Here is a 57,671-nt window from a genome sequence, read left to right as displayed (position 1 = left end):
AGCGAATCGAAGATCGACTGGATGAAGTTCTCGGCGTAGTTCGGCTGCTGGAATACGGGAACTTTCTTGCGGAGACCGGAGGTGCCGGGCTTCTGATCCTGATAGGGCGTGGTGGGTACGGACTTGTTCATTTTCTGTCACTTGCCTTTCGGGGCGAGGCTTGAATAGAGGGCAGCATAGCGCTCGGCGCTCTTCTCCCACGAAACATCCGATTTCATGCCCTGCTTTTGCAATTGGGTCCAGACTTTTTGATCAGCGTAGAGATGTAGCGCACGGCGGATTGCCTGCAACAGACCGGACGCGGTCACCGGCGAGAATTGTATGCCCGTTGCCACTTTGGCCGCAAGTGCCGCGTGATTGGCATCGATCACGGTGTCGGCGAGACCGCCGGTGTGGGCGACGATCGGCACGCATCCGTAGCGCAGCCCGTAGAGTTGGGTGAGGCCGCAGGGCTCGAATCGCGACGGAATGATGATCGCGTCGCAGCCGGCCTGCATGAGATGCGACATCGGTTCGTTGTAGCCGATGGAAATGCCGATGCGGCCGGGATGACGGGCTGCCGCCGCCAGCAGCGACCCTTCCAGCGCCGGATCGCCGGAGCCGAGGATAGCAAGCTTGCCGCCCATCGCGACGATCTCGTCGGCGGTTGCGGCGATGAGGTCCATGCCTTTTTGCCAGGTCAGGCGGCTGATGATGCAGAAGATCGGCGCATTGTCGTCGTGCAGGCCGAAGAACTCGCAGATCGCGGTGCGGTTTGCCGACCGGCTCTTCAGCGACGTTCCGGTATAGTGGGTGTGGACGACGGGATCGGTCGCGGGGTTCCACACATCGTGGTCGATGCCGTTGACGATGCCGTGCAGATGTTCGATACGGCTGGCAATCACGCCTTCCAGCCCCATGCCGAACTCCGCGGTCAGGATCTCGCCTGCATAGGACGGGCTGACGGTGGTGACTGCATGGGCGGTCTTCAATCCGCCCTTCAGGAAGCCGATATGCCCATAATACTCGATGGCCTCGACGGAGAAGGCTTGCGGCGGAAGGCGCAGGCCGGGGAAGATCTCCGGGCCGAACTGGCCCTGAAACGCGATATTGTGGATGGTCAGAACGCTCGGCACTTCCGGCGTCGGGTAGTAGCGCATGTAGACCGGTGTCATCGCGGCCTGCCAGTCGTGCGCATGCACGATAGCGGGCCGCCAGTCGGGTATCAGGCCGGCGGCGATCTCCGCGCCGGCCAGCGAGAGGGCCGCGAAACGGCGCCAGTTGTCGGGGTAGTCCTTGCCGGTTGAATCGAGATAGGGGCCACCCGCCCTGTCGTAGTAGGCGGGGGCGTCGAGGACCAGGATATCCAGGCCCTCGTGTCTGGCTTCCAGAACCGTCGCGGGCTCTCCCAGGAGATCGTCGAACTGCAGCCTGACGACGGGATCGCGAATGACCTTCATGACCGCGGGATAACCGGGCATGAGTGTCTTCATCTCAATCCCGAACGGCTTCAGCGCGATCGGCAGGGCGCCCGCCACATCGGCAAGACCCCCTGTTTTGACCAGGGGGAAGACTTCGGACGAAACCGAAAGAACTTTCATCTGTTACAAATCCAGCTTGTCGATCATGGGCTGCGTGATGAGGCAAATGCCGCCTTCGCTTCGCCGGAACCGCTTGGCGTCGATTTCCGGATCCTCGCCGACGACGAGCCCCTCCGGAATGATGACGCCATGATCGATCACCACGTTCCGTAGCTGGGCGTGCCGACCGACCTTCACGCTCGGCAAAACGACGGCACCCTCCAGCTTGGAATAGGAATTGGCGCGCACGCCGGTAAACAGGAGGCTGTTGTTGAGCGTCGCACCGGAGATGATGCAGTCGCCGGCAACAACCGACGAGGTGGCTGAACCCCGGCGATCTTCGTCGTCGTGGACGAATTTTGCGGGTGGCGAGATCTCTGCATAGGTCCAGATCGGCCAGGACTTGTCGTAGATGTCGAGTTCCGGAACGATCGCCGTCAGGTCGATATTGGCCTGCCAGTAGGCATCGATCGTTCCGACGTCGCGCCAGTAGGGCTCGCGCTCGAAATCGGAGCGGACGCAGGAGTTGGCGAAGCGGTGGGCGATCGCCTTACCGTTCTTGACGATATAGGGGATGATGTCCTTGCCGAAATCCTTGCTGGAGTTCGGATCGGCAGCATCGCGGCGTAGCGCGTCGATCAGGAATTTTGTGTGGAAGACATAGATCCCCATCGACGCCAGCGCGAATTCCGGCTTGTCGGGAATACCCGGCGGATTGGCGGGCTTTTCAATGAAGTCGATGATCCGGTCGCTCTTGTCGACATGCATGACGCCGAAGCCGACAGCTTCCATGCGCGGCACTTCCAGGCAGCCAATGGTGACGTCTGCGCCGGAATCGACATGCTGTTGCAGCATGTATTCGTAGTCCATCTTGTAGATGTGGTCGCCGGCAAGGATGACCATGTACTCGACACCGTAATCCTCGATGATGTCGATGTTCTGGTAAACGGCGTCGGCGGTGCCTTCGTACCACTGGGTCTCCGAGACGCGCTGTGAGGCGGGCAGAATATCGAAGCTCTCGTTGCGCTCGGGACGGAAAAAATTCCAGCCCCGCTGCATGTGGCGGATCAGCGAATGCGCCTTGTATTGCGTGGCGACGCCGATGCGGCGGATACCGGAGTTCAGCGCATTGGAGAGGGCGAAATCGATGATACGCGATTTGCCGCCGAAATAGACCGCCGGTTTGGCGCGGCGGTCCGTGAGTTCCTTGAGGCGGCTCCCCCGGCCGCCAGCAAGAACATAGGCCATTGCATCGCGGGCAAGTGGCTGAATGCGTTTTTCTACCATGACTTTCCTCCCACCAGTCTTCAAGTCTCGGGTTCAAGCATAATCGTCGCCAATGGCGGCAAGGTCAGAGAAGCGGCGATGGTGCCGCCGGCATTGACGGCCTGCACGCGGCCGCCATTGCCCTTGCCGCTGCCGCCATAGATGTCGGCATCCGTGTTCAGGATTTCCCGCCAGCGGCCCTCCAGCGGCAGGCGAACCGCGTAGTTCTCGCGATAGACCGGCGTCAGGTTGCTGATGACGGCGATCGGCTTCTCGCCCGGAGCCTTGCGCAGCCAGGCGAGGACGGAGTTTTCATGGTCGTCGGCAATCAGCCACTCGAAGCCTTCGCCTTCGCAGTCGCGGGCATGCAGTGCCGCCTTGCTGCGATAGGTAAAGTTGAGATCGCGCACGAGGCGGCGCATGCCTTCGTGCATGCGGTACTGCAGCAGGTTCCAGTCAAGCGAGCCAGCCTCGTTCCATTCGCTCCACTGGGCGAATTCCTGGCCCATGAAGAGAAGCTTCTTGCCCGGATAGCCCCACATGAAGGCGTAGTAGGCCCGGAGATTGGCGAACTTCTGCCAATCATCGCCGGGCATCTTGGCAATCAGCGAGCCCTTGCCGTGCACGACCTCGTCGTGCGACAGCGGCAGCACGAAATTCTCCGAATAGGCGTAAAGCAGGCCGAAGGTCAGTTCGTTGTGGTGATGCTTGCGGTGAATGGGCTCACGGCTCATGTAGCTCAGCGTGTCATGCATGAAGCCCATGTTCCATTTGAAGCCGAAGCCGAGACCGCCCTCGTGGACGGGCTGCGAGACCTTCGGCCAGGAGGTGGATTCCTCGGCAATGGTCATGACGCCCGGATGCTCGGCGTAGATGCGGGTATTCATGCTCTGCAGAAAGCGAACGGCTTCCAGATTCTCGTTGCCGCCGTATTCGTTCGGGATCCATTCGTTGTGCTTGCGGGAATAGTCGAGGTAGAGCATCGAGGCGACGGCATCAACGCGCAGACCGTCAAGATGGAACTTCTCGGACCAGTAGAGCGCGTTGTTGACGAGGTAGGAAACGACCTCGGTACGCCCAAAATTGTAGATCGCGGTGTTCCAGTCGGGATGGAAGCCCTTGCGCGGATCCTCGTGCTCGTAGAGCGCCGTGCCGTCGAACCAGCCGAGACCGTGCTCGTCGGTCGGAAAGTGGGCCGGCACCCAGTCGAGGATGACGCCGATGCCGACCTTGTGGGCACCGTTGACGAAACGGGCAAAGCCTTCAGGCTCGCCGAAACGGGCGGTGGGCGCGTAGAGACCAGTCGTCTGGTAGCCCCATGACGGGTCGTAGGGGTGTTCGGTGATCGGCAGGAACTCGATATGGGTAAATCCCATGTCGACGCAGTAGGGGATGAGCCGTGAGGCCATTTCGTCCCAGGAGAGGAACGTGCCGTCGTTGCGGCGCTGCCAGGAGCCTGCGTGAACCTCGTAGATCGAGATCGGCTGACGCCGCTTGTCCGTTTCGCTCCAGTGCTTCAGGTGGGCTTCATCCTCCCATTCCTGCAACAATTCGGGCGCGGTGACCGAGGCCGTCTTTGGACGCAGTTCGCTGCGCCTTGCAAAGGGGTCGGCCTTCAGCGGCAGCAGGACGCCGTTCTGCCCTCGGATCTCGAATTTGTAGCCGACGCCCGTCGGAACATCGGGTGCGAAGATCTCCCAGATACCGGCTCCGGCGCGCAGGCGCATCACATGGCGGCGACCGTCCCAGTTGTTGAAATCGCCGACGACGGAGACGCGTTGTGCGTTCGGCGCCCAGACGGCGAAATGAATGCCTTGTGCGCCTTCATGCCTGATCCAGTGTGCGCCCATCTTGTCGAATAGGCGCAGATCCGAGCCCTCGCGCGCATAATAGTCGTCCATCGGCCCGAGAACCGGCCCGAAGCTGTAGGGGTCAGTTACCGCCCATTCGGCATCGCCGCGGCGGGCGCGGTAACGCACCGGCTGCTGCTTGGAAACGGTCACGGTTCCGGCAAAGAAACCATCCGGATGCTGCAGCTTCAACTCGCCGACGACGCTGCCGTCGAGCGACATCGCGGTCACCTCTTCGGCGCCGGGAATAAAACATCGTGCAACGTAGGCGTTACCCGATTTGTGAATGCCCAGAACGGCAAAAGGATTGGAATGCGAACCGGCGAGGATTGCCGCGATCTCGTCTGTCGAAATTTCCCAGGGAACCTTGACGTCAGGGGCAGCCTTCGGCGTTTTCATCCGGCTCTCCAAATTTCCTTGGCATACTGCCTGATCGTGCGGTCGGACGAGAACCAGCCCATACGAGCCGTATTGCAGATCGTCTTCTCGTACCACGACGGCGTGTCCGTCCATAGCTGGTCGACTTCGCGTTGGGCTTGGGCGTAAGCATCGAAATCGGCCGCGACCATGAACCAGTCGTGCGCGTAGATACCGTCGATCAGCTCCGAGTACCGGTTTCGATCGTCGGGGGAGAAGACGCCGGAGCTGATGGCAGACAGCGCCTGCGACAGTTCACGGGAACTCTCGATGACAGCGCGCGGATTGTGGCCTTCGGCGCGCAGGTTCGTCACTTCGTCAGCGCGCAGGCCGAAGATCTTGATATTGTCGTCGCCGACATTGTCGCGCATCTCGACATTGGCGCCGTCGAGCGTGCCGATCGTGAGCGCACCGTTCAGCCCGAATTTCATGTTGCCGGTGCCGGATGCTTCCATGCCGGCCGTCGAGATCTGCTCGGAAAGATCTGCAGCAGGAACCATGATTTCGGCCAGCGAGACGTTGTAGTTCGGCACGAAGACGATCTTCAGCAAACCGCGCACGGACGGGTCGTTGTTGATGGTGCGGGCAACGTCGTTGATCAGTTTGATGATCAGCTTGGCGTTGTGATAGCTCGGCGCGGCCTTGCCTGCGAAGAGCTTGACGCGCGGCACCCAGTCGAGTTCCGGGTGCGAGCGGATTTGGTCGTACAGGGCGACCGCCTCGATGACGTTCAGAAGCTGACGCTTGTACTCGTGGATGCGTTTGATCTGGATGTCGAACATCGCCGACGGGTCGATCTTCACGCCCATGCGGCTGGCGACAAGATTGGCGAGCGCCACCTTGTTGGCCCTCTTAACCGCCGCAAACTTCTCCTGGAAGCTGGTGTCAGTGGCGAACTTGTCGAGCGGCTTGAGCTTTTCAGCGTCATCCAGGAAGTCGTCGCCGATCGTCTCGCGGATAAGACCTGTAAGTCCAGGATTACATTGCTGCAGCCAGCGGCGCGGCGTGATGCCGTTGGTCTTGTTGTTGATACGGTCTGGATAGAGTTTGTGCAGGTCGGCAAAGACAGTGACCTTCATAAGCTCGGTGTGCAGCGCCGACACGCCGTTGATGGAGTGCGAACCGACGAAGGCGAGGTTGCCCATGCGCACCCGGCGCTCGCCGCTTTCCTCGATCAGCGACAGGGAGCGGATCTCCGTGTCGGAGAAGTTCTTGCTCTTGCGGGCTTCGAGCAGAATCTTGGCGTTGATCGCATAGATGATCTGCATGTGGCGCGGCAGAAGACGCTCGAAGAGCGGCACCGGCCAGCTTTCCAGCGCTTCGGGCAGAAGCGTGTGGTTGGTGTAGGCGATCGTGCCGCGGGTGATGTCCCACGCCTGGTCGAATTCCAGCCCATGCACGTCGCAGAGCAGGCGGATGAGTTCGGCGACGGACACGGCCGGATGGGTGTCGTTGAGCTGGATCGCGACCTTGTCGGGCAGCGAGGTGAAGTCGTCGTACTGCTGCAGGTGGCGGCGCAGGATGTCCTGCAGGGACGCCGACGAGAAGAAGAATTCCTGGCGCAGGCGCAGCTCCTGGCCGGCGGGCGTCGCGTCTGCCGGATAGAGGACGCGGGTCAGGCTTTCTGCCTTGTTGCTTTCGCGCAGCGCGCCGATGTGGTCGCCGGCATTGAAGGCGTCGAGCAGGATCGGGTCGATGGGCTGCGCCGACCATAGGCGCAGCGTGTTGACGCGGTTGCCGCGCCAGCCGACCACCGGTGTGTCGAAGGCGGCGGCAATGACGCGCTCGGCTGGCTTCCAGACGTAGCGCGGCTCGCCTTCGGCGCTGTTGGCGACGTCAACGGTGCCGCCGAAGCCGATTTCATAGGCGCTCTCGCGACGCTCGAACTCCCAGGGATTGCCGTGGGCGAGCCAGCTTTCAGGCAGCTCGACCTGCCAGCCGTCGGCGAGCTGCTGGCGGAAGAGGCCGTGCACGTAGCGGATGCCATAGCCATAGGCCGGGACGTCCACCGTCGCCATGCTTTCCATGAAGCAGGCAGCGAGACGTCCGAGGCCGCCGTTGCCGAGCGCTGCATCAGGCTCGAGGCCGGCGATGACGGCCACATCGACACCGAGCGAGGCGAGCGCATCGCGAACCTGTTCCATGAGGCCGAGGTTCGAAACGGCATCACGCATCAGGCGACCGATGAGGAACTCGAGAGAGAGGTAGTAAACGCGTTTGTCACCGGTCGCATAGACCTTGCGGGTCGATTCCATCCACTTGTCGATGATGCGGTCGCGCACCACGAGAATGGTTGCCGTCAGCCAATCGTGCGGCTTGGCGACCTTGGCATCCTTGCCGATGCGATAGGTAAGGCGTTCGATTATTTCTTCTGCGAGGATGTCGGGCTTTGAACTGCGCGGCGCGGGGGAGGGGATAGTCGGCTTCGCAACGGTGTTCATCGTCAATCCTCGCCAAATCTGATTGGGTTTCAGTATGTTATGCTTGCTACAATCGATAGGTCTCACGCACTAAACCACAGTTTATGCACCCTTATTACGCAGTTGCAACAAGTGAATTGTGCAAACGTCAAATTTGACGAAGCCTCGCATCCGGCCGCTGAAAGAACTTGATTTCAATCGGTTTTCCGACTTTGATCGACGGGATTTTCGAACAACGAAAAGCCGCCCCGGTTTGTTCCGGAGCGGCTTTTTTTGTTGGAATGGACCTCGGTAGTCTTATTGGGTCAGCAAGGTCTTGCTGGCGGCCGCGTCCTGGCCGATCTTTTGGAAGGCCGAAAGGAGATCGCTCATGCTTTCGGCCTTGAAATAGAAACCTGCACCACTCGAGCAATCCTCGAGAAGCTGTTGTCCGCGGGACGGTGCCATGAAGGCAATCGAGTAGATTTTAATATTGTCCTTGGTCTTTGCGTTCGAGCATTCGGCGCGTGTGTTCGTGTCAGAGCTGGTGGCGTTGTTGTCGCCGTCCGTCATGAAAACGATGTACTTCGTGAGCTTAGTGTTTCCGGCGCTCGTTTGGGTCGTCGTTTCCGCATTCGCCGCAGTGTCCTTCAAGCCGTTGTGTGCTTGGCGCATCGGCGCATAGGATTCGGTGCCGTTGCCGGCTGACAGAACGTTAATCACCTGGCTGCGAGTATTTGACGTGCCCCAGGCGAAGCTGCTTGAAAGGCGAACGGCATCGTTCCATGCGATTGCGTTCGTCCGGCTGTATTTTGCGGGCTTGGATGGGTCGGCCTTGTCGATCTCGTCAAGTAGAAGATTTGCTGCGGCTTTCAGCGCATCGATTTTCTTGATGTAGCATGGGCTGAACTTGGTGACAGGCGTCTTGCCGGTTTTGTCGATAATCTGATTGCCGCTGGTATCATACTTGACGCAGCTTGTCTGGGTTGGATCGAGCGTGCCGGTGTCCGCCTTCATTGAACCTGACTCATCGAGCACCAGCGTCATGGAAATGGCGCTGCGCTCTTCGCTGATGCCGCTGGTCGTAGTACTTGCAGCGGCAACCTGGAGCTTGTCATATCCGAATATGCGCGCAAGCGGTGTTGTGCCGATTTGAGACGCGCCCCCCAGCGTGATCTTGTAGCTCTTGCCGCCGGATGTTGTTTTGGTCTGGATGTCAACCGAGACCGAATTCTTGATGGCGTCAGCCGTCGCCTGATCCACGTAGTTCGACATCTGTCCGGCGACGAACGACTTTGCCAGTTCCTTTGCTGCGGCGTCGGTCGCTACTTTGCCCGATGCGAGCGCCGATGCGGCTGCGAGTGCCGCCGAATCGGTGGCCTCCTGAAGCTGTTGCCTCTGAACGACCATGTTCGAGAAGTCGACCGCCAAACTGGCCGAGCCGATAAGCACTGGCAGTGCGATCGCCGTCAGCATCGCGAAATTTCCGCCGCGATCGTTCAATAGCTTAAGCATGCTGGTCTTCAGCGAATGCGAGGTGTGCATCATGTCACCTGAGTTGGTTGCCCCATTAATGCAATCACTCTTGCGCCGCATTTGTTGAGACCAAATTTAAGCATTCGCTACAATTCTAACGAATTGTCGCTTTCCTGTGCGGGTTTGTACCGGAATCATTGCCTAAGAGGGCAAAATGACGTGATTATCGCATAGGATGCAGACGTCTTCGTCTTCCGGCGGCCGAAGCGCTTCGCTTACTTCAGCGGGATAACGTCCACGGCCTGAACGGAGCGCTGGCTGCCATAGCTTTTCAGGACGCCGATCACGGGCGCGACGTCGGAGTAGTCGCGGCCGTAGGCGACGACTATATGGTCGGAGCCGGCAGGAATGTTGTTCGTCGGGTCGAGTTCGACCCAGCCGAGCGTCGTGCCGCACCATACCCGTACCCAGGCGTGCATGGCGTCCGCACCTTCCAGCCGCTCCTTGCCCGGAGGCGGGATGGTGCGCAAGAAGCCCGAGACATAGCCCGCGGGAATACCGAGGCTTCGCAGCGCCAGGATCATCACGTGCGAGAAATCCTGACAGACGCCACGCTTCAGCTGGAAGGCTTCAAGCGGCGTCGTATCGACGGAGGTGGCGTCGGAATCGTAGGTGAAGTCCTTGTGGATGCGGGCACAGAGCGCATTGGCAATCTGCAGGACGGTGCGGGACGGTTCCAGTGCGTGTTTTGCGTAGTCGGAGATCGCCCGCGTCTCGGTCAGTCGGGGGCTATTGCCGAGGAAGTGATGCGGGGCATCGGGCTTCAGCGACCGCACGCCTGCGACCTCGTCCGGCAGACGCGTCAGCAGGGGCGAGAAGTCTGCAGCAATCGAATGGCTTTCCACCTGCACGCGGGCCTGCATTCGGATGTCGAGCTTTTCGTGCGGTGCGCGCACCATGAAGGCGGTTGCCGGATGCTGGAAGAAATCGACGAAGTTCGCCTGCTCGTCCGGTGTCGGAGAGACCTTGATCGAGCCGGCGACCAGGCGCTGGCGATCGGGCAGCGACAGCGGCATCAGCCGCATGATGTGGCGCGCGCCCGAGGCCGGCGTGTCATAGATGTAGCCCATATGGAGTGAGAGATCGTAGAGCACCGGCGTTACCCCAGATAGGTCTGCGCCAGGAGATCGGACAGATGCTCCAGCTCGCGTTCGAGACGGTGATAGACGTCGTCGCTCATGGCCTCCGGCGTCATCACGGCGAGGCCCGAATGAAGGCGCATGGCCTCTCGGTAGAAGGGGGACATCTGGCCGTTGACCAGCGCGTTCGGCAGCTGCTCGACCTCGCGATGGATTTCGTTCATCTGGAACAGGATCGAGCGCGGGTTGAGCGGGTCGAGCGCCAGCAAATCGGTGACCGTCAGGCGTGCCGTGTTGACGTTGTAGCGCCGGCGGTGGGTCATGACGCTGTCGCCGATCTCCAGCAGCATGTCGAGCGCTCCATCGGGGGCGTCGGTGCCAGACATGTGGCCGAGCAGGCGCGTCATGTGCAGGGCGCGCTCGATGTGGCGGCCGAGCGACAGGAAGCGCCAGCCGGTGAAGCGGTACATGTTTTCATGCACGAGACCGGCAAAGCCGGCGAGCTTGCGCAGCAGGATCGTCATCGCGTGGCTGGCGTCGTCCCCCGGCGAAACCGTCGCGTGGAAGCGCCGCGCGGTCTTGGCGAGATCGTTCAGCGCCAGCCAGCCGTCCGGCGAGAAGCGGTCGCGGATATTGCTTGCCGAATAGACGGCGCTGTCGATATTGCGCAGCAGGGTTTCCGGCACCGCGTCCTCTGCGTCGATGTCGACTGCGGCGAGATACTTCGAAACGTCGGCCAGCAGCGGCTGGCTCGGGTCGGCGGCTTCGGCGAAACGCGCGTGCCAGGCCCGCAGGATGCGCAGCGCGCCTTCGGCTCGCTCGATGTAGCGGCCCAGCCAGAAGAGGTTGTCGGCGGCGCGACTGGGCAGGCTGCCGGGCATGTTGCGGGTGAAGCTGCCTTCGGCCGGGAGCAGGGTGTGGCGCTCGACCGGCTTGTCGCTGACGATCCAGACGTCGGCTGCCCCCCCGCCCGATTGCATGGCGATCGCGGCGACATCGTCGCCCGCGCCTATGCGGGCGAAACCGCCCGGCATGATCTGCCAGCCGTTGGCGGTGCGGGCGGCAAAGACACGCAGGCTCATCGGCCGCGGCGTCAGCTTGCCGCCGACCCAGGCCGGCGTTGTCGAGAGCGTCACCGTTTCCTGGCCGACGAGCTTCGGTCCGTCGGAATTCAGCCATTCGCCGATCGAGTCCCGGGCAGTGGCGCGCAGGGCGGAGCCGAGCACGGATTCGCCGTTGTCGTCGAAGAACGGCGCGCGGGAATAGGCCGGGCCGATCACCATTTTCTCGATATTTGCGGCGACATGCTCGCGTTCGCTCTTCTGTCCACACCACCATGTCGCGATCGAAGGCAGCTTCAGCTCCTCGCCAAAGAGCTCGCGACAGATCGTCGGCATGAAGGCGAGGAGGGCGCGCGTCTCGAGAAGGCCGGTGCCCAGCGCATTCACAATGGTGACGTTCTCGGCGCGCAGCGCCTCGACAAGACCGGGCGTGCCGATGTGCGAATTCTGGTTCAGCTCCAGCGGGTCGGCATAGCCCGAATCGAGGCGGCGCCAGAGCACGCTGATCGGCTTCAGGCCGGCAACGGTACGGACCATGACCTTGCCGTTGAGCACCGCAAGATCCTCGCCCTCGAGCAGCATGAAGCCGAGATAGCGCGCGATGTAGGCGTGTTCGTAGTAGGTCTCGTTGGCGGGCCCCGGCGTCATGACAGCGATGCGGTCGTCGCCGCTGTGCTTCATGCCCTGTAGCGCATCGCGGAAGGCGCCGAAGAAGGATGCCAGCCGGTGGACCGGGGTTTCGGCGAAGATGTCCGAGAAGGCGCGCGTCGTCGCCACGCGGTTTTCGAGCGCGAAGCCAGCGCCGGAGGGCGCCTGCGTGCGATCGGCCAGAACCCACCAGTTGCCGTCGGGCCCGCGGCCGATCTCGAAGGCGCAGAAGTGAAGGTAGTGGCCGCCGGCCGGGGTTATGCCGACGAGCGGGCGCTGGAATTCCGGGTTGGCGGCAATCAGGGCAGGCGGCAGGACCCCTTCCCCAACCAGCCTGTTCGGGCCATAGAGGTCGGCGACAATCGACTCGAGCAGATCGGCGCGCTGGACGAGGCCAGCCGATAGCGTCTCCCACTCGCGCTCGTCGATCAGCACGGGAACGTGAGAGAGGGGCCAGGAGCGCTCGGCGCTGCCGGTGCTGCCATAGGCACGGTAGAACACGCCGGCATCGCGCAAATAGCGTTCGGCGCGGGCGAAACGCTCGGTCAGGTCTTTCTCCGGTATGCGATTGAGGTGGGAGATGAAACGCTGCCAGACGGGGCGGATTGCGCCGTTGTTATCGACCATCTCGTCTGCGATGCCGGGAAGCGGCGCATAGCCGCGGGCCGCATCGTTGCCGATGCGGTCCTTGATGTCTGTCCTCAGCTCTCTTACCGGTTTCTTGCCCATAAAACCCTAGGTCTAAAGTCCTGCCGGTCGCCTCAGGTCCAGCGTCAGCGGGAATTCCGGGGAGCCCGTTTCGGTGCGCGGACTGTAGCTGCCCGCCGTATGTCCCCACGGTTCGAATCGCGCCAGACGCCTTGCTTCCGCTTCGTTACCATTGACCGGGAAGGTGTCATAGGTACGCCCGCCCGGATGGGCAACGTGATACATGCAGCCTCCAATCGAACGCTTCGACCATGTATCATAAATATCGAAGGTCAGCGGTGTGCTGACCGGCAGAACCGGGTGCAATCCCGACGCCGGCTGCCAGGCCTTGAAGCGAACGCCGGCGACGGAAACGCCCGATGTGCCGGTCGGCGTCAACGGCACGGTGCGACCATTGCAGGTGACCGTATAGCGCGACGAGTTGCTGGTTTCGAGGCGGAGCTGCAGGCGCTCGACGGAGCTGTCGACATAACGCACGGTGCCGCCGATCGCGCCTTCCTCGCCCATGACGTGCCAGGGTTCCAGCGCCTGGCGCAGTTCGAGCTTCGAGCCCTCGTATTCGACCTCGCCGCAGAAGGGGAAGCGGAATTCGAGCTGTGCCTTGAACCATTCCGGGCTGAGATCGAAGCCGTTCTGCCGGAGATCGGCCAGCACGTCGAGGAAGTCCTGCCAGATGAAATGCGGCAGCATGAAGCGGTCGTGGAGCGAAGTTCCCCAGCGCACGAATGTGCCGTCTGCCGGATTGGTCCAGAAGCGGGCAACGAGGGCGCGGACGAGAAGCTGCTGGGCAAGCGACATGCGCGCGTTCGGCGGCATTTCGAAACCGCGGAATTCGACCAGGCCGAGACGGCCGGTCGGTCCATCGGGCGAAAACAGCTTGTCAATGCAGATCTCGGCGCGGTGGGTGTTGCCCGTGACGTCTATCAGGAGATTGCGGAACAGGCGGTCTGTCAGCCAGGGCAGCGGCGGCGCGCCCTGGCCAGGCGCCGGTACCTGCGCCATGGCGATTTCGAGCTCGTAAAGGCTGTCGTGACGAGCCTCGTCAATGCGGGGCGCCTGGCTTGTCGGGCCGATGAACATGCCGGAGAACATGTAGGACAGGGCCGGATGGCGTTGCCAGTGCAGGACCAGGCTCTTCAGCAGATCCGGGCGGCGCAGGAACGGGCTGTCGCCCGGGTTCGCACCGCCGACGACCACGTGGTTGCCGCCGCCGGTGCCAGTGTGGCGGCCGTCGATCATGAACTTGTCGGCGCCGAGGCGGGTCTGGCGCGCCTCCTCGTAGATCGTCGTGGTGATACCGACGCAATCCTGCCAGTTGGACGCGGGATGGATGTTGACCTCGATGACGCCAGGATCGGGAGCGACGCGGATGACGTTGATGCGCTCGTCCTGGGGCGGCGAGTAGCCTTCGATATGGACGGGGAGGCCAAGTTCGGCCGCAGCGTTTTCGGCGGCAGCAATCAGCTCGAGATAATCCTCGATCCGCTCGACCGGGGGCATGAAGACGCAGAGCCTGCCGTCGCGCGGTTCGACCGAAATCGCGGTGCGCACGGCGCCACCGATTTCGCCGACCGTCTGCTCGACACGGCTCTGGCTGCTGTCATCGCTCTGGCGGGACGCTTCCGGCATGGCGCGACCGGCGGGAACGAATACCTCGGGAAGCGGCTGGCGCGGGATCGACGGATCCGCCGTGTGGATATAGGGATATCGGGCCGGGGGGACATAGGGAAGCGTACCGAGTGGCAGGCGATAGCCGACCGGGCTGTCGCCGGGCACGAGGAAGATCTTGCCGCGACGCGTACGCCATTTCTCGCTGACCCAGCGGTGGCCCGCGGCCTTGGCGTTCCAGGCCTGAACCGGTAGAATGTAGCCTGTAGGGGCGGTCAACCCGCGTTCGAAGACGCGGGCGATGCGGCTGCGCTCTTCCGGGTCTTTCAGCTTCGAATTCGACGGATCGACGTTTTCAGGGAGGCTGCCTTCCTTGATGATCCATTCGGCCGGGTCCTCGTAGGCCGGCAGCACCATTTCGGGTTCGATCGCCAATTCCCTGGCAATGGCGTTGAGGAGGTTCGAAGCGTCTTCCGCCTTGACGCCGGTGTCCTTGCCTTCGCCGGCGATCAGCTCCGGGTTCTGCCAGATCGGCTTGCCGTCCTTGCGCCAGTACAGCGAAAAGGTCCAGCGGGGCAGGCTTTCGCCGGGATACCATTTTCCCTGGCCGTAGTGCAGGAAGCCGCCGGGAGCAAAGCGCTCGCGCAGCTTGCGGATCAGTTGATCGGCTTTCTCGCGCTTGGTCGGGCCGACGGCCTCGGTGTTCCATTCCTCGGACTCGAAATCGTCGATGGAGACGAAGGTCGGTTCGCCGCCCATCGTCAGGCGGACATCCTCGGCCGCGAGGATGCGATCGACCTTGGCGCCGAGCTCATTGAGTTCGTCCCAGCTGTCGTCGGAGAAAGGCTTGGTGATGCGCGGATGCTCGGCGACGCGCGACACCTTCATGTCGAAGTCGAATTCCGTATTGGCCTGGCCGAATAGCGCGCCCGAGATCGGCGCGGCGTTGCGGTAATGCGGGGTGGCGGCGAGCGGGATATGGCTTTCGCCGGTGAGAAGACCGGAGGTTGGGTCGAGGCCGATCCAGCCGGCGCCGGGCAGATAGACCTCGCACCAGGCATGCAGGTCGGTGAAGTCGACGTCGGTGCCAGAGGGGCCGTCGAGCGCCTTCAGGTCAGGCGTCAGCTGGATCAGATAGCCCGACACGAAGCGGGCGGCGAGCCCGAGGTTGCGCAGGATTTCGACCAGCAGCCAGCTCGAATCGCGACAGGAACCGAGAGCAAGCCGCAGCGTTTCCTCCGGCGTCTGGACGCCGGGCTCCATGCGGATGACGTACTCGATGTCCTGTTTCAGACGAGCGTTGAGGCCGACGATGAAATCGATAGTGCGCATCGGCGTGCGGTCGATGCCGGCGACGTAAGCTGCCAGCGCCGGCTCCATCGGCTGCGGCTGCATGTAGATCTTCAGATCGTCGCTGATGTCTTCTGGATAGGCGAACGGCCAGGTTTGGGCGTTCTCCTCGATGAAAAAGTCGAAGGGATTGTAGACCGTCATATCGGCAACGAGATCGACCGCGATCTTGAACTCGGTGACGGGGTCCGGAAACACGTAGCGGGCGAGATAGTTGCCGTAGGGATCCTGCTGCAGGTTCACGAAGTGATTGGACGGTGTGACCTTCAGCGAATGACTGATTACCCTGGTTTTCGAATGCGAGGCGGGTTTCAGGCGGATGACCTGGGGGCCGAGACGAACCGGCCTGTCATATTTGTAGTGCGTCAGATGATAGATGCTGGCTTTGATTGACATATCGTGCCTTATCCGGCGCCACGTCTTTGTGCGGCATTTGCTGTTCCCGAATGCAGTGTGTGCAATGCAGCGAAAGAATGCAAGGCGGAATGGTTAATGCCGCTAAGCGTTTAGACAGCGGTTGCGAACGTCACGGTCGCTTTGAGCCCTTTGCCGCCGACAGCCGGCTCAAGATCGAGTGCGGCGTTGAAGAGGCCCGCGATCTCTTCGACGATCGGCAAACCAAGCCCTGCGCCCGGCGCTCCGGACTGGTTGCCGCGGGAAAAGCGTTGGCGCACGGTGGCCAGTTTCTCCGGGGGAATTCCGGGGCCGTTGTCTTCGACTTCGAGGCAGACGGATCCGTCCGTGCGACGAATGCGGACCGTCACCTCGGCTCCCTTGCCGGCGTAGGCGATGGCGTTGCCGACAAGATTGCGCAGGAGTTCGCCGATCAAAAGCGGCTCTGCGCGGATGGTCTGCGGGCCGTTGCCTTCGAAGCCGAGATCGATGCCGGCGGCACCTGCGGCGGGAATGAGTTCGCCGGTGATGTCCTGCGCGATCGCTGTCAGATCGATCGACGAGGCCGTCAAGGCCTCCCTGGCCGCAGCCGCGTCGATCTTGGCCATCAGAAGCAGCTGGGCCAGAATTCTCTCGGCATGGGCGACGGCCTGATCGCCTTTCAGCGCAGAGCCCTGCGCCTCCGCGAGCGTGGCGGCCCGGGCGGACAGGGCAAGCTGGGTGCGGATAATCGCAAGCGGGGTGCGTAACTGGTGGCTGGCATTGCCTGTAAAATTCCGAAGCGCATCGAGCGCCGATTGCAGGCGCACCATGAAGCCGTTGACCGTATCGACCAGCGGCTGGACCTCGCTCGGAACGGACTGCTCGATCGGGTGCAGGTCGTCGGGGCTGCGTTCGCCGATGGCGTCGCGGAGCTCGTAGAGCGGGCGCAGCGCCACTGTCACGGATATCCAGACGATGGCCGCAGCACCTGCTATCATGAGGGAAAGACGCAGCGCCGAACGGACGAGGATCGCGCCAGCGAGATGGCGTCTGGCGATTGTCGTTTCGGCGACTGTCACGGTGAACGGGACGGAGCGGATGCCTGTGGAGGCCGAGCGCCTGAGCGTCGCGACGCGGATCGGTTCGTCGCGGAAGGTGTCGTCGGCAAAGGCTGCACTGTCGCCCCGCGTTTCCTTGAGAACCGGAAGCGCCTGATAGCCGGTGATGAATTCTCCTGGCGGCCCGTCGACGCGGTAAAAGACGCGGTCCTGTGCCGCCGAGGTCAGCATCTCCAAGGCGACATAGGGAATATCGACCTCCAGCGAGCCATCCTCTGCTACGACGACGCGTTCGGCAATCGCCAGAGCAGAGCCGGCGAGCACGCGGTCGGAGACGATGTTGGAGGTCTGCACCGCCTCGCGGTAGGTATCGGCCAGCGCCACCATGCCGATGATTGCGGTCGATATCAGCAGCCAGAACAGCAGCCTGCGTCGAAGCGAATAAGCCGCCGTCATGGAGCCTCTGGCAGCTTGTCAAGATAGTAGCCGATGCCGCGCGCCGTCTTCACCGTCAGCCCGTAGGGCGACAGACGCTTCCTCAGGCGGCTGACATATTGCTCGATGGCATTGGCCGAGATGTCGTCGTCGAAGGCGGTCAGAGATTGGATGATCGCATCCTTGGCGACGACCTTGCCGGCGCGCATGAACAGGATTTCGAGAAGGCCGAGCTCGCGGGCGGGGATATCGAGCGGCGTCGAGCCGGCGGAGAAGGCGCGCGATCTGAGATCGAGCGAGACGACGCCGAAGCTCACTGTTGCCGAGTGAAGGCCCGCTTGGCGGCGCAACAGCACCCGCACGCGCGCCTCGAATTCTGCAATGTCGAAGGGCTTTATCAGGTAGTCGTCGGCGCCGAGATCGAGCCCCTTCACACGCTCTTCCGGTGTGCCGCGGGCAGTGAGGATCAGCACCGCCGCCTGGTTCTTCCGGGCTCGCATGGCGCGCAGCACGTCGAGGCCGTCCAGCTCCGGAAGGTTGAGATCGAGCACGACGAGGTCGAATGCCTCGGCGGCTGTGACCGCATTTGCCGAAGCCCCGTCGTGGACGACATCGACGGCATGGCCGGTGCCGCGCAGAATGGCCGATAGCCCGTCGGCAAGCGCGATATTGTCCTCCACCAGTAGAATGCGCACGGATGTTCCCTTGATTTTCGAATAAGATTACAGCGCGGCGGAAACGCTGTCACCGTCCGTCATTCACCGAGGCAGCCTGCCGGGTCTCTACTGTTGCGCAATGGCCGCCATCAGCTTGTCGAAACGCGGGTCGGAGCGGATGTTGTCGAGATCGGAATCGTTGGTGAACCAGCCTAGCTGGTAGGACGAACTGTTCGGTACCAAACGCTCGAGGAGATAGATGGCGTGGTCGACGTCGCCGAGAACGGCGTGAACGCAAACTGCATTGTAGCGAGTGATGACATCGTTCGGATCCATGGCAAGTGCCCGCGTGATCCAGGATAGCGCGCGGCTCCGGTCGCCGAGTTGCGCATAGGCGAGCGCTGCGCGATGGACGGGTGCGGAATTGCCGGGATTCTGATCGGACGCCCGCTCGGAGCGGGCAATGCCTTCGAGTGCCCATTTTCGTCTCTCTTCCACGCGGCCGAGCGAGTGGCAGGCGGCGGCCAGCAAGATCGGGGAGACATAGTCGTCGACATAAAGGGATGCAGCGCGCTCGAAATAGACGATCGCCTGTTCGAACTGTCCCCGCTTGAAAAGCCGATGGGCAAAATGAAAATTCGCCTCGAAAAGATTGGGATCCAGTGCAAGTGCGCGCTGGAAATACGGATCGGCCTCTTCGTCCTGCCCACTGTGATGCAAGGCGATGGCCCGCGCCGCGTGGGCTTCGGCAAGGTCGGGGTCCAGCGTCAGCGCCTTGGCGCTCGTTTCGAGAATATCCTTGATCGGCAACTCAGCCGCATACCAGATGTGAAGGGCGGAATCGCAATCGGCAATACCCGCATAGGCGCGGGCATAGTCCGGGTCCAGTTCGATGGCTTTAGAGAACATCCGTCTCGCAAGGCTCAGGTAGGACATCGTCATCGAGCGGGCGAATTTTCGTCCCCGGAGGTAATAGGTATAGGCCTCGACATTGGATGTCGGCTCGGTTTCGATCGCCCGTATCTCTTCCGGCCTCAGCTTGATTTTCAGCTGGCCGACAATGGCGTGCGCAATTTCGTCCTGGATCGCGAAGATATCGGTCAGGTCCCGGTCGTAGCGATCGGCCCAGAGATGATCCTCATTGCCGGCGTCGATCATCTGCGCGCTGATCCTGACGCGGTCGCCCGATTTGCGGACGCTGCCCTGCAGAACGTAGCGTACCGACAGCTCGCGGGCGATCTGGCCGATCTTGGCGTGCCGACCCTTGTAGGTGAACGTGGTGTTGCGCGGCGTCACCAGAAGGCCTGAAACCTTCGATAGGTCGGTGATGATGTCTTCCGTCAGTCCGTCGGAGAAATACTCCTGATCGGGGTCGCCGCTCATGTTGGTGAAGGGCAGCACCACGATCGACTGCTGATCGGGAATGCCACCGCCGGCAGGCGATCCGGCTGTCTCGGCCGGCTGATCGAAACGCACGGCGTAGACGCGAATGGGGTGCTGGATGTTCTTCAGCGATTGTTGGCCGCGGTCCTCAAAATGCAGACCCAGCCGCGTGCCGATCTGATCGCAGACAGTCTGGGAAACGGCGATGCCGCCGGGTTCGGCGACCGCCTCCAGCCGTGCAGCAAGGTTCACGCCGTCACCGAAGATGTCGCCATTTTCGACAATGACGTCTCCCAGATTGATGCCGATCCGCAACTGGATGCGGCGTTCCTGCGCGACGTCCTCGTTTCGTTGCGCCATGCCTCGCTGGATTTCGACGGCACAGGCGACGGCATTGACGACACTTGCGAATTCCGCCAGCAGCCCATCGCCGAGAAGCTTCACCAACCGGCCGCTGTGCCTGATGATCGCAGGCTCGAGCAGTTCGCTGCGCTGACGATTGACGGCTGCCAGGGTTCCCGTTTCATCGACGCCCATCAGCCGGGAGTACCCGACGACGTCGGCGGCGAGTATGGCGGTCAGTCGTCGCTCCAATGCATCCTCCGCGATAGGTTTGATGAACACTACCGGTTTTGGCGGACTTTGTCCTGCGTCGCTGCTACGTCTTTGGAGGAGCGTGCGGCAATCGCGATGCTGCCTGCCGGTCTCTTGTGCCGCCCTTTGCGGTCATGCATTCTAGGCGAATGAGGAGACTGGTTTTACTTGCATTTCTGCTGGCCTGTCCGGGCATCGCGCTCGCGGACGAGGTGTTCTATCCGGCGCTCTCCGGCAACATAGCTGCGCCGGTGCTGGTCGTTTATTCGTCGCTCGACGAGCCGCTGGCGCAGCCGATGATCCGGGGGTTTCAGGATGCGAACCCTGATGTGGCGGTCAAGTACGAGGACATGCTCACCGGCGAGATCTATGACCGGATCGTCAGGGAGACCGATGCCGGCCAGCGAACGGCGGATTTTGCTTTTTCCTCGGCCATGGACCTGCAGGTGAAGCTCTCCAATGACGGCTACGCCCAGCCGAGCAACTTGCCGATGAGCGGACGATGGCCGAAATGGGCGAACTGGCGCAACACCGCCTATGCGCTGACCTTCGAACCTGCAGTCTTTGTCTACCACAAGCCGAGTTTCGTCAACGAACCACCGCCGAGTACGCGGGCCGAGTTCGTCGATTACCTGAAGCGCAAGGGCGATGCCGTACACGGGCGGATAGGCACCTACGACATCGAGCGGTCAGGTGTAGGCTTCCTGTTCATGGCACGGGACCAAGAGCAGTTCGGCGATATCTGGTCGGTCATCGGAGCGATGGGAGCGGCGGGCGTCAAACTCTATTCCACAAGCTCGGCCATTCTTGAACGCGTTGCCGACGGACGTTTCGTGCTGGGCTACAATATTCTCGGCTCCTACGCCGCCGATTGGGCGAAGCGGCACCCGGATGTCGGCATCGTGCTGCCGAAGGACTACACGGTGGTGATGTCGCGGATCGGACTTGTGCCGCAGGCGGCCGCCGATCCCGAGCTCGGGCGCCGCTACCTCTCGTTCTTCATGTCAAAGGAGGGGCAGACCATCATGGCTCGCGAATTGCAGATTCCCGCCGTCAGCCCTGAAGTGACCGGCGAGAATACGGCAAATACGATGCAGGAACTGCTGGGCGCGCAGCTGCGGCCGGTGCCGGTGAGCCCGGGCCTGATGGTCTATCTCGATCAGGTCAAGCGTGCGCGACTGATTGCCCACTGGAACGAGGTGTTGCGCACGCAGTAAACGGGAGCCGCAGCACGTCAGGGATATTTTCGACGGCCGGGAACCAATCTGGGCGATCGACGTTTCCTCTCCTCGCGCGCAGGAGCGCGCCTGATTGAGACAGGCTATTTCCGCATGAAAGTACTTATTGTCGAAGACGAGTTGCTGATTGCACTCGATCTCGAAACCATCGTTCAGGATCTTGGCTACGAGGTGATCGGTCCGGCACGCAACTTCGGTGAGGCCATGGAGCTTGCGAAGGAGGCCGAGGTGGCACTCGTGGACGTGCATCTAGCCGATGGTATCACGGGTCCTTCGATCGCTGAACGCTTGGCGGGTGGCTACGGAGTGACTGTGGTTTTCATGACCGGAAATCCGGAAATGGTTCGCGACAGCGAGAGCGCGGTGGGCGTCGTCTCGAAGCCGCATTGGCCGGCAAAGGTGTCCGAAGCCCTCGAATACGCCGCCGCGGTTCGGCGGGGTTATCCTTCGTCATCCTCGCGTTTTCTCACTCCCTTCGCCTCCTGAGCAAGGCCCGGCTCCCATGCAATCAGACGACGGACATCTGAGTGAAATGATGCAGGTCCGGAAATGCGATAACAATCGTTCGAAGCACCTCATCGAGGGAGGAGACCTGCGGTGACCCACGACTTCCAGGAGGATCTCGATACCGTCGCTTCCATCGACGTCATTCCGACGATCCTGCAAGTGATGCAGGCCACCACGCACATGGGCTTTGCCGCCGTCGCGCGCGTGACGCCGGACCGGTGGGTTGCCTGCGCGGTGCTCGACACGATCGATTTCGGCCTGCAGCCTGGCGGCGAACTCGCGGTCGAGACCACGATCTGTCACGAAATCCGTCAGCACCACAAGGCCGTCGCCATCGACGACGTCAGCCAGAGTTCGAGCTGGATCGGCCACCACACCCCGCTAAAGTATGGCTTCCAGAGCTATATCTCGGTTCCGATCTTTCTCGGCGACGGCTCGTTCTTCGGCACCTTGTGCGCGATCGATCCTAATCCGGCGCAGGTCGACAATCCCCGGGTCGTCACCACGACAAAGCTCTTCGCCGATCTCATTGCAAGGCACATCGACGCTCGCCGCCAGCTTATCGACCTCGAGCGGCGGCTTGGTGCTGAGCTCGAAACCTCGCAGCTGCGCGATCAGTTCATTGCCATCCTCGGCCACGATATCAAGAACCCGGTGGCTTCGATGGCCGCCGGCACGAGGCTGCTGCGCACTTCGGTCGTCGATCCAAAGGGCAAGGCTGTGCTGGGTCTCATGGAGCAGACGATCACACGTGTTTCAAACATCGTCGAAAACGTCATGGATTTCGCGCGGGGACTTGGCGGCGGCATGGTTCTGCGGCGTGAATTCACGTCGATCAACGATGCGCTCGAAGCGATCGTGGCCGAGTTTGCGCAGATCTATCCGGATCGCCGGATCGATAGGAATTTCGCGATCGACGGCGACCTATACGTCGACAGCGACCGCCTCGGTCAACTGTTTGCGAATCTGCTGTCGAACGCCATCGTTCACGGAGCCAAGGACGGTTGGATCCGCTCCGGTGCGCAGGTGAGGGATGGATCATTCGAGCTATGGGTTGCGAACTGTGGCATCCCGATTTCCCCGGACGTGATTACGGGTATCTTCCAGCCGTTCAAGCGACGCGGATTGCGCGAGGAAGGCCTCGGGCTCGGGCTCTACATCGCCTCGGAGATCGCGAAGGCGCACGGGGGAACGCTCTCGGTCGTCTCCGACGAGGGAGAAACACGCTTTACGTTTCAGCTCCCGGCTGTTGCAGTAAAAAGCCGAGCTGCCGCCGAGTAACCCGGCGACCTTTGCAGGATCCCCGTCTTAACGGCGATCAGCGGAAAAGGCACGGCCGCTGCGCGTTCGCAAGCAGCTCCTGTTTCGACGCAAACGATCCGAATAGGGTGAGCAGACGCTTCTCCTCTGTCTTGTCCAGCCGGTGACGTCGCGCGAAATCCCGCACGCTCCATACTTCCCGCAAGCGCTGATTGTCGATTGTCTGGATATCGAGATGGGAACTCATGGCGTCACCTCCCTCATACAAGCGCGTTAACGCCGGCGGCGCAAAAAAGTTCCCTCTAACGGTTGTGTTTTTGTGCGATCGCAGGCGACCCACTCCGGCAGACCAAATATGCGGCGCCAATCGCGGTAACAAGGTGTTGGAGAGACTGGATAACCGGTCGATGTCAGCTAAATGACAGCTTGTTATGGTCCGTTTCACATAACTTCTGATCCGTGGAGGCGGAGAGCGGAAGTCTCGGGAGGAATTTTCACTTGTTTATCGGACCTCGAGGTCCGTCTGCGGTGTCCTTCCCGATTCCATTGAGAACAACTGCGCGGTCCTCAGCCGCGCCACGGAGGACACATCATGAAGCACACTTTCCTTGCGACGATTTTTGCCGCTGCCATCGCACTGCCGGCGTATGCGGGCGACTACACCATCATGGCACCGGCGGCACCCGGCGGCGGCTGGGACCAGACGGCACGCTCGCTGCAGGCCGTCATGCAGAAGGAAGGCATCGGCGGCAACGTTCAGGTTCAGAACGTTCCCGGCGCCGGCGGCACCATCGGCCTGGCGCAGTTTGCCAGCCAGAACAGCGGCAATCAGAATGCGCTGATCGTCGGCGGCTATGTCATGGTCGGCGCGATCCTCACTAACCAGTCGCCCGTCACGCTGAAGGACGTCACGCCGATCGCCCGCCTTACCGGCGAATATGAAGCGATCGTCGTTCCGGCCGCTTCCGACATCAAGACGATGGGCGATCTCGTCGCCAAGCTGAAGCAGGACCCGGGTTCTGTCTCCTGGGGCGGTGGCTCGGCGGGCGGCACCGACCATATCGCGGTCGGCCTGATCGCCAAGGCTTCCGGCGTCGATCCGACGAAGATCAACTACGTCGCCTTCTCAGGCGGCGGCGAAGCGCTTGCAGCCATTCTCGGCGGACAGGTCACGGCCGGAATCTCGGGCTACGGCGAATTCGAATCGCAGGTGAAGGCCGGCCAGCTCCGCCTGCTCGCCGTCTCCAGCGACGCGCGCATCGACGGCGTCGACGCGCCGACGCTGAAGGAAGCCGGCGTCGACGTCAGCGTGCAGAACTGGCGCATGGTCGCCGCGGCTCCGGGCCTGACGCCGGAGCAGACGGCTGCCGTGACCGCAGATTTCGACAAGTTGTCCAAGTCCGCAAGCTGGCAGGAAATCCTGAAGACCAAGGGCTGGGCCGACACATACCTCGCCGGCGACGACTTCAAGGCTCAGCTTGAGAAGGATGTTTCGGCGACCGAAGCCATCCTCAAAGAGATCGGACTGGTTCAATGAGCCAGGGTAACGCACCCCTGGCAACGAAGCGCCGCCTCGATTGGGCGGCGCTGGTCATTGCCATCTGTCTCTTCGCCGTTGCTGCGGTGATGCTTTGGGATGCCATGCATCTCAAGACCATCGCGCAATATGCCCGCATCGGACCGGCCACCGCGCCCAAGGTCGTGGCCGTCGGGCTGATCGGTCTTGGCGTCTGGACGGTCTTCGAGGCCTTTCGCGGTGAGTTCCCGGAGCGGGAGCATCAGGAAATCGCTCCCGTCGTCTGGGTTATCGCAGGCCTTGCCGCGCAGATGCTGCTTCTGAAGACCGCCGGCTTCTCGATTGCGACGGGTATCCTCTTTGCGTTCACCGCACGCGGGTTCGGCCGTCGCAAGTTGTGGTTCTCGATCCCCTTCGGCATCGTCTTCAGCTTCGTCGTCTGGGCCATCTTCTCGCAGCTGCTGCAGCTCACCCTGCCTGCAGGGCCGCTTGAAAGACTCTTCTTCTAGGATTGGATGCGATGAGCACCTTTGAATTCCTCTTCCAGGGCATCCTGGTCGCCATGCAACCGATGAACCTGCTCTATGCCTTCGTCGGCGTCACCCTCGGTACCGCCGTCGGCGTCCTGCCGGGCATCGGTCCGGCGCTGACCGTGGCTCTTCTCCTGCCCGTTACCTACCAGCTCGATCCGGCCGGTTCGCTGATCATGTTTGCCGGCATCTATTACGGCGGCATGTATGGCGGCTCGACGACCTCGATCCTGCTCAACACACCGGGTGAAAGCGCCTCGATCGTCACCGCGCTCGAGGGTAACAAGATGGCGCGTGCTGGCCGCGGCGGTCCGGCGCTGGCAACGGCGGCGATCGGCTCCTTCGTGGCGGGTCTGATCGCGACGCTCGGGCTTGCCTTCATCGCGCCGTTCATCGTCAAGCTGGCGCTGGTCTTCGGGCCGCGCGAGTATTTCGCGCTGATGGTTCTCGCCTTCGTCACCGTCTCCTCGGCCTTCGGGGATTCGGCATTGCGCGGGCTCACCTCGCTGTTCATCGGCTTTGCGCTCGCCATGGTCGGCATCGACCAGCAGACGGGGCAGGCGCGGCTTTCCTTCGGCGTTCCCGATCTTCTCGACGGCGTCGAGGTGACCACTCTGGCGGTCGCCATGTTCGCAATAGGCGAGACGCTTTACATTGCCGCTCAGGGCCATCGCATCGAAGACAAGATCGAAGCGGTGAAAGGCTCGCTGTGGATGACATCGCAGGACTGGTCGCGCTCCTGGAAGCCCTGGCTGCGCGGCACGCTGATCGGCTTCCCGATCGGAGCGATGCCGGCGGGCGGCGCCGAAATCGGCACGTTCCTCTCCTATGCGACCGAGAAGCGGCTGGCGAAGAATCCCGAGGAGTTCGGCCACGGCGCCATCGAAGGCGTTGCCGGTCCGGAAGCGGCCAACAACGCTTCGGCTGCCGGCACGTTGGTGCCGCTGCTGACGCTCGGCCTGCCGACCACGGCGACGGCAGCGATCATGCTCGCCGGCTTCCAGCAGTACGGCCTGCAGCCCGGTCCGCTGCTGTTTGCCACCAATCCGCAGCTTGTCTGGGGCCTGATCGCCAGCCTGCTCATCGCCAATGCCATGCTGCTCGTACTCAACCTGCCGATGATCGGCCTCTGGGTACGTCTGCTGACGATCCCGAAGCCCTGGCTCTACGCCGGCATTTTGCTGTTCGCCACCCTCGGCACAATCGGCGCCAATCCGTCTGTGTTCGAGCTCGGCATGCTGCTCGCCTTCGGCATCCTCGGCTACATCATGCGCCTGTTCGGCTATCCGATCGCGCCTGCGGTCGTCGGGCTGATCCTCGGGCCGCTTGCCGAGCAACAGCTGCGCCGGGCGCTCGCGATCAGCCAGGGCGACATCACGACGCTGGTGATGTCGCCGATCGCCGCAGGCCTGCTGATCGTGGCCGCCGCAGCGTTCCTGATCCCGCTGGTCCTCAGAATCCGCGGTCGCGGCCAGGTTCTCTCGCAATTGGCGGCCAACGAAGACTAAAATAAAAAGACTATACCAACCCACAGCTTGCGGCCGGTGATGGAAACATCAGCCGGCCGTTTTCCGTCGGATGCGGTTTTTTGAAACCAGCGGTTGGTATCCAATTTATTCACTAATATATGAGAGGCATCGCTATCTCAGTCCGGTGAGGAGGAATGCTGCATTGGTCGTTGCGAGGGCATTCGGGAAGTCTTCCGCAGACACGAAAAAGCGGGAAATTGAGCGCCTGGCTGCGCTTGAACAGCTCGACTTCCTCGATACCCCCAGGGACGAAGGCTTCGAGCGAATCGTGCGGTTGATAAAGGCGATCTTCACGATCGACATAGGGCTCGTGTCTTTCATCGACGCGCATCGTCAATGGTACAAGGCTTGTTCGGGCCTTCCAGCCGACGAGGTTCCGAGCGAACATACGTTCTGCCGATACGTCGTCGACAACGAAGAACCGATCGTCGTGCAGGATGCCACGAAGGATCCGCGATTCGTCCAACATCCCGCCGTGACAGGCGACAGCCACATCCGATTCTACGCAGGCGTTCCGTTGAGAACAAAGGAGGGGCATATCGTTGGAACGGTATGCGCCATCGACCGCGCGCCGAGGTCGTTCGGGCCGAAGGATCTTGCCATCCTCGAGGAACTGGCGGGGGCCGCGATGGACCGGATCGAGTTGTTGCAGTCGGCAGCAACCGACAGCCTGACCGACGCGCTTACGCGGCGTGCCTTCAAGCAAGAGGCTGATCAACGCATCTCTTCGGCTCTGCGACACCAGCATAATCTGTCGTGCATCGTACTCGACATCGACCATTTCAAGAGCGTAAACGACACCTATGGCCATGCCGCGGGCGATGAGGTTCTGCGTGCGGTGGCAGCGACCTGCAAGGAGAGCCTCAGAGCCGATGATCTGTTCGGCCGCCTCGGGGGGGAGGAATTCTGTATCGTCCTCACGCATGTCGACCGCGAGGGCGCAACCGCTGTCGCCGAAAAGGCGAGGGCTGCAATTTCGTCTCAGCCGATCCGTGGCGACTACGGTTCGTTGAACGTGACAGCCAGTTTCGGCATTTCGGCACTCTCAATCGTCGCCAAGGACATCGAGACACTGCTCGCTCAGGCGGACGCCGCGATGTATCACGCCAAACACAATGGCCGCAATCAGTGCGTTTCGTGGAGTTCCATCCGCGCCGATCACATGGTGGGCTCCCGTCGGAGGGTTTTGAAGGCGGGTTCCATCATGTTCAACGATCGGCGCTCGACGATAGACTGCACCATCAAATCGATCGGCGCTGACAGTGCGGGCCTTTCCGTTTCGAATTCAGCCGGTATTCCTCCTGAGTTCGTTCTGTCCATCAAGGGCGAAGGCTTCGAAACGATGTGTCGGGTGATCGCGCAGGATCGACAAAACGTCGAAGTAGCGTTCAAGGTCTGACCCTATCGCCAGTAGCCGTTTCAGCGGTTCGCATGTTCTTGCATGGCAGGGCTGAATTTCCGTCGCTTGTCGTCCGGCACGCGCATGCACACATGCAAGCAGTCAATCATAAAGCAAGAGAGAAAGAAAATGTCCTTCCGTCAGGCTGTTCGCGACGGCTTCCTTGGTCGCGCCTTTGCGATGATCGCTTCTGCCAATGCCGTCAGTGCCACGATCGAATCCGGTCGTCGCCCGAAGCACCGCGATCTGCGCGAACTCGGCATAGACCCGAGCATGTTCGGCAAAATCAACCACTAACCTCGCGCCTGAACAGGCGCCATGGCCGGTGGTCTGTAGACCGCCAGATACGAAACAGCCCGCAACCGGATGGTCGCGGGCTTATTTTTGTCGGGAGGCGAGCCGCAGTCGGTGCTACGGCTTCACGAGGTCAGGACTGCAGCTGTTCCCGTGCCGCGGTATGTTCCTCTGCCTGTTCCTTCCGGTTGTGGCGGATGGAGGACCATAGTGAGATGCCGATCAGCGTTGCGCCTCCAAGGCCGGTGATGACCTCGGGAATGTGCACCATGGTCTGCACATACATGATCACCGAGAGGATCAGGATGGCATAGAAGGCGCCGTGCTCGAGATAGCGGTATTCGGCAAGCGTTCCCTTATCCACCAGCATGATCGTCATCGAGCGCACATACATGGCGCCGATGCCGAGGCCGATGGCGATGACGAAGAGGTTCTGCGTCAGTGCGAAGGCGCCGATGACGCCGTCGAAGGAGAAGCTGGCGTCCAGCACTTCGAGATAGATGAAGGCGCCGAGACCACCCTTGGTGGCAGCGCTCATCGTCTGCTGCGAGGCATCGAGCAGGCCGCCGACAACCTCGACAGCGAGGAAGGTCAGCAGGCCGTAGATGGCGCAGTGGACGAAAGTGGTGGCTTCTGCCGCTTCGAGGAATGAGGAGAAGATCAGCACGAGCGCCAGTACCAGCGCGATCTCGATACCCTTGATGGTGGCGGAGCGCGCCATCAGCTTTTCCAGACCGGCGATCCAGTGAACGTCCTTTTCGCGATTGAAGAAGTAGTTGAGGCCGACCATCATCAGGAAGGTGCCGCCGAAGGCTGCGATCGGAAGATGGGCGTCGTTCATGATGCGAGCGTATTCGGCCGGTTCGCGCGCTGCGAGGACGAGCGCTTCCCAGGGGCCGATCTTGGCTGCGATCGCGACGATTGCCAGCGGGAAGACGATGCGCATGCCGAAGACAGCGATAACGATGCCCCAGGTCAAGAACCGATGCTGCCATTCCGGCGTCATTTCCTTGAGCTTGTTGGCATTGACGATTGCGTTGTCGAAGGAGAGCGAAATCTCCAGCACAGCAAGGACCGTACACACGAAAAAGACGGTCGCCATGCCGCCGATCGTGCCTGTGGTCTGCCAGCCGAGGGCAGCACCCAGGATCAGGCCGAGGACGGTGACGATGAATGCCCAGCGGAAATAGCTGAGCGAAGATTTTTGGCTGGAGGTCCGGTTCATGGCCGCACCTCGCAGCCAGGGATGTTCGTCAAGTATTGGGATACGCAGGAGAAACGCGACATACCACAACGGGCATGCGCGTGAGGCATGGTGTGCTTTTTCATGGAAGAAAATCCGCCGGCTAATTTGCAGGCGGTACCGACATCACGAGAGCGCCGTAAAAACTCTCGCCAGAGGGGCCCGGCACCAGGTTGCCCGTCAACCGATGTCTGAGGCTGCGGGATGAGGCAAAGGTAGTGAACTTCCGCCACCAGTCAAGGCCGGGCCTTCACCCGCAGAGCGCTTTTCTTCGGAACCATCGACGTGCTCAGTCGTTGGGGGTCGGTTGAGTTGAAAAGGAGGCCGATAATGCACACTTCGACCCACGTTCCCGACAAACGCACCGAAGCGCCGGACCGAATGAAGAAGGCACGGCCGAACCGCATGAAAACGGCGCAGGTGATGCCGCCACATCATGTCGATCTGACGTTGCCGCCTGGCGTGCTTCACGATGTCCATGTCCCCGCCCATGTGAGCGGTGGAGACCTGTCGCGCGGCGGCCCCCAGCCTGCCGTCGACGAGGATGGAACGATTGCAAAGCCCAGCCGCTGACAGAGGCTGTCCACGTATTGGTGAGCGACAGACAGATGAAAACAGATTTCGTGCCGCAGGAGGTTTATTTGAAACACGAGAACGAGTGGCGGGCATTGCGCCAGGCCGCCGAAAGCCGGACCGATATCGGTCGGGCCGAGAGATCTGAGGGGATTCATTTCAATGCTGTGGACCTCAAGCCGGATGTCGAGCAGAGGATCTGACATCGAAGCCAAACCGAACGGTTGGCGTCTTGCGGTCGCCGCCCGGCTGTCAATTCGAGCGGTCACTAAAACCCTATGGTTTCCTCGAATTCATCCCAGGAACGGTAGACCGCATAGCGGCTGAAACCGGGTATGGCGAAGTGACCGAAGTAAGGGCTCAATTGAAATTCGGCGAATGTCTCGCTGCCCTGGCTGACCGCGCCGACATAGATCGCCGCGGCCAGACCGGTGCGGTTGGAGCCGTGTTCGCAATGGATGAGAAGCGGTTTAGGCGCGTTGGCCATCAGTTTGGCCAAGCGGGTTGCTTCTTCGACCGGCAGATCCTTCGATGAAGAGATCGGAAAATCGATCAGCGTTATGCCGTTCTTCGCCGCTGCCTGTACTTCCTCCTGATACCAGTCCGTCCGCGCTTCGTCGCGCAGGTTCAGGATCGCCTTGATGCCGTAGGTATTTGCGTAGGACTGGATGTCGGCCCCGCTCGGCTGTGCGGAGCGGTAGAGTTCACCGGGGATCACTTCGTGAAAATTGCCGAACAGCTGTTCAATTCCAGCATGCGCAAGGACCAGCAAAGTGGCTGCGCCGACCAGCCGGACTGGCCACTTCAGAAATGAAAAAGGTCCGAGCTTCATATTCTTGTCCGCAAAACCGCTTGCGCCTTGATTCTGACAGTGGGGCATCGGGGAACCACATGCCAGCGTTAAAAAACAAATGATCGTGATGCTTCCTTGCACGCCAAATGGCGCGATCGTGTGACGACCGGCTTCGTAAAATAAAACTTGCCGGTGGCAAACCGCGTTCGCCAACCTTTCCGAAAGGATTGCGCGGCGATAATCCGGCGCTCACGGGAACCGGACACATGGCCAAGACAGCGACACGCCGCCGCAAATCATCGACACGGGCAAAAGGCAGGGGAGGCGGCAGCGCTCTGCCCTGGGCGATCATCGGCGCCCTGGCCGTTGGCGGCATCGCGGTCTACGACAACTGGAAGAGCGTGAAGCCCATGCTGGCGGCGCATGCTCCCGCGCCCGCCGCCTCTCGCCCGGTTTCGGTCGCGAAAAGCGAACCGGCGCGCGATGCCGGGCCGAAACAGACTGCCTCGATATCCGCCGTCTCGCGCATGGTGCCTCCCGCAGCCGTGCCTATCCCGGCAAAGGCGCCGGCCCTGCCAGAAAAGGCCGTACCCGTTTCGATTTCGCCGGTACAGACGCGCGCTGCGAAGGCGGCATTCGGCTATTGCGGGCAGGGCGAGCATATCAACTGCGTCGCCGATGGCGGCACCTTCTGGTACAAGGGAGAGAAGATCGTCATTGCCGATATCGTCAGCCCGGGCATCGACGACGCGCGCTGCGACGGCGAAAGACGCGTCGGCTTCGCCGCCAAACTGCGGCTCTTGAACATCCTCAATGCCGGATCCTTCGCGATGAACCCGGCCGGGCAACCCGGCAAGGCTGGAGCGCCGCGCGTCGTCTCCCGCGACGGGCGGTCGATCGGCGTGCAGCTCATCGACGAAGGCCTCGCCCGCAAGCCGGGCAGCGGCGCCTGGTGCGCCTGATCAGGCGCCCGGATATAGCGGGCAGCATCGCGAACGGAAGCGATAGCGGCAATTTCCAAGCTGCGTGGATTTAGGGGAAATCTCGTTTCGTTTGGCTGAGAACATCGGATCGCTGTTCCACCCAAGTGGAACGCTGCATCGCTAGAATGTCTGGATATCCACAGAATTCCAATTGTCATAGGCAAGCCGTTGAGCGCGACAAGGTCCATGTCGGCAAGCGACTGGGGGCAACTCCTGCTTCTCGGCATTCTGTGGGGCGGATCTTTCTTCCTAGCGCGCATCGCTGTGGCCGAGATTACGCCGCTCGCCCTTGTCCTATATCGCGTTTCCATTGCCGCATTGGTCCTACACTGCTGGCTGAGGATACGCGGCATTTCCTTCGCTCCCGCTCGTGCACGACCCGGCCCGTTCCTGTGCCTCGCTTTGCTCAACAACGTGATTCCGTTCTCCCTGATCTTCACCGGACAAACGGAGATCGGCGCCGGTCTCGCTTCCATCTTTTACGCAACGACGCCTCTCTGGACGATCCTCGTCGCAAACTTGCTGACGGCGGATGAGAAGCTGTCGGCGACAAAACTCGCGGGAGTAGGGTTCGGAATTTCCGGAGCTGCCGTCATGATCGGTCCCGGCCTCCTGTCCAATCTTGGAGGCCCGGTCTGGGCGAAACTCGCCGTGATCGGCGCGGCCATCTCCTATGCCTTCGGCGTCGTCTACGCCAAGCGGTTCAATGACATTCAGCCATCGGTCGTGGCAACTGGCCAGCTCACCGTTTCCACTTTGCTCATGGCGCCGATCGTCTTGCTTCTCTACAGTCCGGCAGCGATCGCGACATCAAGCATACCGATCTGGGCAGCGATCGGCGTTCTCGCGGTCTTCACGACGGCAGTTGCATTCATTCTCTATTTCAACATCATCGCTTCAGCGGGCGCGACAAACGCATCCCTCGTGACACTTCTGGTGCCCGTCAGCGCGATCTTGCTTGGTCGGGTCTTTCTTGGCGAAAGACTGGAGCCGTTCGAAATCGTTGGAATGGCGTTGATCATTTCCAGTCTGCTCATCATAGACGGCAGGCTTCTTCGCCGCTGAGACGGCTGCGCTCGCACAGTCTGGCTGATGTCTGCATCCCCGCTGCGCCAGCCCGACGGGGACTTGGTGTCTGCTTCCGCTTCCATCTTTCCCTTGCGACTCACCGCAGCAGGCCGGCCAGCGCCGGCGATCCTCCAGGGGCGTGCATCCGTATCGCGTAACGCTACTTCTGCTTCGGCGCCTTGCCATTGGTGCGGAAGTTGCCGGCGAAGGCGGTGTCTGCGCTTTTGGCCGTGCATTCGATGGCGACGGGCTTGCCGTCGTAGGGGTTGCCCATCGTGCAGGAGCCCGTCACTTTCACCTGTCCGGTCATCTTCTGGCCGACGCCGGTGACGATGAGGCTGAGCGGCAGGCTGATGTTGCCTGTGGATGCCGGTTTGATCTTGGTGCCGTCGCCCTGGAAGCCGAGCATCTTGCCGCCGGAGGTGAAGATGAAGGTGACCTGACCGTTGATCAGCGTCACGCTGGCGATTTCGCCCTGGCACTCCTTCGTCGCATCGACCTTGCCGACCACGAGCTTGGCGCATTTGCCGGCAAGCGTCAGCGCGCCGGGCGCACCGGGGAAATTCTGGGGCGCGGCGTTGGCGGCCGAAGCAAGTGCCGCTGTAAAAAGCGAAGCCGTGGCCAAAGTTAGCAGTTTCACCTTCATACCTCGCAAGCGATCCATTGCGGCGCCCGCAAACGACAGCGCCTCTCGTGAGCAGTGCCATGCCATTCTTCTGTGTCCGAAATGGGTCGAATCACCGGTCTGGCCATCTCCCTTCTGGCAACTCGATGGCGACTGGAAGCCATGCGTTCTCCAGTTGATCTCCAGGCTGAACGTCACCAGCATCGTCGCGCCTCACGACCTCAACCTGGCAGAGATCTGCGACAGCCTCGGCGTTCTTCATCGGGACAGGGTGGTGGCAGCGGGCGCGCCTGACGAGGTGTTGACAGAGGACGTGAGACGCGTGGCACGCTCGGAATTTCACGGGCGGCGGTATCAAAGCACAGTACCGGATCGAGTGATTGTCGGCGTCGGGGGAAGGGGTTGGTATCCAGCTCAACACGGCGCTTGCCTATGCCAGAAAATCAGTTCGCCAAAACCCTGGAAGAAACCGATCGCCAAACAGCGAATTGAAAATCCTTGTAAGAACAAGGTGATCGGATGGTGGGCGTGACAGGGATTGAACCTGTGACCCCTACGATGTCAACGTAGTGCTCTCCCGCTGAGCTACACGCCCATCCGATGGCGGCGCATAGACCACAAACCCTTTTTGCCGTCAATAGGCTTTTTTCGGATTTGTGACATGCGCCGTGCGAACCCTTACGCGGCAAGCATTTTGTTCACTTCGTCGACCAGGTCGCGCAGGTGGAACGGCTTGGACAGGACCTTCGCATCCTTAGGCGCCTTCGAATCGGGATTCAGTGCGACGGCTGCGAAACCGGTGATGAACATGACCTTGAGGTCCGGGTCGAGTTCGGTCGCGCGGCGCGCCAGCTCGATGCCGTCCATCTCGGGCATGACGATATCGGTCAGCAGAAGAGAGAAGGGTTCTTCGCGAAGCCGGTCGTAGGCGCTGGCGCCGTTGTCATAGGACAGCACCTTGTAGCCGGCCTTTTCGAGCGCCTTCACGAGAAAGCGGCGCATGTCGTTGTCGTCTTCTGCAAGAAGTATCTTCTGAGTCATTATCCGGACCGCTGATCAGTGGGAATTTATGCGTGGAGCTTGAGCCATTTACACTAGTGTTCGCCCAGTAAACAACCGGTGAACTGCCTGCGCGAACCGTCATCCCCATGAGATAGTATGGACTTGCAGCCCGGCAACTGGCAACATGGGCGAAGCGGTGGCCTCCTGGCATGGTTAAGAGGGAAAAAGGTGCACGAAATCCCCGAATACGAGCTTTTTGAGATCCGGGAGCCTGTGTCGCATGCAATTCCCTTCGTTTATAACTCGCCGCACAGTGGCCGCATTTATCCACCGGAGTTTATCGCGCAATCACGGCTGCAGGGCATTTCGATCCGGCGTTCCGAAGATCACTACGTGGACGAGTTGTTCGCTGAAGCAAGCGCACTCGGCGCACCGCTGCTCGTTGCAAATTTCCCGCGGGCCTACCTCGATGTAAACCGCGAGCCTTATGAGCTCGATCCGCGCATGTTCGACGGGCTGTTGCCGCCTTACGCCAACGTCAACTCGTTGAGGGTGGCGGGCGGTCTCGGCACAATCCCGCGCATCGTCGCTGAAAACATGGAGATCTACGGCCGGCGTTTGTCCGTGCAGGAGGGGCTCGACCGTATCGAGGCCGTCTATAAGCCCTATCATGCGGCTCTGCGTCGGCTGATTGCCCGCACGCACGTCCAGTTCGGATTCGGCGTGCTGATCGATTGCCACTCGATGCCCGGCAACGTCCGCGTTGCTGGAGCCACCACGCGGCCGGATTTCATTGTCGGGGACCGCTACGGCACCAGTGCATCGGCGGAGCTGTCGCGCACGGCGGTCGGGATCTTCGAGGAAATGGGCTTCGCGGCGATCCGCAACAAGCCTTACGCCGGCGGCTTCATCACCGAACACTACGGCCGACCGGCGCGTGGCCTGCACGCGCTGCAGATCGAGGTGAACCGTTCGATCTATGTGGACGAGGTGACGCTTGAAAAGCGAGCCGACTTTGCGCTCGTTGCGGCGGCGATCACGTCGTTCATGCGGCAGATGGCAGAGTATGTGGCCAAATTTGCCAGCGATACCGCGCTCGCGGCGGAATAGACTTCCCACAGCTCAAAAAAAGACCGCCTTGCGGCGGTCCAAGTCTAGGGAGGAAACACCCAAGGAGGGTATTTACAGTCAGAGACTGTACGAAGACACTACTGCTGCATTGCACAATTGTCAAGCAGTATATTGCAGTGCAAAAATATTGGGCAGCCGGCTAAAAACTGCCGCTTGCGTTTGCAATGAAACGCATTTCCGCTATGAAAAACGCCATTGCCCGCCACCAGATGGATCTTGTCATGCTTCCTGACCGCTCGTTCTTCAACCGCCTCGCCGAAGTCGCGAAGGCTGAGACGTTGCCGCGTTTTCGCTCCGGCCTGGATATCGTGAACAAGCAGTCCGGCGGTTTCGATCCGGTGACGGAGGGGGACCGGGCCGCGGAGCTTGCCATCCGCGCCCTGATCGAGGAGCGCTTTCCCGGCCACGGCATTCTCGGCGAGGAACATGGCAATATCGGTCTCGACCGCGAATATGTGTGGGTGATCGATCCGATCGACGGCACACGGGCCTTCATCTCAGGCGTTCCTGTCTGGGGGACGCTGATCGGCCTTCAGCGGAATGGCCGGGCGATCATGGGGATGATCGAGCAGCCGTTTACCGGCGAGAGATATTTCGCCGATGAGAGCGGTTCGTTCTATACCGGGCCGGAGGGCGAACGACAGCTCAAGGTGCGCGACTGCGGGCAGCTCTCCGACGCCATTCTCTTCACGACGTCACCGCATCTCTTTGTGGGGGAGGAGATGGAGAAGTATCGCGAGATCGAAAGCCAGGTGCGGCTCTTCCGTTACGGCACGGATTGTTATGCCTATGCGCTGCTGGCGGCCGGTCACATCGACTTGGTGGTCGAAAACAGCCTGAAGCCCTACGATGTTGGCGGCATCATCCCGGTCATCGAGAAGGCCGGCGGCATTATCACCACCTGGGATGGCGGGCGGCCGGAAAACGGCGGCTCGATCATCGCCGCGGGAAGTCGCGCAGTCTACGAGCAGGCGGTTGCCGTTCTTCGGCGCTAAGCTTGGAGGGACTGTGCGGGTAGAGCCCGATTTCCTCGATGGTCATCAAAGCGCATGTCAGGTCATGGTTCGGTTTCTCGTCAGCTATCTGGAGCAATTCCAGCCACCGGCCGGGCCGATCCTGTCGTCCCCGGTGCCGGACGCACGTGTGGCCAAGGAACGCCTCGAACCGGACGACTACCTCTCGCTCTACCGGCTCGTGGGCGATCCGCTGCGCTGGGACGAACGACTGCGAATGTCCAAAGCAGAGCTTGGCGAGTTTCTGCTCCGCCTTCGACAGCCCTCTACGTTTTGCGCGATCGGATGCAGCCCACCGGGCTTTGCGAGTTTGAAGGCGTCGGCAGGAAGGATGTCGAGCTAAAGCATTTCGGTTTGATCTCCGATGTGCAGGGAAACCGTCTTGGCACCTGTCTTCTGGATTTGGCCTTGCGGGCAAATATTGGCCCTTGGACCGCGGCGCGTGTGGCCCCACACCCATACCAATGACCATCCGTGCGCGAAGGCGACCTACGAGCGGTGCCGAGGAGTTTGCTGACTGAGCACTCGGTTTGGCTCATGAAAGCCCCCGTTTTCTTTCGCAACGCAGGCCGCGCGGTTCTGCCGATGTTTGCGCGACGCAGCTTGCTGCATCGCAATGATCCCTCATGGATTGCTATTTTTGCAATTTATTTTCTCAATGGTTGTATTGATGAGCAAGTTTCGGCCTTTTGCGCTCGCTAAAGAGGAAATTTAACAGATACGTAACTTTTCGCTGCAAATCCTGCACCGGAGATTTCAAGAATAGCCTAGGGTCTTTCGCCCGTCGGCGTCGCATTTCGCGTAAAAGGCATATTGAAATGTATGTTTTACCTTTCACCGCCGGGGCCGACGCCAAGGCGATTCTGAATGCAGTCAACCGCTCGCAGGCAGTCATCGAATTCGACCTCACGGGGAAAATTCTCACGGCCAACGAGAATTTTTGCGCCGCCATGGGCTATAGCCTTGGCGAGATCGTCGGGCGGCATCATTGCATGTTTGTCGATCCTGCCGATGCCGAGAGTGAAGACTACCGTGCGTTCTGGGGCCGTTTGGCAGAAGGCAAGTTCGACAGCCGGCAGTACAAGCGCATCGGCAAGGCCGGCCGCGAGGTCTGGATCGAAGCGTCCTACAATCCTGTGTTCAGGGGTTCGGCACCCTACAAGGTCGTCAAGTTCGCGACCGATATCACCGAGAGCAAGCTCAAGAGCGTCGAAGACGCGGGAAAGCTCGATGCGCTATCGCGCGCGCAGGCGACGATCGAATTCACCCCTGACGGCCATATTCTCACCGCCAACGCGAACTTCCTCACGGCGCTGGGCTATACCTTGGAGGAAGTGCGCGGCCAGCATCATTCCATGTTCTGTGATCGCGAATATGTGGCAAGCGCCGACTACAAGGCGTTCTGGCGCAACCTCGGCGAGGGCCGGTTTGCCGCTGACGAGTTCATGCGTCTCGGAAAGGGCGGACGCAAGGTCTTCATCCAGGCATCCTACAACCCGATCATCGACATGAACGGCAAGGTCTTCAAGGTCGTCAAATTCGCGAGCGACGTAACCGAACGCGTTCGCGCCGTGAACGAACTCGCATACGGCCTGCAGGCAATGGCTGAGGGAGATCTGGAGCAGACGATCGAGCAGCCGTTTCTCGCGGCGCTCGACAAGCTGCGGACCGACTACAATGCTTCGTCAGGCCGATTGCGGTCGGCGATGCGGGCCATTTCCAGGAACGCCACGCTGATCGCGTCGGGCACGCGAGACATTCGTTGCGCGGCCGACGATCTCGCCAAGCGTTCCGAAACGCAGGCCGCTTCGGTCGAGGAGACAGCGTCCGCTGTCCTGGAGATCTCAACGACCGTGTCAGATTCGGCGCGACGTGCGTCCGATGCAGGCCGATTGGTTGCCGACACGTCGCGCAGCGCGCAGGAGTCGGCGGGCGTCGTTCGGAAAACGGTCGAGGCGATGTCCAGGATCGAGCAATCGTCCCGACAAATCGCGGGCATCGTCGGCGTGATCGACGATATTGCGTTCCAGACCAACCTTCTTGCGCTCAATGCAGGCGTCGAAGCGGCCAGAGCAGGGGAGGCCGGCAAGGGCTTTGCCGTCGTCGCTCACGAGGTCCGGGAACTGGCGCAGCGCTCGGCCGGCGCGGCAAAGGAGATCAAGGCGCTGATCCGGGACTCCGAGAGCTCCGTGCGCGACGGCGTGACGCTGGTGGGCAGAACCGGATCGGCGCTCGAGGCGATCGCGACGCAGGTGCTGCAGGTAAACGACAACGTGTCCGGGATCGTCGAGGCTGCCAAGGAGCAGTCTTCCAGCCTCAGCCAGATCAACGCTGCCGTCATGTGCATGGATCAGGACACGCAGCGCAACGCAGCGATGGTCGAGCAGACCGCCGCCGCCAGCCGACGGCTCGCCTTTGAGGCAGAAGCCCTTTTCGAGCTTGTCGGTCAATTCAAGGTCGGCGAGGGCAAGGACGAGCGGGATACGGACGGCCGGGCGAAGGTCGCCTGACCATCAATTGCCTGCGCCCCTGGGTGCAGGTTGCCGCCTAGCCGCCGGCCAGGTCGAGGCCTGCTCTCATCCCGGCGCTATCCAGCGCCGGGCGAGGCAAGGGTACCGCCACTGTAGACGGCAACTCGAAGCCGGTATCCATGACTGCATTTGGCAGGGGCATCGGCGTCGGAACGGGGACGGCCGCGGGAATGAGCAGTTCGAACTGCGCCGAGGAGGCGCTGTGGGCGGGCAGGTAGTTCATCGCAACTTCGTAGGCCGGCAGCGGTGACGGTGTTTCAAGTGCGCCGTCGGCTCCGCGCTTCTCGTAGAATGCGTTTCCGCCGGCCACCGTCACATAGTGCATGTTGTCATATGGAAACTTAAGGCCGTCGGTGTGGAAGAACATCGCTTCCTTGACTTCCGGGTTGCGCTCGCCGTGCAGGATGGCATCGGCGGCGAGGTCGAGATCGGATTGGGCCTCCTCCTTCACCTCTCGTGTCATCACGCCCGGCGCAAACTGCCGCTCCTGAGCGACGACGCCGCAAATCGAGTCCGGATAGGCGCCAGATGTCAGCCTGTTCATGATGACGGTTCCGACCGCCATGTAGCCCTCGTGACTGGAACGCTCGGACTCGAAATACATGGCGCGCTTCAGACAAGAGCGGTCTTCGGACGTGTAGTTGTAGGTAACTTTTCCCGGTTCAATCCGCTTTGTGGAGTGAGCGGCCGAGGCAGGCGTCGCTTTGGGCGCAGTTGTGCAGCCCGCAGTCGCCAAACCAACAAACAGGATCCCTGAAAGGGATCTTCCCAAGACGTTTCGCGCCCTCAACGCCAGGTGCCTCCTATGTGATTAGTGCAGCCCTTATCGATCAGTGGCGACGTTTTACATTACATTTTAGAGAAATTCAAACGCATAGCGTTCATAAACCGTCCGCTACTCCGGCGGTCGCCGTTGGAAGCCTTCGTCTGAGGTCTGCAACGAGCCCCCGGGCGGGCCGAACCGGTTGCTCAGGTGCCAAAGCCTTCGACTGCCTCGGCCGCTTCCGCATCGCTGCCCGGGATGAAAGCATGGAAGGCGGCAAGCGCTGCCTTGCGATAGACATCGCGCTCCTGCAGCACTTCATGGCGTGCGCCGTTGATCGGCACCAGCTGGCCGGCACGGAAGTAGCGCGACAGCCGCTCCTGCGCGATATAGGGCACGATCGTGTCGCGCGTCGGCGCGATGACAACAGTCGGAATGGCGATCGAGAACAGGTGGTTCGGCGAGGTCACACGGTCGATCGTGCTGAAGGATTCGAACAGCCAGCGTGCCGTCGGCAGGCCGAGCACCAGATCCGGATGAGCGGCGGAGATCGCCTGGTTGCGTTCGAAGCGAACCTCGTCGGATGTCAACGGATTGTCCGTGAACGGCATTTCCCTGAGCTTGCGGGCCAGCGGAAACGAGCCGAGCCCGAGCGAACAGGCAATGGTTGCCAGACGCCGGATCGTACCGGACGACGCCGCCTGACCGGAGAGGCCGATGAACGGTGCGGTCAGCACCATGCGTTCGATCCGGGTCGAAAGGTAGGGGGCTGCTGACAGTGCAATCAGCGCGCCGGTGGAATGCGCAAGGATGTAGAACGGCAGGCGGGTATCGGGCAGCACGATCTTCTCGAGGAATGTGTCGAGATCGTGCTCGTAGTCGACGAAACGGCGGATGTGGCCATAGTGGCGCGTCTTGAGAATGCGCGCCGAATTGCCCTGGCCACGCAGATCGAACGTCGCGACCCAGAGACCCTTTTCCGTCAGATCGCGGATCGTCTCGTAGTACTTCTCGATGTATTCGTTGCGCCCATGCAGCAGGACAACTGTGCCTTTGGCCACGGGCGCACTTGACCGAAAAACCGCATAGCGCAGCTGCAGGCCGTCATGCGTTTCGAAGAAGCCTTCCGTCCGGTTTTCCGGAATCGGATTGCCGGGTGTTGAAAAAAGGACCTGGTCCATGGCAGCTCGATCGCGTCCTTCATGCGTAGTCGGATTTGCAGTAGAGCGGATAGGGGATTGCCCTGTCAAATCAAGAAAAAAAGCGTGCGATTTGCAACGCTGCGCGCCTCATGCCTCCCGGGCGACCTTTCGACCTTTTAAAAAAGAAGCCGGCATGCGGACCTTGAGGGGTCCGCGATGCCGGCCGGAGGTCGGGCTGAAGACGAAGGGACGATACACTTCAGCCATCGGGCCAGTGTGATCCGATGACGCAATCATTAGCCGAGCGTGTCTGAACGCATGCCGAACCGGACGTTCATATGCGGTTCACGCCGCGAGGCCCGTGTTTCAGAGCGGGTCTTGAACTCCGCGAAATGTATCACCATCTCATTTCTGCGGACGCCAAACGGGTCCGCGGAACCGTCCCGGAGCTGCCTGATAAGGAGCTCGCGGGGCCGCTTATCGCAACACGTCGCTTCCCTAGGAGGACATCATGCGTCACGTAGACTTCTCTCCCCTTTATCGCTCCACGGTCGGTTTCGACCGCCTCTTCACCATGCTCGACAGCCTCGGCCAGCCGGACCAGGGGCAGACCTATCCGCCCTACAACATCGAGCGCACCGGTGAAAACACATACCGCATCACGATGGCCGTTGCCGGTTTCGACGAGACCGAAATCTCTATCGAGGCGCAGGCCCACGCTCTGACCGTCAAGGGTGAAAAGAGCGACGACAATGCGGAAGGCAGCGAGTACCTTTATCGCGGCATTGCCAAGCGCACCTTCGAGCGCCGCTTCCAGCTTGCAGACCATGTCGAGGTGACCGCCGCATCGCTGAAGAACGGCCTGCTTCACATCGACCTCCTGCGCAGCATTCCCGAAGCGATGAAGCCCCGCAAGATCGCGATTGCCGCCGAGCCGGTGAGCGCGCCAAAGGCGATCGAGGCTCAGGTCACCAACTAACCCCATCCCTCCCAGGATAAGGCAAGCCGGGCGGCGCTCCACAAGGGCGCCGCCTTTTTTCTGTCCGCAGGCACGCCGCGCAGATCAAGCCGGGCTGGCTGCTTCTTCGATTTCCGCCTCGGTTGCCCGGCGGTGGGCTGCGGCTGCGTATTTCTGAGCGATGACGGCGCAGACCATCAACTGGATCTGGTGGAAAAGCATCAAGGGCAGCACGATCGCGCCGATCGACTGGCCGGCGAAGATGACGTTGGCCATCGGCACGCCGCTTGCGAGGCTCTTCTTCGAGCCGCAGAAGGTGATAGTGATCTCGTCGGCCTTGTTGAAGCCGAGCCAGCGGCTGCCGTACATGGTGGCGCAGAGCACGAAGGCGAGCAGTACCATGTCGGCGACGATGACGACGGCGATGTCGGCGAGCGAGAAGGTGTGCCACAGCCCCTCGACGACGGCCTTGCTGAAGGCGAGGTAGACGACCATCAGAATTGAGCCGCGATCGACCGGCATCAGAAGCTTTTTCTTGGCGCGGATCCAGTTGCCGATCCAGGGCTGCAGAACCTGGCCGACGATAAAGGGCAGGAGCAATTGGATGAAGATCTGCAGGAGGGCATCCCAGGAAAAGCCGCCGTGACCGCCGACCGAAAACAGCAGGCCGACCAGCAGCGGCGTCAGGAACATGCCGAAAATATTGGAAGCCGAGGCCGAGCAGATGGCAGCGGGCACGTTGCCGCCGGCCATCGAGGTGAAGGCGATCGAGGATTGCACGGTCGAAGGCAGCACGCAGAGGAAGAGGATGCCGAGATAGAGCGGGTGCGGCAGGATCGTTTCCGGCAGGAAGCCGAGGCCGATGCCGAGCAGCGGGAAGAGGCCGAAGGTCGTGAGCAGGATCACCAGGTGCAGACGCCAGTGCAGCAGGCCTGCGATCACAACATCGCGCGAGAGCCGCGCGCCGTGCAGGAAGAAGAGCAGGGCGATGGCGCAATCGGTGGCAATGCCGAAGTAACCCGCGAAGGTGCCGCTGGCAGGCAGCAGCGATGCGAGGACGACCGTACAGACGAGCAGGATCGTGAAAGTATCGGGCAGAAAGCGGCGCATTGGCTTTACTCGGGCTCGGGATGGATCAATCCTGTTTCTTCCATTATGATACAGGATGCAAGGAATAACAGTTATCATGAAATGAGATGATGATGCTCGACCTGACCCAATTGCGCAGTTTCGTGGCCGTCGAGCAGATGGGTAGCTTCACGCTGGCTGGGGAACGACTAGGCCTCGGTCAGTCGACCGTCAGCCAGCATATCCAGCGCCTGGAAGCGTCGATCGGTCGTCGGCTGCTCGCCCGCGACACCCACAAGGTCGTGCTGACGACGGATGGCGAGGCGCTGCTGTCTCATGCGCGCGCGATGCTGTCGATCGAGGGGCAGGTGCAGTCTCTCTTCAAGGGGCACAGCCTGCGCGGCAATCTCAGGCTTGGCGTGTCCGAGGATTTCGTGACCAGCCAGCTTCCGGCAGTGCTCGAGGATTTCGTCCGGTCGCATCCGTCCGTCGATCTGGAGTTGACCGTCGCCTTGTCGGGCACGCTCTATGAAATGCAGGATGGCGGCGAGATCGACCTGGTGCTCGCCAAGCGGCGTCTAGGGGATTCGCGCGGACAGCTTGTCTATCGCGAGCCTCTGGTCTGGCTTGCGCGCGATCCGGACCACATCCTGAGTGGCGGGCCGCTGCCCCTGATCGCGTTCCCGCCGCCGAGCGTGACGCGCAGTATTGCGCTGGAAGCGCTGGGGCGCCATCAGATTGCTTGGCGGATCGTCTGCACCTGCGGGAGCCTCAGCGGGCTGACTGCAGCCGCGCGCGCCGGCATGGGCGTGCTGGTGCAGCCGCGCAGCATGGCGCCCTCGGGATTGAAGGAGATCGGCAAGGGGAAACTACCGGTACTGGAGGATGTGGAATTCGTGCTGGTACCGCGCAAAGGCGCGGATCAGGCGCTGGTTTCGGCGCTGTCTGAGGATATCCTGGCGAAGGTCAGGAATTTGCGGTCGAGTTGAGCAGCAGCGCCTTGAGGTTCGGGTCGCAAGGTTAACCCGGTTTGCGGCATTTTAATCATCTCTAAACCCTGAAACTTAGGCATCTGGTCAGATCGGGGGTCTAGCTTGGCTGAGCCTTCTGGTCGACGTTCGGGGCAACAAGGAGAACGGACCGATGATATATGGAGCACTCTTCATATCCGGGCTGATTGCCTGCGTGATGCTCATCGCAGTGGCTACTCACGACGCGAAAACGACGGACAATGGTGCGCCACCGTCCGCCGTCATCGTGCATCAGAATTAGCCTCTGGAGTATTTCCGCTTTTCTTCGAATCGCGAAAGCACTCTACTTTTTGCCGACGCAAATCCGGCGCACAACCGCCACGCACTTTTGCTGGAATTGCTCTCTAAGCCGCAAGGCAGTTCAGGAACCCGTCTACATCCGCCTCGGTCGTTGCAAAGCTTGTCACGAGGCGGATCAGGGCTTCATCGGCGCCCACCAGATCCGGCGTCTCTGACGGCACCGGCCATTCGTAGAACTTCGCGCCTCTTTCCTCAGCAGTCTTTGCGGCGCTCCTGGCGACAACGGCGAAGACTTCGTTTGCCGTGGTTGCCCATGCCAAACGGGCCGAGTTGCTGGCGTCGATGCCGGCGCGCAGGCGGTCTGCCATGCCGTTCGCTTGGGCGGCGAGATCGAGCCAGAGATTATTCTCGAAATATGCGTCGAACTGAGCTGCGATGAAACGCGACTTGGAGAAAAGCTGCGCGGCGCGCTTGCGGATGAAGGGCATCTCCTTGGCTTGGTCAGGATTGAAGAAGACAATCGCCTCGGCGCACCAGCAGCCGTTCTTGGTACCGCCGAAGGAGAGAATGTCGATCCCGCGCTTCCAGGTCATCTCGGCCGGCGTCGCGTCCAGCGCCACGAGGGCATTTGCAAAGCGGGCGCCGTCCATGTGCAGCGGCAGGTTTCTGTTGCTGGCGATGGCGGCGATCTCATTGATCTCGGACAGGGAATAGACGGTACCGACCTCGGTCGCCTGGGTGATCGTCACGGCCGTCGCGCGGCCATGCTGCACGGCGTTCTCCGGAAAGGCCGCGATCTTTTTTGCAAGCATCGACGGATCGATCTTGCCGGCCTCACCCTGAACAGGGACGAGGCGGGCGCCGCTGAAGAAATCCGGCGCGCCGCATTCGTCTTCGATCACGTGTGCCACGGAATGGCAGAAGGTGATGCCGCCCGGGCGCTGGACGCTCGCGAGACCAAGCGAATTGGCGGCCGTGCCGGTTGCAACGAAGAAGACCGAGATCTCGCGTTCGAAGACTTCGGCGAAGCGTGCCTCGACGCGCCGATCGAGGTCGCCGGCGCCGTAGGCAGCTGCAAAACCTGTGGATTCCTCGAGCAGGCGTTCGGCAATGGAACGATGGGCGCCTGCCCAGTTATCGGATGCAAAAAACATGGAAAAACCGCATGGAAAATGGTGGAAATGGGTGGTCGAGCGGGAGATTAAGCCAAACCTTAACCCGATCAAGCGCCTGTGGGCGAACCCATCACATAAATTGAATTCCGCAATCAATAAACAAAATGATACGCGACCGCGTAATTAAATTTCGCTGTGTCCGTCGGTTTGGCAATCTTCCGTCTTGAATTGACGTTTTTTTAATCCGTCACTCTTGCGAAGGTTCCATGTTTCTGGCATAGAACCATTGAATTAGGACAGGGTTGCTGTCCTATTTTGGCCGCTAAGGCCGAAGAGGCGCCAAAAAACCTTACACTCGTTGGGTTTCACGCTATAGTTCATCGAGCGCGGGCGAAAGCTCCCGCAGGGAATGCATGGCAGGCGAGGAGCGCAACGGTTGCTTTCTCCGGAAAGCCTGCCGCCGGCGACCGGATCTTCGACAATGCAACAGCGCTGTCACGCGCCGAACCTAAGATGGGGGACGGTGTGGGACGAAGAGCCGCCCGCAAGTCGCGGGCTCTGACAGGAGGAAAACGATGACGAAGAACACGCCATCCACGGGTATCGACCAGTTCGCAGCAGCAGATGCGCGCGCGACGGCCAATACGCGTAAATCCGCCTCCGGTCTGCCGCGAAAACAGGGGCTCTATGATCCGCGCAACGAGCACGATGCCTGCGGTGTCGGCTTCGTCGCGCATATGAAGGGTCAGAAGTCTCACCAGATCGTCAAGGACGGACTGTTCATTCTCGAAAACCTGACGCATCGCGGTGCCGTCGGCGCCGATCCGCTGATGGGCGACGGCGCGGGCATTCTCGTGCAGATTCCTGACCGCTTCTTCCGCGAGGAAATGGCCAGGCAGGGCATCACGCTGCCAAAGGCCGGTGAATATGGCATGGGCCATATCTTCATGCCGCGCGATCAGAAGCAGATCGAGCATTTCAAGAAGGTAATCAAGGACGTCATCGCCGAGGAAGGCCAGGTCTTCATCGGCTTCCGCGACGTGCCTGTCGATAATTCGTCGCTCTCCAAGGCGCCCGACATTGCCGCCACCGAGCCGCACCATGTTCAGGTCTTCATCGGCGCCGGCGAAGATGCCGCGACGAACGACGAGTTCGAACGGCGCCTGTTCACGCTGCGCAAGGTAATCTCCAACCGCATCTACGACGAGTTCGACGGCGAGGAAAGCAACTTCTATCCCGTGTCGCTATCTTCGGCGACCGTCGTCTACAAGGGCATGTTCCTGGCTTACCAGGTTGGCGCCTACTATAAGGACCTGTCGGACCCGCGTTTCGAAAGCGCGGTCGCCCTCGTGCACCAGCGCTTCTCGACCAACACCTTCCCGTCGTGGAAGCTTGCGCATCCGTATCGCATGGTCGCCCACAACGGCGAGATCAACACGCTGCGCTCCAACGTCAACTGGATGGCGGCGCGCCAGGCGTCGGTGTCGTCGCCGCTGTTCGGCGACGATATCTCCAAGCTCTGGCCGATCTCCTACGAAGGCCAGTCGGACACGGCCTGTTTCGACAACGCGCTCGAGTTCCTCGTGCGCGGCGGCTACTCCATGGCGCATGCCGTGATGATGCTGATCCCGGAGGCCTGGGCCGGCAACCAGTCGATGGCGGCCGAGCGAAAGGCTTTCTACGAATATCATGCCGCTCTGATGGAGCCGTGGGACGGACCGGCGGCCGTTGCCTTTACCGACGGCAAGCAGATCGGCGCGACGCTAGATCGTAACGGCCTGCGTCCGGCCCGCTATCTCGTCACCAACGACGACCGTGTCATCCTCGCATCGGAAGCCGGCACGCTGCCGGTTCCGGAAGAGAGCATTGTCCAGAAGTGGCGCCTGCAGCCAGGCAAGATGCTGCTGATCGACATGGAAAAGGGCCGCATCGTTTCCGACGAGGAGGTGAAGTCCGAGCTGGCGACCAAGCATCCGTATCGCAGCTGGCTGAACCGCACGCAGCTGATCCTGGAAGACCTGAAGCCGGTCGAGCCGCGCGCGCTTCGTCGCGACGTGTCGCTGCTGAACCGCCAGCAGGCATTCGGCTACACCAGCGAGGATACCAGAATCCTGATGTCCCCGATGGCGACGACCGGTCAGGAGGCGATCGGCTCGATGGGCACGGATACGCCGATCTCGGCCATGTCCGAGAAGTCGAAGCTGCTCTATACCTATTTCAAGCAGAACTTCGCGCAGGTCACCAATCCGCCGATCGACCCGATCCGCGAGGAGCTGGTCATGAGCCTGGTGTCCTTCATCGGACCGAGGCCGAACATTCTCGACCATGAGGGTGCGGCAAACGCCAAGCGCCTGGAAGTGCGTCAGCCGATCCTGACCAATGGCGATCTCGAAAAGATCCGGTCGATCGGCCACACGGAAGACCGTTTCGACACCAAGACGCTCGACTTCACTTACGATGTCGAGCGTGGGGCCGAAGGAATGCCCGAAATGCTCGACCGTCTCTGCGAGCGCGCGGAAGCGGCCGTCAAGGGCGGCTACAACATCATCGTGCTTTCCGACCGCCAGGTCGGCCCGGACCGCATCGCGATCCCGGCGCTGCTGGCGACCGCTGCCGTGCACCATCATCTGATCCGCAAGGGGCTTCGGACCTCGGTCGGTCTCGTCGTCGAAACGGGTGAGCCGCGCGAAGTGCACCATTTCTGCCTGCTCGCAGGCTATGGCGCCGAGGCGATCAACCCCTACCTTGCCTTCGACACGCTGCTCGACATGCATGCCAGGGGTGAATTCCCGAAGGAAGTGGACGCCACCGAAGTCGTCTACCGCTACATCAAGGCGGTCGGCAAAGGCATCCTCAAGGTGATGTCGAAGATGGGGATCTCGACCTACCAGTCCTATTGCGGCGGCCAGATCTTCGATGCGATCGGCCTGCAGCAAACGCTGGTCGACAAGTACTTCTTCGGCACCGCGACGATGATCGAAGGTGTCGGCCTCGAAGCGATCGCCGAGGAAACCGTTGCGCGCCACACGTCGGCCTTCGGCAAGGATCCGTTGCTGGCGACGACGCTCGATATCGGCGGCGAATATGCCTACCGCATGCGCGGCGAAAGCCACGCCTGGACGCCGGATGCCGTCGCGACGCTGCAGCACGCCGTTCGCGGCAATGCCGAGGATCGCTACCGTGAGTTCGCCGAGATGGTGAACACGTCGGCTCTGCGCATGAACACGATCCGCGGCCTGTTCAACATCAAGAGCGCCGACCAGCTCGGCCGCACACCGGTCTCGGTCGACGAAGTGGAGCCGGCGATCGATATCGTCAAGCGCTTCTCGACGGGTGCGATGTCCTTCGGCTCGATCAGCCGCGAGGCGCATACGACGCTCGCGATCGCCATGAACCAGATCGGCGGCAAGTCCAACACCGGCGAGGGCGGCGAGGAATCCGACCGGTACATGCCGCTGGCCGACGGTTCGTCGAACCCGGAACGCTCGGCGATCAAGCAGATCGCATCGGGACGCTTCGGCGTGACGACCGAGTATCTTGTCAATGCCGACATGCTGCAGATCAAGGTCGCGCAGGGCGCAAAGCCCGGCGAAGGCGGCCAGCTGCCCGGCCACAAGGTCGATGCGACGGTCGCCAAGACGCGTCACTCGACGCCGGGCGTCGGCCTGATTTCGCCGCCGCCGCATCACGACATCTACTCGATCGAGGATCTGGCACAGCTGATCTACGACCTGAAGAACGTCAACCCGACGGCGGATGTCTCGGTCAAGCTCGTCTCGGAAGTCGGCGTCGGCACGGTTGCCGCCGGCGTCGCCAAGGCGCGCGCCGACCACATCACCGTCTCCGGCTTCGACGGCGGTACCGGTGCATCGCCGCTTACCTCGCTGAAGCATGCTGGCAGCCCATGGGAAATCGGCCTTGCCGAAACCCAGCAGACGCTGGTTCTGAACGGGCTTCGTTCGCGGGTTGCCCTGCAGGTCGATGGCGGCCTGAAGACCGGCCGCGACGTCATCATTGGTGCCCTTCTCGGCGCCGACGAGTTCGGTTTTGCTACCGCGCCCCTGATTGCCGCCGGCTGCATCATGATGCGCAAGTGCCACCTCAACACCTGTCCGGTAGGGGTTGCGACGCAGGATCCGGTTCTGCGCAAGCGCTTCAAGGGCACGCCCGAGCACGTCGTCAACTACTTCTTCTTCGTCGCCAACGAGGTGCGCGAAATTCTTGCCTCCCTCGGCTTCACCAAGCTCGATGACATCATCGGCGCTTCGGAGCTGCTGGAGAAGGACGAGATGCTGGCGCACTGGAAGGCCAAGGGCCTCGACTTCAGCCGCATCTTCCACAAGGTCGATGCCCCGAAGGAAGCAACCTACTGGACGGCGCGACAGAAGCACCCGATCGACGATATTCTCGATCGCAAGCTGATCGAGGAGGCGCAGCCCGCGCTCACCTCGAAGATACCGGTCGCCTTCGAAGTCGACATCAAGAACGTCGACCGTTCGGCTGGCGCGATGCTCTCTGGCGAAGTCGCCAAGCGGTACAATCATCGCGGCCTGAAGGACGACACGATCAGCGTGACACTGAAGGGCACGGCAGGACAGTCGTTCGGCGCGTTCCTGGCACGCGGCATTACCTTCAACCTGATCGGCGACGGTAACGACTACGTCGGCAAGGGCCTGTCGGGCGGTAAGATCATCGTCCGCCCGCCTGAGAACTCGAAGATCCTCGCGGAAGACTCGATCATCGTCGGCAACACCGTTCTCTACGGCGCTACCGAGGGCGAGTGCTACTTCCGCGGTGTCGCGGGCGAGCGCTTCGCGGTCCGCAACTCCGGTGCCATCGCCATCGTCGAAGGCGTGGGCGACCACGGCTGCGAATACATGACGGGCGGCGTGGTGGTCGTTCTCGGCGAAACGGGCCGCAACTTTGCAGCCGGCATGTCCGGCGGCGTTGCCTATGTTCTCGACGAGAGCGGCGATTTCGCCAAGCGCTGCAACATGGCCATGGTCGAGCTCGAGCCGGTTCCGGAAGAGGACGACATGCTGGAGAAGCTGCATCATCACGGCGGCGACATCGCGCACAAGGGACGCGTCGACGTCTCCGGCGACATGACGCGCCACGACGAGGAGCGCCTCTACCAGTTGATCTCCAACCATCTGCACTACACGGGCTCCACCCGCGCCAAGCAGATCCTGGACAACTGGATCGATTACCGCCCGAAGTTCCGCAAGGTCATGCCGGTCGAGTACCGCCGCGCGCTCGAGGAGATGGAGCGGAGCCGCATGGGGATCGCTGCGGAGTAGTCATATGCCGACACTTCCGTCACCGGCGACGACGCCTGTGACGGGAGCTGAAATATCTCGATGACCATGACGACGGTATCGACGGCAAATGCCGCCGCGGTCGCATGATGCCTTTCAGGGGATATGTTCTAATGACGGTCAAGCAACTTGCCCCGGATACCGGGACTGACAACAGACAGCTGGCTGCGGTGAGGCGGTCATGAGTGTAAGGGAAGACAGCAGTATGGGTAAGGTAACAGGGTTTCTGGAAATCGACCGGCAGGTAGCGAAGTATCAGCCGGCGTCGGATCGTATCCGGCATTTCCGCGAATTCACGATCCCGATGTCGGACCCGGAAGTGCAGAAACAGGCGGCGCGCTGCATGGACTGTGGCATCCCCTATTGCCACGGACCGACCGGCTGCCCGGTGCACAACCAGATCCCGGACTGGAACGACCTCGTCTACAACAACAATTGGGAAGCGGCGATCCAGAACCTGCATTCGACCAACAATTTCCCGGAGTTCACCGGTCGCGTCTGCCCCGCGCCTTGCGAGGAGGCCTGCACGCTGAACCTCGAGGACACGCCGGTCGCGATCAAGACGGTCGAACAGGCGATCGCCGACAAGGCCTACGAGCTCGGCTTCATCCGTCCGCAACCGGCAACGGTTCACACCGGCAAGAAAGTGGCGATCATCGGGTCCGGTCCCGCCGGTATGGCGGCGGCCCAGCAGCTCGGCCGCGCCGGTCACGACGTCCATGTGTACGAGCGCGAGAGCAAACCGGGTGGCCTGCTGCGCTACGGCATTCCGGATTTCAAGATGGAGAAGAACTTCATCGACCGCCGCGTCGAGCAGATGAGCGGCGAGGGCGTGACCTTCCATTGCGGCGTTAACGTCGGTGTCGACGTGAAGGTCGAGCAGCTGCTCGCCGATCATGATGCGGTGCTTTACTGCGGCGGTTCCGAAACGCCGCGCGAAGCCGGCATTCCCGGCATCGAGCTCGCCGGCGTCCACGATGCGATGCCTTACCTCGTTCAGCAGAACAAGCGCGTCGGCCGCGAAAACATCGACAGCGTCGGCTGGGCCTCCGATCCGATCCTCGCAGGCGCCAAGCATGTGGTCGTGGTTGGCGGCGGCGATACGGCGTCCGACTGTGTCGGCACGGCGTTCCGTCAAGGTGCGGTGAAGGTCACACAGCTCGACATCCGCCCGCAGCCGCCGGAGAGGGAAGACAAGCTCGCCGTCTGGCCGTTCTGGGCAACGAAGATGCGCACTTCCTCCTCGCAGGCGGAAGGTGCCGTGCGTGAGTTCCAGGTTGCGACGCTCGAATTCGTCGGCGAAGACGGCGTGCTGACGGGCGTCAAGTGCTGCGAAGTCGACGAACGCCGCAAGCCGATATCAGGCACGGAATTCGTCATTAAGGCCGACCTCGCCTTCATCGCCATCGGCTTCAGCGGTCCGTTTACCGGCAGCGTTCTGAAGGAACTCGACGGCAAGCTTTCGCTCAACACCGACCGCCGCGGCTCGACCAATGTCGTTGCCAACGACCGCGACTACAAGACCTCGGTCGACAAGTTCTGGACGGCCGGCGACGTGCGCCGCGGCCAGTCGCTGGTGGTCTGGGCGATCCGCGAAGGCCGCCAGGCCGCCCGCTCCATCGACGAAGCCCTGATGGGCACGACGGTTCTGCCGCGATAAGCGTGAGTGATTGACCGGTGGATTGAATTGGGCCGCTTCGAGCGGCCCTTTCATTTTGCCGAGACTTCGGCTGCGGACTTCTTGGCCGGCATGCGGTAGTCGTCGACGCGGCCGGCCGGCGGGGGAGCCATTTCGCCATCCTGAACGAGCTTGTCGCGCGGCGATTTGGTCGTGCTCACGGGCAGCGCCGCGCCTCCGAGGAGGGCCATTCCGCCATCGAGGTTGGGATCGGAAAGGCTGATCGGATCGGTGTGGTCGGCGGAGTTCGATGACAGGTCGAGGCTCGGCATATTGCTGCTGTCGAGACGAACGAGGTCCGGGCTTGCCTGTATGCCCAGGATGCGTCGGGCAGGCTTTTCGACGTAGAAGGCAAGCTTGCGGCGACCCGCCTCGGTGAGGTTGATTCCGTCGGATGTTCGCAAGCGCACCTGCTGGCCGTTGATGTCGGAGCCCGTCAAGACGAAGTCGCCGTTCTCGCTGACGAAGCCGTCCCATACGTCGACGAATTCGCCGCCGACGCTTTCGACCTGCCTGCGATAGAGGAGGTTCATCTGGACCGCGTCGGCGGTCATCGCCGGCGAATCGAAGGCCGGCAATCCGACCCAAAGAAGCGGGATCTTGCGGCTGGTGACGTCCTTGCCGAAGTTCATCACCCTGCGTTGGTATTCGGCGTACCAGCCGTCGGTGCGGAACTTCTCCTTGCCGCCATCGGTCACCATCTGCTGGCGGTCGTTGGCGCCGAGCATGACAACCACCATAGCGGGCTTTGCTTCGTCCAGGAATTTGGTGAGCTGCGCCGGCCAATTGTAATAGTCGTCGCGAACCAGGCCGGAGGCGACGTTGCTGTGGGTCTCGATGAGGATGCCGGGCGAGTCCCGGAATGCCGCTTCCATGCCGACGCCCAGCCCGCCGGCCAGGAAGTCGCCGACGACGAGGATCTTCTGGGCGTTGTCGAGCTTCTGAACGACTTTCTCTTCGGGCGCGATAACAGGTGCAGCGCGGGGAGCTGTAACCACTGCCTTCTGTGGTGCCTTCTTCTTTCTCGGAATGGCCCGGGGTGCCGGAGCATACTCGTTGGGAGCCGGCGGATATTGATCGGCGTAACGGCGGCCGAAGAAGAAATCGAGGATGGACCGGCGCTGGTAGTAGCGCTCCTGGCCCTCGGCAACATGCACGGGAGGCAGCACGCCCGATGAAAACACCAGCGCGGCAGCGCAGAGGGCGCCCCAGCGGGCCGTGCCCCGTTTTACTCGTTTACGCATCGTCAGCAGCCTCGCATCTGACGGTATTTTCTCATGGAGCGGGACATGCGTCCACACCCCAAAACGCATAGCGCCAATCTACATCACTTGCGAAGTGCATTCAGCAGCGGCAACGATGGTTCGCCGTCCGCCTGCATGCCGAAGCGGCCCTGAACGACAGCGATAGCTGCCTTCGAACCGCTGCCGAAATTGCCATCGACTTCGCCGTCATAATAGCCGAGCGCTTTCAGCCGGGTCTGAAGCTCGAACTTCTCCTTGACGTCGAGCACGCCATCCGGACGCGGCCAGCGCTGCTTCATGCCGCCATAGCCGGCGATCTCGTCGGCGAGCAGCCCGACGGCAATCGCGTAGCTGTCTGACGCATTGTACCTCTTGATGGTGAAGAAGTTAGCGGTCATCAGGAAGCCGGGGCCGCTCGGGCCGGCCGGCATCTTGAGGACGGCGTTGCTGCCGCTGTCCTTGAAACCCTTGCCGCCTGGCCGGGTCACGCCCATGGCCGCCCATTGCGACAGCGTGTGGGTCTTGCCTACCTGCTTCAGGGCGCCTTGCGGAACAGTCACCTCGTATCCCCAGGTCTTGCCCGCATCCCAGCCGTTCTTCATCAGCAGATTGGCCGATGTGGCCAGGGCATCGGGCACGGAATTCCAGATATCGCGGTGGCCGTTGTTGTCGGCATCGACGGCGTAAAGCAGATAGCTCGTCGGTATGAACTGCGTATGGCCCATGGCGCCTGCCCAGGAACCGGTCATGCCATCAGGCGAGATGTCGCCGTTCTGAAGGATTTTCAACGCCGCGATCAGCTGCTTCTTGGCAAACTTGGCGCGGCGCTCGTCGGCATAGGCAAGGGTGGCCAGAGCACGCGGCACGTAGTGCAGCCTGTCGTCTTTAGCCAGAACTGCGCCGTAATTCGATTCCATCGACCAAATGGCGAGGAGAATCGATTTGTCGACGCCGAAGTGACGTTCGATCGCGTTCAACGTGGAGGCGTGTTTAGCGGCCATTTTGCGGCCGATCTGGACGGTGTAGGGATTTACACGGGAATCAATATAGTCCCATATTTTCGTTGTGAATTCAGGCTGATAGGCGGCCTTTTCCAGCACGGTCGGGTCCGGATCGGTCACACCTGAAAAGGCTTTGCTATAGGTTGCCTTGCTGATGCCACTTTGAGCGGCTGTTTGATAAAAGTCCGCGATCCATTTCTGGAACCGCTGATCGGCCTTCGCGTTAAGGGGGGCCAGACCGGCGGACGCGGTCACGATGAGTGCGAGAGCAAGACCACGAAGGGAGTATCTGTGATTTTGAGTCATCGGCGGTCATCCGTCCTTTTCGTTTCAGGCGCAGCAGAACGCGAGGTTCCGCTCAGGCCCGAGACTACCCGAACGGAGTCAACAAATTCTTTACCATGACGGACGAACACAGTCACCATTTGCAAAACTGTAGCAAATCTCATTTAGTCCAATCAAAAATGCCTTTTATTTCAAGCGGTGAAATCATCGCAGGAGGATTGTGTGGCAGAGCATAAAAAAGTTCGCAAAGCTGTATTCCCGGTTGCCGGCCTCGGCACTCGCTTTCTCCCGGCCACCAAAGCCGTTCCGAAGGAGATGCTGACGGTCGTCGACAAGCCGATTATCCAGTATGTCGTCGATGAAGCGTTGGAAGCCGGAATCGAGCACTTCGTCTTCGTCACCGGCCGTAACAAGCACATCATCGAAGACTATTTCGATATTCACTTCGAACTCGAGCAGACGCTGCGCGAGCGCAGCAAGAAGGCTGAGATCACGCTGCTTGCCGGCCAGCTTCCCAAGGCCGGTACGGTCAGCTTCACCCGACAGCAGGAACCGCTCGGCCTCGGCCATGCGGTGTGGTGCGCCCGCGAGATCATCGGCAACGAGCCCTTCGCCCTGTTGCTCCCCGATATGATCATGAAGAGTGAAGCCAAGGGCTGCATGAAGGGGATGATCGACCTTTACGCTCAGAGCGGCGGCAACATCGTTGCGGTCGAAGAGTGTGCCCCTGATCAAGCTCACAAATACGGTATCGTCGGCGTCGGCGATGCCATCGGCGACGGTTTCCATATTACCGACATGGTCGAAAAGCCCGCCAAGGGCACGGCACCATCCAACTTCTTCATCAATGGTCGCTACATCCTGCAGCCGGAGATCTTTAAGATCCTGGAGACGCAGGAGCGAGGTGCCGGCAACGAAATCCAGCTGACCGACGGCATGCTGAAGCTACTGAAGGATCAGGATTTCGCCGGCTATCACTTCCGCGGAACGACTTACGACTGCGGCGCCAAGGATGGTTTCATCCTTGCCAACGTGGCCTTTGCGCTCGAGCGTGCGGACATCCGTCCGACCGTCGAAGAAGGCTTCAAGGCGCTGCTCAAGACCCTCTGATCGCGTTAGATCAGGATGATTTTAGGGTCTGATCGACCTAAAATCTCAATACTGATCTGAACCATGAAGTTAGAGCGGGACGTTTCGCCTCCCGCTCTAGCGCTTGAGTTTGAGACCTACACCGGCTCGCCATTGCTGCGAGTCGGTGCCAGTCTTGCGCGACGTCAGTTCGTATCCCACCGTACTGGTCAGGTCGAGATAGCGGTTGATGTTCCAGGTCAGGCCGGCGCTTGTCGTGTAGACCGTTTCGTCGCTCGTCTGGCTATCCGACGGATAGTCGCGCAGTGTAATACCCCCCAGGAAAGTTCCGACCAGATTGTCGCGCAGCTGATGCGTGATTGCCGTCGTCAGTGCATGCGAGACGTAGCCGGAGTCGCCTGCGTTGGTCGACGGCTGGATGCTGGTCTGAACGCCGAAGTCGACGTCCGTTCCCCTGAGAGGCGACCAAAGCAGCCGGATATCGACCACGGCCGTATCGATATCGGCCAGGCGGTCGTCGTCAAAGGTGGCGATCTCGTAGCCCAGCCCGATTTCGCCGCGAAGCTTCTCTCCCATGTCCACTTCGATCCCGGCCATGGCGCCGTAGGAATTGCCGGAGCGGCGGTAGCCCGCACTATCCTCCGTTTCGTCGTAGTGGGTCTTCCCGACATTCGCCTCGATGAAGGGAATGAGCGCAGGCGACAGCTCATAGCCGATGCGGCCCCGAAGCGTGCCGCTCGTCTCATCGCGGTCGCTCAGCGAAACCGTCGTGCCGTCGGAAAGCGTTGCATCGGAGTAGATGGTCCGCGTCAGATCGATGCCGGTGCTGCCGCGCAGAATGCCGAAGTCGCGCTCGATGGAGCCGCCGGCGGTGAATTCCTGCACGTTGGATTGCTTGTCCGCATTCTGGATGGCGTTCGGATCGTCGGTGTCTTCGCGATAGAAATGGTAGCCGCCGACGATGTGGGCGGTCGTATCCTGCGGCAGGTCGAGCCGCAGATCGCCACCGATCCTGAAATCGGGCTGCTCCTCGCCTTCGCCACTGATGTTCTGCTGCCAGGCGCCCTGCGTCGTCACGATGAGCTGATGCAGCGCCCAGTCCGATGTCAGCGTCGTCAGCATGTCGGTTTCGAGGAACGCACGCGTCTCCTTGGTGTCGCCATCCCGCTGCGTTTCGGTGTTTATGCTCTGCGTGACGGTTGGGCGCAGAACGAAGGTGCCAATGCGAATGCCAGGCGTCTCCTCGGTCGTTAGGTTCCGCTCCAGCCTGCGGCTCGATCGGTCGTCAAGGGGTGCCTCGCGCGTGTTCAGGCGCAGCATGTCTTCATCGAGAATCGCGCCGGTGATCTCCTCGCTCGGTTGTAGATCGGCAGGGATCGATTGTTCATCTGCAGGTGTTGCCTGCCTTGCCCCGGCGTCGACGGGCTCCAGCGGCGACGCCGGCTCTTGCGGTTGCGCGCCGGTGTAGGCGCTGGCGCCGCCTGCAGAGGTGGATCCTGCCGTGGCCGCGGGATCTGCCGAA

The 57,671-nt window shown here is 61.3% G+C and carries 47 protein-coding genes and 1 tRNA gene (2 of these 48 only partly in view); 23 read left to right on the top strand and 25 right to left on the bottom strand.

Going from position 1 to position 57,671, the window contains the following annotated elements:
- The 12 genes from AC1D2R_RS14580 to AC1D2R_RS14525 form a co-directional block, all read right to left on the bottom strand.
- Positions 1-131: the 5' end (the start) of an alpha-D-glucose phosphate-specific phosphoglucomutase gene (locus AC1D2R_RS14580; protein WP_477967979.1), read on the bottom strand. It extends 1,501 nt beyond the left edge of the window; the window shows 131 of its 1,632 coding nt (coding positions 1-131); it begins with the start codon at positions 129-131; the stop codon falls past the left edge of the window.
- A 6-nt stretch (positions 132-137) separates the two neighbouring features.
- Entirely contained in the window at positions 138-1,580 is a 1,443-nt protein-coding gene (gene glgA, locus AC1D2R_RS14575; protein ID WP_477967978.1) for a glycogen synthase GlgA, read from the bottom strand.
- A gap of 3 nt (positions 1,581-1,583) precedes the next feature.
- On the bottom strand, positions 1,584-2,846 hold the full coding sequence (glgC, locus tag AC1D2R_RS14570; RefSeq protein WP_477967977.1) for a glucose-1-phosphate adenylyltransferase: 1,263 nt from the start codon (positions 2,844-2,846) through the stop codon (positions 1,584-1,586).
- Between the two features lie 20 nt (positions 2,847-2,866).
- Positions 2,867-5,074: a 1,4-alpha-glucan branching protein GlgB gene (gene glgB, locus AC1D2R_RS14565; RefSeq protein WP_477967976.1), complete on the bottom strand. Its 2,208-nt coding sequence runs from the start codon at positions 5,072-5,074 to the stop codon at positions 2,867-2,869.
- Positions 5,071-7,533: a glycogen/starch/alpha-glucan phosphorylase gene (locus AC1D2R_RS14560; RefSeq protein WP_477967975.1), complete on the bottom strand. Its 2,463-nt coding sequence runs from the start codon at positions 7,531-7,533 to the stop codon at positions 5,071-5,073. The genes glgB and AC1D2R_RS14560 overlap by 4 nt, the downstream gene beginning before the upstream one ends.
- A 276-nt stretch (positions 7,534-7,809) precedes the next feature.
- Entirely contained in the window at positions 7,810-9,006 is a 1,197-nt protein-coding gene (locus tag AC1D2R_RS14555) for a pilus assembly protein (protein WP_477967974.1), read from the bottom strand.
- Between the two features lie 236 nt (positions 9,007-9,242).
- Positions 9,243-10,121: a transglutaminase family protein gene (locus AC1D2R_RS14550; protein WP_477967973.1), complete on the bottom strand. Its 879-nt coding sequence runs from the start codon at positions 10,119-10,121 to the stop codon at positions 9,243-9,245.
- A 5-nt stretch (positions 10,122-10,126) separates the two neighbouring features.
- Entirely contained in the window at positions 10,127-12,544 is a 2,418-nt protein-coding gene (locus AC1D2R_RS14545; protein WP_477967972.1) for a circularly permuted type 2 ATP-grasp protein, read from the bottom strand.
- A 12-nt stretch (positions 12,545-12,556) separates the two neighbouring features.
- Entirely contained in the window at positions 12,557-15,877 is a 3,321-nt protein-coding gene (locus tag AC1D2R_RS14540; RefSeq protein WP_477967971.1) for a transglutaminase family protein, read from the bottom strand.
- 110 nt (positions 15,878-15,987) lie between these two features.
- The gene (locus AC1D2R_RS14535; RefSeq protein ID WP_477967970.1) at positions 15,988-17,370 is read right to left on the bottom strand and encodes a sensor histidine kinase; all 1,383 of its coding nucleotides are present in this window, start codon (positions 17,368-17,370) and stop codon (positions 15,988-15,990) included.
- On the bottom strand, positions 17,367-18,044 hold the full coding sequence (locus AC1D2R_RS14530) for a response regulator (protein ID WP_477967969.1): 678 nt from the start codon (positions 18,042-18,044) through the stop codon (positions 17,367-17,369). The genes AC1D2R_RS14535 and AC1D2R_RS14530 overlap by 4 nt, the downstream gene beginning before the upstream one ends.
- An 87-nt stretch (positions 18,045-18,131) precedes the next feature.
- Complete coding sequence (locus AC1D2R_RS14525; protein WP_477967968.1) at positions 18,132-19,982, bottom strand: TPR end-of-group domain-containing protein; 1,851 nt, start codon at positions 19,980-19,982, stop codon at positions 18,132-18,134.
- Positions 19,983-20,131: 149 nt separating this feature from the next.
- On the opposite strand from AC1D2R_RS14525, the gene AC1D2R_RS14520 reads away from it, so the two are divergent.
- The 3 genes from AC1D2R_RS14520 (at position 20,132) to AC1D2R_RS14510 (ending at position 23,008) form a co-directional block, all read left to right on the top strand.
- Positions 20,132-21,199, top strand: a complete 1,068-nt coding sequence (locus AC1D2R_RS14520; protein WP_477967967.1) for an ABC transporter substrate-binding protein — start codon at positions 20,132-20,134, stop codon at positions 21,197-21,199.
- 114 nt (positions 21,200-21,313) lie between these two features.
- Positions 21,314-21,706: a response regulator gene (locus AC1D2R_RS14515; RefSeq protein ID WP_477967966.1), complete on the top strand. Its 393-nt coding sequence runs from the start codon at positions 21,314-21,316 to the stop codon at positions 21,704-21,706.
- Positions 21,707-21,817: 111 nt separating this feature from the next.
- A complete protein-coding gene (locus tag AC1D2R_RS14510) occupies positions 21,818-23,008 on the top strand; it encodes a GAF domain-containing sensor histidine kinase (RefSeq protein ID WP_477967965.1) in 1,191 nt (396 codons plus the stop codon).
- Between the two features lie 37 nt (positions 23,009-23,045).
- On the opposite strand, the gene AC1D2R_RS14505 is transcribed toward AC1D2R_RS14510, so the two are convergent.
- Positions 23,046-23,234: a hypothetical protein gene (locus tag AC1D2R_RS14505; RefSeq protein WP_477967964.1), complete on the bottom strand. Its 189-nt coding sequence runs from the start codon at positions 23,232-23,234 to the stop codon at positions 23,046-23,048.
- 345 nt (positions 23,235-23,579) lie between these two features.
- On the opposite strand from AC1D2R_RS14505, the gene AC1D2R_RS14500 reads away from it, so the two are divergent.
- The 5 genes from AC1D2R_RS14500 (at position 23,580) to AC1D2R_RS14480 (ending at position 28,258) form a co-directional block, all read left to right on the top strand.
- Positions 23,580-24,524, top strand: a complete 945-nt coding sequence (locus AC1D2R_RS14500; protein ID WP_477967963.1) for a Bug family tripartite tricarboxylate transporter substrate binding protein — start codon at positions 23,580-23,582, stop codon at positions 24,522-24,524.
- Complete coding sequence (locus AC1D2R_RS14495) at positions 24,521-25,012, top strand: tripartite tricarboxylate transporter TctB family protein (protein ID WP_477967962.1); 492 nt, start codon at positions 24,521-24,523, stop codon at positions 25,010-25,012. Before AC1D2R_RS14500 ends, AC1D2R_RS14495 begins: the two co-directional genes overlap by 4 nt.
- 11 nt (positions 25,013-25,023) lie before the next feature.
- Positions 25,024-26,541, top strand: a complete 1,518-nt coding sequence (locus tag AC1D2R_RS14490; protein ID WP_477967961.1) for a tripartite tricarboxylate transporter permease — start codon at positions 25,024-25,026, stop codon at positions 26,539-26,541.
- A 163-nt stretch (positions 26,542-26,704) separates the two neighbouring features.
- A complete protein-coding gene (locus tag AC1D2R_RS14485; RefSeq protein ID WP_477967960.1) occupies positions 26,705-27,961 on the top strand; it encodes a sensor domain-containing diguanylate cyclase in 1,257 nt (418 codons plus the stop codon).
- Positions 27,962-28,090: 129 nt separating this feature from the next.
- Positions 28,091-28,258: a hypothetical protein gene (locus tag AC1D2R_RS14480; RefSeq protein ID WP_477967959.1), complete on the top strand. Its 168-nt coding sequence runs from the start codon at positions 28,091-28,093 to the stop codon at positions 28,256-28,258.
- 130 nt (positions 28,259-28,388) lie between these two features.
- Here AC1D2R_RS14480 and AC1D2R_RS14475 read toward each other — a convergent pair whose 3' ends face one another.
- Entirely contained in the window at positions 28,389-29,480 is a 1,092-nt protein-coding gene (locus tag AC1D2R_RS14475) for a DUF475 domain-containing protein (protein WP_477967958.1), read from the bottom strand.
- Positions 29,481-29,828: 348 nt separating this feature from the next.
- Between AC1D2R_RS14475 and AC1D2R_RS14470 the strand changes: the two genes are divergently transcribed.
- Entirely contained in the window at positions 29,829-30,071 is a 243-nt protein-coding gene (locus AC1D2R_RS14470) for a hypothetical protein (RefSeq protein ID WP_477967957.1), read from the top strand.
- 68 nt (positions 30,072-30,139) lie between these two features.
- Positions 30,140-30,274 (top strand): hypothetical protein, encoded by a 135-nt coding sequence (locus AC1D2R_RS14465; RefSeq protein WP_477967956.1) that lies wholly within the window; start codon positions 30,140-30,142, stop codon positions 30,272-30,274.
- A gap of 65 nt (positions 30,275-30,339) precedes the next feature.
- Here AC1D2R_RS14465 and AC1D2R_RS14460 read toward each other — a convergent pair whose 3' ends face one another.
- On the bottom strand, positions 30,340-30,903 hold the full coding sequence (locus AC1D2R_RS14460) for a dual specificity protein phosphatase family protein (protein WP_477968129.1): 564 nt from the start codon (positions 30,901-30,903) through the stop codon (positions 30,340-30,342).
- Between the two features lie 227 nt (positions 30,904-31,130).
- On the opposite strand from AC1D2R_RS14460, the gene AC1D2R_RS14455 reads away from it, so the two are divergent.
- Both AC1D2R_RS14455 and AC1D2R_RS14450 read left to right on the top strand, forming a co-directional pair.
- Positions 31,131-31,826, top strand: coding sequence for a hypothetical protein (locus AC1D2R_RS14455; RefSeq protein ID WP_477967955.1), 696 nt, complete (start codon positions 31,131-31,133; stop codon positions 31,824-31,826).
- A gap of 207 nt (positions 31,827-32,033) precedes the next feature.
- Positions 32,034-32,912 (top strand): DMT family transporter, encoded by an 879-nt coding sequence (locus AC1D2R_RS14450; RefSeq protein ID WP_477968128.1) that lies wholly within the window; start codon positions 32,034-32,036, stop codon positions 32,910-32,912.
- A 163-nt stretch (positions 32,913-33,075) separates the two neighbouring features.
- Here the strand turns inward: AC1D2R_RS14450 and AC1D2R_RS14445 are convergent, their stop codons facing one another.
- The 3 genes from AC1D2R_RS14445 to cpdR1 form a co-directional block, all read right to left on the bottom strand.
- Entirely contained in the window at positions 33,076-33,561 is a 486-nt protein-coding gene (locus AC1D2R_RS14445) for a hypothetical protein (protein ID WP_477968127.1), read from the bottom strand.
- Between the two features lie 499 nt (positions 33,562-34,060).
- Positions 34,061-34,135 (bottom strand) — tRNA-Val (locus AC1D2R_RS14440).
- An 83-nt stretch (positions 34,136-34,218) separates the two neighbouring features.
- Entirely contained in the window at positions 34,219-34,581 is a 363-nt protein-coding gene (gene cpdR1 / locus AC1D2R_RS14435; protein ID WP_003542883.1) for a response regulator CpdR1, read from the bottom strand.
- 189 nt (positions 34,582-34,770) lie between these two features.
- On the opposite strand from cpdR1, the gene AC1D2R_RS14430 reads away from it, so the two are divergent.
- The 5 genes from AC1D2R_RS14430 to AC1D2R_RS14410 all read left to right on the top strand — a co-directional run bounded on the left by AC1D2R_RS14430 (position 34,771) and on the right by AC1D2R_RS14410 (position 39,196).
- Positions 34,771-35,652 (top strand): N-formylglutamate amidohydrolase, encoded by an 882-nt coding sequence (locus AC1D2R_RS14430; RefSeq protein ID WP_477967954.1) that lies wholly within the window; start codon positions 34,771-34,773, stop codon positions 35,650-35,652.
- Positions 35,653-35,894: 242 nt separating this feature from the next.
- Positions 35,895-36,668, top strand: a complete 774-nt coding sequence (gene hisN, locus AC1D2R_RS14425) for a histidinol-phosphatase (RefSeq protein ID WP_477968126.1) — start codon at positions 35,895-35,897, stop codon at positions 36,666-36,668.
- A gap of 64 nt (positions 36,669-36,732) precedes the next feature.
- Positions 36,733-37,029, top strand: coding sequence for a hypothetical protein (locus AC1D2R_RS14420; protein ID WP_477967953.1), 297 nt, complete (start codon positions 36,733-36,735; stop codon positions 37,027-37,029).
- A gap of 194 nt (positions 37,030-37,223) precedes the next feature.
- A complete protein-coding gene (locus AC1D2R_RS14415; protein WP_477967952.1) occupies positions 37,224-37,388 on the top strand; it encodes a hypothetical protein in 165 nt (54 codons plus the stop codon).
- Between the two features lie 116 nt (positions 37,389-37,504).
- Entirely contained in the window at positions 37,505-39,196 is a 1,692-nt protein-coding gene (locus AC1D2R_RS14410; protein WP_477967951.1) for a methyl-accepting chemotaxis protein, read from the top strand.
- A 37-nt stretch (positions 39,197-39,233) separates the two neighbouring features.
- On the opposite strand, the gene AC1D2R_RS14405 is transcribed toward AC1D2R_RS14410, so the two are convergent.
- Both AC1D2R_RS14405 and AC1D2R_RS14400 read right to left on the bottom strand, forming a co-directional pair.
- The gene (locus tag AC1D2R_RS14405) at positions 39,234-40,007 is read right to left on the bottom strand and encodes a cell wall hydrolase (protein WP_477967950.1); all 774 of its coding nucleotides are present in this window, start codon (positions 40,005-40,007) and stop codon (positions 39,234-39,236) included.
- Between the two features lie 179 nt (positions 40,008-40,186).
- Positions 40,187-41,161: an alpha/beta fold hydrolase gene (locus AC1D2R_RS14400; RefSeq protein WP_477967949.1), complete on the bottom strand. Its 975-nt coding sequence runs from the start codon at positions 41,159-41,161 to the stop codon at positions 40,187-40,189.
- Between the two features lie 472 nt (positions 41,162-41,633).
- Between AC1D2R_RS14400 and AC1D2R_RS14395 the strand changes: the two genes are divergently transcribed.
- Positions 41,634-42,101 (top strand): Hsp20 family protein, encoded by a 468-nt coding sequence (locus tag AC1D2R_RS14395; RefSeq protein ID WP_037069516.1) that lies wholly within the window; start codon positions 41,634-41,636, stop codon positions 42,099-42,101.
- A gap of 84 nt (positions 42,102-42,185) precedes the next feature.
- Here AC1D2R_RS14395 and AC1D2R_RS14390 read toward each other — a convergent pair whose 3' ends face one another.
- Positions 42,186-43,190 (bottom strand): bile acid:sodium symporter family protein, encoded by a 1,005-nt coding sequence (locus AC1D2R_RS14390; protein ID WP_477967948.1) that lies wholly within the window; start codon positions 43,188-43,190, stop codon positions 42,186-42,188.
- A gap of 92 nt (positions 43,191-43,282) precedes the next feature.
- Here AC1D2R_RS14390 and AC1D2R_RS14385 point away from each other — a divergent pair, with 92 nt between their 5' ends.
- Together AC1D2R_RS14385 and AC1D2R_RS14380 are read left to right on the top strand one after the other, a co-directional pair.
- Positions 43,283-44,137: a LysR family transcriptional regulator gene (locus tag AC1D2R_RS14385; RefSeq protein ID WP_477968125.1), complete on the top strand. Its 855-nt coding sequence runs from the start codon at positions 43,283-43,285 to the stop codon at positions 44,135-44,137.
- Positions 44,138-44,291: 154 nt separating this feature from the next.
- Positions 44,292-44,420: a hypothetical protein gene (locus AC1D2R_RS14380; RefSeq protein WP_477967947.1), complete on the top strand. Its 129-nt coding sequence runs from the start codon at positions 44,292-44,294 to the stop codon at positions 44,418-44,420.
- A 103-nt stretch (positions 44,421-44,523) separates the two neighbouring features.
- Here the strand turns inward: AC1D2R_RS14380 and AC1D2R_RS14375 are convergent, their stop codons facing one another.
- The gene (locus AC1D2R_RS14375; RefSeq protein WP_477967946.1) at positions 44,524-45,573 is read right to left on the bottom strand and encodes a threonine aldolase family protein; all 1,050 of its coding nucleotides are present in this window, start codon (positions 45,571-45,573) and stop codon (positions 44,524-44,526) included.
- A gap of 536 nt (positions 45,574-46,109) precedes the next feature.
- Between AC1D2R_RS14375 and gltB the strand changes: the two genes are divergently transcribed.
- Positions 46,110-50,834 (top strand): glutamate synthase large subunit, encoded by a 4,725-nt coding sequence (gene gltB / locus AC1D2R_RS14370; protein WP_477967945.1) that lies wholly within the window; start codon positions 46,110-46,112, stop codon positions 50,832-50,834.
- 223 nt (positions 50,835-51,057) lie between these two features.
- Complete coding sequence (locus AC1D2R_RS14365; protein ID WP_477967944.1) at positions 51,058-52,512, top strand: glutamate synthase subunit beta; 1,455 nt, start codon at positions 51,058-51,060, stop codon at positions 52,510-52,512.
- 50 nt (positions 52,513-52,562) lie between these two features.
- Here AC1D2R_RS14365 and AC1D2R_RS14360 read toward each other — a convergent pair whose 3' ends face one another.
- Together AC1D2R_RS14360 and AC1D2R_RS14355 are read right to left on the bottom strand one after the other, a co-directional pair.
- Positions 52,563-53,774: an SGNH/GDSL hydrolase family protein gene (locus AC1D2R_RS14360; RefSeq protein WP_477967943.1), complete on the bottom strand. Its 1,212-nt coding sequence runs from the start codon at positions 53,772-53,774 to the stop codon at positions 52,563-52,565.
- A gap of 83 nt (positions 53,775-53,857) precedes the next feature.
- On the bottom strand, positions 53,858-55,081 hold the full coding sequence (locus tag AC1D2R_RS14355) for a lytic murein transglycosylase (protein WP_477967942.1): 1,224 nt from the start codon (positions 55,079-55,081) through the stop codon (positions 53,858-53,860).
- Between the two features lie 201 nt (positions 55,082-55,282).
- Here AC1D2R_RS14355 and galU point away from each other — a divergent pair, with 201 nt between their 5' ends.
- Positions 55,283-56,170 (top strand): UTP--glucose-1-phosphate uridylyltransferase GalU, encoded by an 888-nt coding sequence (gene galU, locus AC1D2R_RS14350; protein WP_477967941.1) that lies wholly within the window; start codon positions 55,283-55,285, stop codon positions 56,168-56,170.
- A gap of 96 nt (positions 56,171-56,266) precedes the next feature.
- Here the strand turns inward: galU and AC1D2R_RS14345 are convergent, their stop codons facing one another.
- Positions 56,267-57,671: the 3' portion of an outer membrane beta-barrel protein gene (locus tag AC1D2R_RS14345; RefSeq protein ID WP_477967940.1), read on the bottom strand. The gene runs 125 nt beyond the window's last position; only the last 1,405 of its 1,530 coding nucleotides appear in the window; the start codon falls outside the window, past its right edge; its stop codon occupies positions 56,267-56,269.

The sequence above is a fragment of the Rhizobium sp. P1_C7 genome, from assembly GCF_056406295.1.
This window is presented reverse-complemented; position numbering and strand designations above follow the sequence as displayed.

Excerpts from the sequence above, each read along its gene's own strand:
- AC1D2R_RS14355 (WP_477967942.1), bottom strand. The coding sequence starts at position 55,081 with ATGACTCAAAATCACAGATACTCCCTTCGTGGTCTTGCTCTCGCACTC.
- AC1D2R_RS14400 (WP_477967949.1), bottom strand. The coding sequence starts at position 41,161 with ATGGACCAGGTCCTTTTTTCAACACCCGGCAATCCGATTCCGGAAAAC.
- glgB (WP_477967976.1), bottom strand. The coding sequence starts at position 5,074 with ATGAAAACGCCGAAGGCTGCCCCTGACGTCAAGGTTCCCTGGGAAATT.
- hisN (WP_477968126.1), top strand. The coding sequence starts at position 35,895 with ATGCTTCCTGACCGCTCGTTCTTCAACCGCCTCGCCGAAGTCGCGAAG.
- AC1D2R_RS14475 (WP_477967958.1), bottom strand. The coding sequence starts at position 29,480 with ATGAACCGGACCTCCAGCCAAAAATCTTCGCTCAGCTATTTCCGCTGG.
- AC1D2R_RS14420 (WP_477967953.1), top strand. The coding sequence starts at position 36,733 with ATGGTTCGGTTTCTCGTCAGCTATCTGGAGCAATTCCAGCCACCGGCC.
- AC1D2R_RS14460 (WP_477968129.1), bottom strand. The coding sequence starts at position 30,903 with ATGAAGCTCGGACCTTTTTCATTTCTGAAGTGGCCAGTCCGGCTGGTC.
- gltB (WP_477967945.1), top strand. The coding sequence starts at position 46,110 with ATGACGAAGAACACGCCATCCACGGGTATCGACCAGTTCGCAGCAGCA.
- AC1D2R_RS14540 (WP_477967971.1), bottom strand. The coding sequence starts at position 15,877 with ATGTCAATCAAAGCCAGCATCTATCATCTGACGCACTACAAATATGAC.
- AC1D2R_RS14385 (WP_477968125.1), top strand. The coding sequence starts at position 43,283 with ATGCTCGACCTGACCCAATTGCGCAGTTTCGTGGCCGTCGAGCAGATG.
- AC1D2R_RS14490 (WP_477967961.1), top strand. The coding sequence starts at position 25,024 with ATGAGCACCTTTGAATTCCTCTTCCAGGGCATCCTGGTCGCCATGCAA.
- AC1D2R_RS14555 (WP_477967974.1), bottom strand. The coding sequence starts at position 9,006 with ATGCTTAAGCTATTGAACGATCGCGGCGGAAATTTCGCGATGCTGACG.
- AC1D2R_RS14415 (WP_477967952.1), top strand. The coding sequence starts at position 37,224 with ATGAAAGCCCCCGTTTTCTTTCGCAACGCAGGCCGCGCGGTTCTGCCG.
- AC1D2R_RS14445 (WP_477968127.1), bottom strand. The coding sequence starts at position 33,561 with ATGAAGGTGAAACTGCTAACTTTGGCCACGGCTTCGCTTTTTACAGCG.
- AC1D2R_RS14515 (WP_477967966.1), top strand. The coding sequence starts at position 21,314 with ATGAAAGTACTTATTGTCGAAGACGAGTTGCTGATTGCACTCGATCTC.
- AC1D2R_RS14520 (WP_477967967.1), top strand. The coding sequence starts at position 20,132 with ATGAGGAGACTGGTTTTACTTGCATTTCTGCTGGCCTGTCCGGGCATC.
- AC1D2R_RS14360 (WP_477967943.1), bottom strand. The coding sequence starts at position 53,774 with ATGCGTAAACGAGTAAAACGGGGCACGGCCCGCTGGGGCGCCCTCTGC.
- AC1D2R_RS14560 (WP_477967975.1), bottom strand. The coding sequence starts at position 7,533 with ATGAACACCGTTGCGAAGCCGACTATCCCCTCCCCCGCGCCGCGCAGT.
- AC1D2R_RS14410 (WP_477967951.1), top strand. The coding sequence starts at position 37,505 with ATGTATGTTTTACCTTTCACCGCCGGGGCCGACGCCAAGGCGATTCTG.
- AC1D2R_RS14390 (WP_477967948.1), bottom strand. The coding sequence starts at position 43,190 with ATGCGCCGCTTTCTGCCCGATACTTTCACGATCCTGCTCGTCTGTACG.
- AC1D2R_RS14395 (WP_037069516.1), top strand. The coding sequence starts at position 41,634 with ATGCGTCACGTAGACTTCTCTCCCCTTTATCGCTCCACGGTCGGTTTC.
- AC1D2R_RS14450 (WP_477968128.1), top strand. The coding sequence starts at position 32,034 with ATGTCGGCAAGCGACTGGGGGCAACTCCTGCTTCTCGGCATTCTGTGG.
- AC1D2R_RS14365 (WP_477967944.1), top strand. The coding sequence starts at position 51,058 with ATGGGTAAGGTAACAGGGTTTCTGGAAATCGACCGGCAGGTAGCGAAG.
- AC1D2R_RS14545 (WP_477967972.1), bottom strand. The coding sequence starts at position 12,544 with ATGGGCAAGAAACCGGTAAGAGAGCTGAGGACAGACATCAAGGACCGC.
- AC1D2R_RS14500 (WP_477967963.1), top strand. The coding sequence starts at position 23,580 with ATGAAGCACACTTTCCTTGCGACGATTTTTGCCGCTGCCATCGCACTG.
- AC1D2R_RS14375 (WP_477967946.1), bottom strand. The coding sequence starts at position 45,573 with ATGTTTTTTGCATCCGATAACTGGGCAGGCGCCCATCGTTCCATTGCC.
- AC1D2R_RS14480 (WP_477967959.1), top strand. The coding sequence starts at position 28,091 with ATGTCCTTCCGTCAGGCTGTTCGCGACGGCTTCCTTGGTCGCGCCTTT.
- AC1D2R_RS14505 (WP_477967964.1), bottom strand. The coding sequence starts at position 23,234 with ATGAGTTCCCATCTCGATATCCAGACAATCGACAATCAGCGCTTGCGG.
- AC1D2R_RS14495 (WP_477967962.1), top strand. The coding sequence starts at position 24,521 with ATGAGCCAGGGTAACGCACCCCTGGCAACGAAGCGCCGCCTCGATTGG.
- AC1D2R_RS14380 (WP_477967947.1), top strand. The coding sequence starts at position 44,292 with ATGATATATGGAGCACTCTTCATATCCGGGCTGATTGCCTGCGTGATG.
- cpdR1 (WP_003542883.1), bottom strand. The coding sequence starts at position 34,581 with ATGACTCAGAAGATACTTCTTGCAGAAGACGACAACGACATGCGCCGC.
- glgA (WP_477967978.1), bottom strand. The coding sequence starts at position 1,580 with ATGAAAGTTCTTTCGGTTTCGTCCGAAGTCTTCCCCCTGGTCAAAACA.
- AC1D2R_RS14470 (WP_477967957.1), top strand. The coding sequence starts at position 29,829 with ATGCACACTTCGACCCACGTTCCCGACAAACGCACCGAAGCGCCGGAC.
- AC1D2R_RS14535 (WP_477967970.1), bottom strand. The coding sequence starts at position 17,370 with ATGACGGCGGCTTATTCGCTTCGACGCAGGCTGCTGTTCTGGCTGCTG.
- glgC (WP_477967977.1), bottom strand. The coding sequence starts at position 2,846 with ATGGTAGAAAAACGCATTCAGCCACTTGCCCGCGATGCAATGGCCTAT.
- AC1D2R_RS14455 (WP_477967955.1), top strand. The coding sequence starts at position 31,131 with ATGGCCAAGACAGCGACACGCCGCCGCAAATCATCGACACGGGCAAAA.